This window comes from Burkholderia cepacia (assembly GCF_001039005.1).
GTDB lineage: Bacteria > Pseudomonadota > Gammaproteobacteria > Burkholderiales > Burkholderiaceae > Burkholderia > Burkholderia theae.
The window spans coordinates 114,901-172,571 of record NZ_LDWR01000017.1 but is presented as its reverse complement, the minus strand read 5'-3'; the positions used below and the strand labels follow the sequence as shown (position 1 = coordinate 172,571).

The following is a 57,671-nucleotide window of genomic DNA, read 5'->3' as shown; positions in this document are numbered from 1 at the left end:
CTCGGGCGTGCCCTGAAAGATCGGGTCGTACGCGAGCAGCGGGTCGCCGGGGAGGTACATCTGTGTGACGAGACGCGAGCCGAAGTAATCGCCGAACAGCGAGAAGTGGATGTGATTCGGGCGCCACGCGTTCGGATGGTTGCCCCACGGATACGCACCGGGCTTGATCGTCAGGAAGCGGTAGCGGCCTTCGTCGTCGGTCAGGCAGCGCCCCGCGCCGAGGAAGTTCGGGTCGAGCGGCGCGTCGTGCTGGTCGACTTTGTGCACGTAGCGGCCGGCCGCGTTCGCCTGCCATACCTCGACGAGCGTGTTGCGCACGGGCTTGCCGCCTTCGTCGAGCACGCGGCCCGTGACGACCATGCGTTCGCCGAGCGGCTCGCCGTTCTTCACGGCGTTCTTCGTCAGGTCGTGGTCGAGCGCGCCGAGATCTTCGGCGCCGTAGACGGGCGCGTACTGGTCGCGCAGCTTGTCCTTCAGCGGGATCAGCGGGCGGGTCGGGCCGCGCTTCACGGACGAACGGTACTCGGGGTGGACATAGGCCGGATGCGACGGCCAGTCGCGCGGCGTGAGGATCGTGGGGGAATCCATCGGGCGTCTCCTGATAGGTATTTCGCGAAGTGGATGGCAGGACTGTAGCCAATCCGGAAAGTTATGCAAAATGACCTTTTTTCGCGAGACACATAACTGATCGTTATGTATGACGCACCAATGAAAATTCCGCCGGACAGGATGCTCTGTCCGGCGGAAAAAGCGATCGGGCTTCGCGTCGTCGGTGACGACCCCGTGCACGGCCCTCCAGCCAGCCCGTCGCTGCTTTTTTGTCTTTCGTTCTTGTTGTTGTTATGCGGTCTCCCCGAGCGTGCCCGTCGTTATGGGTGGCCGGGATCGAACACGATCCCGTCGAATTCGAGCGACAGCATGCCGCTGCGCAGCAGGGCGGCCGGCGTCGCGGCCCGGTCGGCACCGATCACGTCGCTCACGTACCGCGCGCAGAACCCGCGCCGCGCCCGCAGGTTGAAGCGGCTGCCGAGCAGCGCGTCGATCCGCTGTTCGGCCGTCGCATGGGCCCGGCGCTGCGCGTCGGTGGTCGATGCCGCGATGCGCCGTGCCAGCGCGATGCGTCCGCCGTCGGTACGGGCGACGAAGCGCGACAGCGGCGTGAGTTTCGTCCACGCCAACGCGGGCTCGGCGATCACGGGTTCGTCGCCTGACGTATCGACGACGATCCCGAAGCGGTTGGTCCACGCGCCCGTCGCGCCTGCGGCATCGCGCGGCGTACCGGCCGGTACGCGGATGAACACGAGATCCCCGACATGCGCGCCGGCGGCCAGCGTGCGAACGGTGGCGAGCGGCATGGTGCGATCCGTATCGCGTGCATCGCGCGGTGCGGTGTGCTGCGGTTCGTAGGCGGCGGTTTCGGTTCGGGTGGCCATTTCGGCTCCGTCGTTGAGTGACAGGACGGAGCGGATTATGCAGACAAGTACCCAAAAGTGTTCATTTGCCTGCTCAGGTAGCCTAGTATCTGACCTCGAGCATCGTTTTTCGATACCAAAATGACCGAAACCGCCCAACTCATCGAAACGCTGAAGCGCCAGTTGAAGGCGCAGGGAATGACCTACCGCGACGTTGCGCGTGCGCTCGACGTTTCCGAGACCAGCGTGAAGCGGCTGTTCGCGAGCGGCCGCTTTACGCTGGACCGCGTCGCGGAGATCGCGCAGTTGCTCGGCTATACGCTGGCCGAACTCGCGCAGGAGGCGTCTGCGTCGGCGCCGAGGCTGCACGTGCTGACCGAGCAGCAGGAGGCGCTGCTCGTGTCGGACGAGAAACTGCTGCTCGTCGCCGTGTGCGCGATCAACTACTGGACCGTGCAGGACATCGTGTCGGCCTATCGCGTGACGAAGGCCGAGTGCGTGAAATACCTGCTGATGCTCGACCGGATGAATGTGGTCGCGCTGCTGCCGGGAGACCGGATACGCGTACGCGTCGCGCGCGATTTCGACTGGCTGCCAGGCGGGCCGATCCGCCGTTATTTCCATGCGCACGCGCTCGGCGATTTCCTCGACAGCCGCTTCGACGGCGCGGGCGAGACGATGACGTTCTCGCAAGGGATGCTGACCGAGGCCGCCGCTGCGGAACTCGAGCTGGAACTGCGCCGACTGCGCAGCAAGGCGGCCGCGCTGCATGCGGAGTCGTCGTCCGCGCCGCTCGGGCAGAAGCACGGGACGGGCTTGCTGATCGCGAAGCGGATCTGGGAGCCGACCGGTTTCCACGCGCTGCGGCGCGACGCGTGATGCATCACCGATTGCTTGGGGATATCCGGAAAGTTATGCAAAATGGTATTTCACTAGCATTCACATAACTCCCCGTTATGAATAACCGTATCGCCGACGGCCGCGTCAAGTTCCGGCACCTGCAGTGCTTTCTCGCGGTCGCGCAGTTGGGCGGCGTGCAGAAGGCGGCCGAAAGCCTGTCGATCACGCAGCCGGCCGTCTCGAAGACGATCGCCGAACTGGAGGCGATCCTCGGCGTGAAGCTGTTCGAGCGCGGCCGGCAGGGCGCGCAGCCGACTCGCGAAGCGCAATTGTTCATGCCGCACGCGAACGCGTGCGTGCTGGCGCTGCGGCAGGGCGTCGGGCTGCTCGCCCGCGAGGGCGGGGCCGCCGCCGCGACGCTGGAAATCGGCATGCTGCCGACCGTTGCGGCATCGCTCGCGCCCGCGCTGATGAAGGCGCTGGCCGAGCGCTGGCCGCGCATCGTCGTGCGGATCGCGACGGCCGCGAACGCCGATCTTCTCGAGCGGCTGAAGGCCGGTGCGATCGAATGCGCGATCGGGCGGCTGTCGGAGCCGGAGCGGATGATCGGCCTCGCGTTCGAGCAGTTGTACAACGAGCCGCTCGTTGCGGTGGTGCGCGCCGGGCATCCGCTGCTGTCGAGCGCGGCGCCGGCCACCGAACTCGCGCGTTATCCGGTCGTGCTGCCGCCGTTCGGCACGCTGATCCGTCAGTCGGCCGAGCAACTGCTCGGCGCATGCGGCGTGCCGCCGCTGGATTCGTTCATCGAGGTGCTGTCGGTATCGGTCGCGCGCGCGCTGGCGCTCGAGAACGACGCGGTGTGGTTCGTGCCGCTCTATGCGGCCGAATACGATCTGTCGGCCGGTGCGCTGGCGCGCCTGCCGCTGCCGTCGGCGGGCACCGACGAACCGGTCGGGCTCGTCCTGCGCACCGATGCGCAGCCGTCGCCGGTCGCGCGGACGCTGATCGATGCCGTGCGCGACATCGCGCGGTCGCGGTTCGGCGATACGCGCCGCGACCGGACGCCGCGCACCGCGCGCAAGCCGGCTCGCCGCGATGGTTGACGCGCCGTGCCGGGCGGCAAGCCCGGCTCATTCCCTTTCCGTGTGGGCGGATCGGCCATCCGGCTAGTAGCCGGTCTCGTGGTGCTTGGCATATCGTATCGTTTTTGGTACGATGAGAGACAAGACGATGGCGAGACAGCAGATCCAGGTGACGCTCGGCGTGCGGTTTTTCCGCACGGCCCGCGGCAACGAGCCGGTGCGCGAATGGCTCAACGCGCTCGGGCAAGCGGAGCGAAGGTTGATCGGCGAAGAGATCAAGACCGTTCAACTCGGCTGGCCGCTTGGTATGCCGGTGGTCCGGAAGATGGCGAAGGGTCTGTGGGAGATCCGCGTGATGCTGCCGGGGCGGAGCGCCCGCGTGATGTTCACGGTCGTCGGCGACACGATGGTCCTGTTGCACGGCTTTTTCAAGCAGTCGCGGGCCACGCCGTCGGACGATCTCGACGTCACCGTCGCGCGCCTGAAAGCGCTGACGCACGCCATCTGAATTTCCCGGTTGTGCCGGAACGTACCGTCCTCGACGGTCGGGCAACCGGCAACGCCATGCACTGGAGTACGACATGACGAGCACGAACAATCCGCATATCGGCAGCGACTTCGATGCCTTCCTCGAGGAGGACGGCAATCTCGAAGCGGCCACCGCCACCGCGATCAAGCGCGTGATCGCTTGGCAGATCGGGCAGGAAATGAAGGCGCAGCACATCACGAAAACCGCGATGGCCGCGCGGATGAAAACCAGCCGTGCCGCGCTCAACCGGCTGCTCGACGAAACCGACACGAGCCTCACGCTGGCGACGCTCGCGAGCGCGGCCACCGCGCTCGGCAAACGGCTCAGCTTCGAGCTGGTGTCGGCCTGACGGCGTGACGAATCGGCGCGCGGTCGGCTTGCGGCGACCGTCCGCGCGATGCGTGCGGCGAATTGTGCGGTGATTCGGCCTGCGCTCGGTTTGCGATTCACCGGCGCGTTGCCGCGCACGAGCGGGCATCGGCCCAAGTGCACACGCCGGGTCACCTGCGCCGCGTCATTTGCGCGATCCGCTCACCTGCAGATACAGCAGCGCACCGCCCGCGAGCAGCAGCGGGCACAGCAAATACCATCCGGTCGTCAGGAACAGCCCGGCGACCGCGACCAGCGAAATCCATGCGCAGCGGTAAGCGATGCCGCCGCGCGGCAGCAATTTCAGCGCGGCAGCCGCGCCGAGCCCATACACCATCACGAAGCATCCGGACGTGACGAGCACGAGCGGTTTCGGTCCGACGTCCGAGATGATCGTCGCGGCCAGCGCGACGGCCGCGAGCACGGCGATCACACCGAGGCTGCGGCGCGGGACGCCGCCGACCTGGCTGCCTTGCGCGAGCCACGCAGGCAACGCGCCGTCGCGCCCAAGCGCCGCGCCGAGCTTGGCCGCGCCCGCGAAATACGCGTTCATCGTGCCGAGCGTGAGCAGCACCGCGGCCGCGGCGGCCAGCACCTGCGCGTGACCGCCGATGCCGCCCGCGATCAGTTCGCCGAGCGGCGCGCCCGATGCGCCCGCGGACGGCCCGAGCACCATCACGCTCGCGGCGGCAACCGACAGATACAGGAACCCGACGACCACGACCGCGATGCCGGCCGAGCGCGGCATGTCGTGCGCGGGCCGGCGGAATTCGGCGGCGAGATGCGTGATCGCCTCCCAGCCCGCGAAGCTCCACACGAGCAGCGCGGCGGCCTGGCCGACCGCGAGCCAGCCGTGCGGCGCGAACGGATGCAGGTTCGCGGTGCGCGCATGGGGTGCGGACGCGAACACCGCGGCGAGCAGCAGCGTGACCAGCAGCGCGGACAACACGAGCTGCATGCGGCCCGATACGGTAACGCCGAATGCATTCGCGGCCGACACGGTCGCAATCAGCGCGGCGGCCGTGACGATGATCGTCGTATGCCCGCCGCCCGTGACGGCCGCGACGTACGCGCCGCCGAACATCGCGGCAGCCGGCGCGCCGGCCGGCACCGCAAAGTAGAAGCACCAGCCGACGATCGCCGCTGCTTTCGGTCCGAATGCGCGCCGCGCGTAGGTCGATACGCCGCCCGCGTCGGGATAGCGCGCACCGAGTGCGGCGAAGGTGGCCGCGAGCGGCCCGGACAGCACGACGAGCGCGGCCCACGCAAGCAGCGACGCGGGGCCCGCGACCTCGGCGGCCAGCGCGGGCAACGCGATCACGCCGGTGCCGAGCACCGCGCCGATATACAGCGCGGCGCCCTGGAAAATCGTCAGCGAGCCGGCGTGATGGGTGGTGGGCGAATCGACATGCGAAGGCATCGGCGGCAGTCTCCGGAAGTGTTGTTTTGTTCGGACGCGGGAGCCCGCGCGGTCAATCGTTCGATGCTACCCGAACGATGACGGCAGCGCGGCCCGGCGATCAGTAGTCTGCGCGGCGCCGCGTGTCAGTCGGTGTCAGCAGTGGCGCGCGAGCCGCAGGCGCGCATCCTCGCGCGCGGCGGGCGACAGCTCGGGCGCGTAGTGGAACGTCCCCGATACGAGCGATGCGACGGGCACGCCGTCGCGGAACAGCACGCGATTGCCGGCCAGCGCCGGCACCTTGTCGCCGGGCAGCAGCGTGCCGGCGAGATTCAGCGGGTCGGCGCCCGTCACGCAGACGTACTGTCCGTCACCCGGTTGCCGCCGCAGCTCGCGCAGGATCGGGATCGCCTCGGGCAGCGCGAACTGCTCGCCCGCGAGCCCGGCGACGAAGCGCCCGCCGCGAATCTCGCCGCGTGCTTCGAGGCGCTGCAGCACGCGCACGAGTTCGCGCCAGCTCGGCAGCCAGTCGGCCTCGCGTTCGAGCAGCCGCCAGAACACGACGCCGTAGCGGCGCAGCAGCGTCCACGCGATGTGTTCGAGCGCGTCCGGATCGGTCGCGGCGGGGCCGCGTTTCGGCGCCGGTGCATCGTCCAGCGGCGCGTGGCGCTGCACGAGCGCCCAGCGGCCGGCGTCGTCCATCCCGCCGATCAGCGCGCCGCCGCGCCGCGTGCGCGGCGCATAGGTCGCGCTGCGCTTGACGGCCGGCTTCAGCAGCGCGCGCAGGCCCGCGTAGCTGTCCGCATTCACGAGGCCGGCCGACACGAGTTCGCCGAGCGCCTGTTCGAGTTCGACGGGCAGTATGTGCAGATCGTCGAGCAGCGCATCGAAGAACATCGCACCGTGCGCGGCGAGTGCATCGCGCACCTGCGTGGCTCGCGCGGACAGTGCCGGTTGCGCGTCAGGGTCGCGCAGCGCCTGCCAGGCGGCGAGGTGGCGGCGCGGCAGCAGCACGATCGGCGTCGTCTTCACGGGCGTGCCGGCCGCGCGCGCCGGCGCGCCGATACGCGTCCACACGAGTTTGCCCGAGCGGCACAGCTCGTCGAGGCCGCCCGCCATGTAGTCGGTGAGCCGCGCGGGCAGCAGCGCGTCTTCCCACGCGCTCGCCGCGGCCTCGAAGCCTTCGAGTTGTTCGACCACGGCCGCGAGTGCATCGCGGCCGGTGCCGCGCGTGTCGGGCGTCAGGTGTTGCCAGTGGAACAGGAAGCGCATGAAATCGGCGCGCTCGACCGGTTCGATCTCTCGGCGCAGCCGCTTCACCGTATAACGATGAATGCGGGCGAGCAGGTGCCGTTCGCACCATTCGTCCGTCGTCGCGCCCGGCGTGAACCGGCCGCGCATCACATAACCTTCGCGCTCCAGCGCCGCGAGGGCTGTCGCGACCGACGCAGGCGGCAGGCCGAGCGGCGTCGCGATCGCGTCGAGCGCAAGCGGTCCGAATCCGGTGAGTCGCGCGCGGATCACGTCGATTAGCGCGGCATCCGCTTCCCACGGCTGTGCGCAGGCGGCCGGCACCTTGAGCGCCGGCGCGGTGCGCGCGTCGGGATGCAGCGCGCGCACGCACACGAGCCGTTCGACCGGCACCCACAGCGCGGCGCCGCCCGGCGCGACGAGTTGCGTCGCGCGGCGGCGTTCGGCGAGTTCCGTGAGCCGGTCGGGCCAGCCATCGTGGGCTTGCGCTTCGCTGTCGGCGACGCACGCAAGCGTGAGCAGCGCGTCGTGCATTTCGTCGGCGTCGCGCACGAGCGGCCATGCCTCGTCGCGCACCGCGTCGATCGCGTCGGCGTCGAGCGCGCCAAGATCGTCGGCCGATTCGGGATCGCTCCAGCGGCGCGACTGCACGGCCTGCGTGCGACGCTCTTCGAGCGGCGCATCGTCGAGGAACGCGTACGGTTTGGCATTCAGGATCTCGGCCGCGAGCGGCGACGGCGCGGGCAGGTCGCGCGCGACGAGCTCGATCGCGCCGCTTTCGATCCGGCGCAGCAGCGCGAGCCAGCCGTCGGTGTCCATCGCGTCGTGCAGGCAGTCGTCGAGCGTCTGGTCGACGAGCGGATGATGCGGAATCTCGCGCTCGCCGACGATGTTCTCGAGGCACGCGACCTGATCCGGGAACACGGTCGCGAGCAGATCCTCGCTCTTCATCCGCTGCAGTTGCGGCGCGGTGCGCTTGCCGCCGGTGAAGCGCGGCAGCGCGAGCGCGGTCGTCGCGTTCCAGCGCCAGCGCACGCCGAACATCGGCGCGTCGAGCAGCGCCTGCACCAGCACGTGCTCGGCGCTGGCCGAACGCAGGTAGCGCCACACTTCGTCGAGCGCGAAGCTGTGCGCGAGCGACAGCGACAGGATGATCGCGTCGTCGGTCGCGGCGGCCTGCAGCTCGAAGTTGAAACTGCGGCAGAAGCGCTTGCGCAGCGCGAGCCCCCATGCGCGGTTGATGCGGCTGCCGAACGGCGAATGGATCACCAGCTGCGTGCCGCCCGATTCGTCGAAGAAGCGCTCCATCACGAGCGTGTCCTGCGTCGGCAGCGCGCCGAGCGCGGCGCGCGTGCGGGCGAGGTAATCGGCGATCTGGTGCGCGGCGTCGGGCGACAGGCGGAGATCGTCGACGAGCCAGCGCAACGCCGGCGCGAGTCGGCTTTCGGCGGTGCTTGCTGCGGCTCCCGCTTGCGCTGCTGTCTTGCTCGTCGCGTTACCGCCTGCGCGCTTGCGTCCGCCGGTGTCGGCTTGCCGGTCGCCGTCGGCGAACAGCCCGTCGAGTCGCGCACGTAGCCGGCCGACCGCCGCCGACAGCTCGTCGCTGCGCCCCGGCGCCTCGCCGAGCCAGAACGGAATGTTCGGCGACTGACCCTGCGCGTCCTCGACGCGCACGCGGCCCGTTTCCACACGAATGATCCGGTACGACTGGTTGCCCAGCTGGAACACGTCGCCGGCCAGGCTCTCGATCGCGAAATCCTCGTTGACGGTGCCGACCTGGATGCCCTGCGGTTCGAGCAGCACCGCGTAGTCGGCCATGTCGGGGATCGTGCCGCCCGAGGTGGCCGCGGTCATCATCGCGTTGCGGCGCCCGCGCACCGTGCCGCCGACCACGTCGCGATGCAGGTACGCGCCGCGCACGCCGCGGCGGCTCGTGAAGCCTTCGACGAGCATCTTCATCACTTCGTCGAAGCGCTCGCGCGTCAGGCGCGCGTACGGCGCCGCGCGCGTGAAGCTGGCGTACAGCGCGTCCTCCTGCCATTCCGCGCACGCGACTTCGGCGACGATCTGCTGCGCGAGCACGTCGAGCGGCGCTTCGGGAATCCGCAATGCATCGAGTTCGCCGCGTTGCACGCAATCGAGCAGCGCCGCGCATTCGACGAGTTCGTCGCGCGACAGCGGGAACAGGCGGCCCTTCGGCACACCGCCGACATGGTGTCCCGAGCGGCCGACGCGCTGCAGGAACGGCGCGATCCCGCGCGGCGAACCGACCTGGCAGACGAGATCGACGTCGCCGATGTCGATGCCGAGTTCGAGCGACGCGGTCGCGACGAGCAGCTTCAGTTCGCCGCGCTTCAGGCGCTGCTCGGCGTCGAAGCGGTGTTCCTTCGCGAGACTGCCGTGATGCGCGGCGATCGCTTCCTTGCCGATCCGGTCGGCGAGATGGCGCGCCATGCGCTCGGCGGTGCGGCGCGTGTTGATGAACACCAGCGTCGTGCGATGCGCGGCCGCGAGCCCCGCAATCCGGTCGTAGATCTGGTCCCACACGTCGGTCGCCATCACGGGTTCGAGCGGCACGTTCGGCAGTTCGAGCGCGAGGTCGCGCTCGCGTGTGTGGCCGGTGTCGACGATCGTGCAGTCGCGTGGCGCGTCGGCCGGGCCGCCGACCAGGAAGCGCGCCACTGCGTCGATCGGCTTTTGCGTCGCCGACAGCCCGATGCGCGGCAGCGCACGGCCGGCCAGCGCGTCGAGACGTTCGAGCGACAGCGCGAGATGGCTGCCGCGCTTGGAGGATGCGAGCGCGTGGATTTCGTCGACGATCACCGAGCGCACGTTCGACAGCATCTGTCGCCCCGACACGGACGACAGCAGCACGTACAGCGACTCGGGCGTCGTGACGAGGATGTGCGGCGCGCGCTTGCGCAGCGCGGCGCGCTCGGCCTGCGTCGTGTCGCCGGTGCGCACGGCGGTGCGGATCGCCGGCACCGGCAGGCCGAGTTGTGCGAGCGATTCGGCGATGCCGGCGAGCGGCGCGTCGAGGTTCACGTGGATGTCGTTCGACAGCGCCTTCAGCGGCGACACGTAGACGACGAGCGTCGCATCGGGAAGCGTGCCGTCGTGCGACAGCGCATCGCGCACCAGATCGTCGATCGCGCACAGGAACGCGGTGAGTGTCTTGCCCGAGCCGGTCGGCGCGGCGACGAGCGTCGACCTGCCGGCCTTGATGTGCGGCCACGCGAGCGCCTGCGCGCCGGTCGGTGCGGCGAACGTGCGACGGAACCACGCGGCGACGGCCGGGTGGAACACATCGAGCGCACTGGCGGCAGGGCGGGTAACTGTGACGTCCATCGGAGCGTTGAAATGGGGTGCGAGCGCGCGGACGAATCGCACGCGAATCGAATCGTCAGTGTGCCAGACGTCGCGCGTGCGTGCCGGGCATCGCGTGCTGTCCGGGCACGTGGGTCGACCCTTCAGATGAGGTCACGCGCGCTGCTTTCAACGGATGTGATGGACATGCGGGACACGAGGGACATTCACGGGCAGCCTTCGGTCCCCCGCCGAACCGCGACTACACGCGATGCAACCAGCCGAGCCAGTGTTCGAGCAGCGGCGCGCGCGTCCACAGCGACTGCGCGAGCCACAGCGTGCCGCCCCATGCGGCGGCCACCACGATCAGGTCGCAATGTCCGCTATTCCACAGATTGAGCGAGTGACGCCGCCAGATCCACGGCACGCCGAGCGGGTTCGGCCAGTCGGCGAGCAGGTGCATCACGCCGCCGCACGCGAAGCCGAACAGCGGCGCTGCCCACAGCGGATGCGGATGATGGGTGAGCCCGTGCCACCCGAGCGCGAGCAGCGCGACCCAACCGATGCCCCAGTGCGTGACGGTGCGGTGCGTGATCCACAGGCGGCGCTTGCGGCTCCACCATGCGACCTCGAGCCAGTCGGGCGCGGTGCCGCCGGCGATGCCGGCCACGAACGCGGCGAGCAGGCCCATGTGCCACGGGCCGGTCCCGCCGGTTTGTGCAACGAGAACGGCGGCGGCGACGCCGGCCGCGAAGCCGGACGCATGATGCGCATTGTGTGATGCCATAGGAAGCGAGACGAAGAGACGTGAAGCGGCGCGTGAACGAAAGAAAATGATGCGGCGCGAAAGCGGGGCGCTATCTTCTCAGATCGGCCCGCGCAGCGGGTGGTTCGTTCGCAGATTTTTTGCGTGTGCTGCGTCGCACGCAGCGAGGTTTGCAACTTTCTGTTTTGTGCATTGCGCGATGACGCGCATCGCGTGCAATTTCGACCGATCCGCATGCCTGCGTCGGCACTGCAGTGTGATCGTGCGCACACAATCGATGTGCTTTCGCGGCGCGCCGCGTGTTCGACCCTTTTTGTCCCCCTATACTACGAAACCGGTATATGGCCGTCGGCGCGCCAGCGGCTATAAGCGGATCAGGCGCCTTTCCTGCCTGAACGAGATCCACATGGGGGACATGCAATGACTACGCTGAATCGCTTCAAATCATCCGCTGTCGTGCTTGCGACGGTGGCCGGCATCGGGTTCCTGCCGAACGCGCCCGTCTATGCGAAAGGGCCGCAACCGGCGGTCCTGACGAGCTCCGCGGTCGCGGTGGCCGACAAGTACAGCGCGGATGCCGCGGAGCGGATCTTCAAGGAAGGCGGCAACGCGATCGACGCGGCCGTCGCCATCGCATTCACGCTTGCGGTCACGTACCCCGAAGCCGGCAACATCGGCGGCGGCGGCTTCATGACGATCTACAAGGACGGCAAGCCGTACTTCATCGACTACCGCGAGCGCGCGCCGCTCGCCGCGACCAAGGACATGTACCTCGACAAGGACGGCAACGTCGTCAAGGGCATGAGCCTGTACGGCCCGCGCGCGGTCGGCGTGCCGGGCACGGTCGCGGGTATGTGGGAAGCGCAGAAGCGCTTCGGCAAGCTGAAGTGGAAGCAGGTGCTCGCGCCGGCGATCCACTATGCGCGTGACGGCTTCGTCGTCGACGAACAACTGGCGCAGCGCGGTGTCGACGCGTCGAAGGAGTTCGGCGGCAAGACCAACTTCGACAAGCATTTCTCCGGGCTGAAGGCCGGCGTGAACTTCAAGCAGCCCGATCTCGCCGACGTGCTGACGCGGATTTCGAACGACGGCGCGGAAGGTTTCTATAAGGGCAAGACGGCCGAGCTGATCGCGGCTTCGATGAAGACCGGCGACGGCAACGGGCTGATCACCACCGAGGATCTCGCGCAATACCGCGCGGTGTGGCGCCAGCCGGTGCAGGCGAAGTGGAACGGTTATGACGTGATCACCGCGCCGCCCCCGAGCTCGGGCGGCATCGGCCTCGTGCAATTGCTGAAGATGAAGGCCGACCTCAAGCAGGACTTCGAGGGCGTGAAGCTCAACTCGCCGCAATACATCCACCTCGTCGCTGAAATCGAGAAACGCGTGTTCGCCGATCGTGCGCAGTATCTCGGCGATCCCGACTTTTACAAGGTGCCGATCGCGCAGCTGACCGACGACGCGTATATCGCGAAGCGCGCGGGCGAGGTCAACCCGAAGGAGCCGTCGGACACGAAGAGCGTGCAGCCGGGCCTCGGCACGACGATGCCGGAGAAGGCCGAAACGACGCACTTCTCGGTCGTCGACAAGTGGGGCAACGCGGTGTCGAACACGTACACGATCAACGGCTATTTCGGTTCGGGCGTGATCGCCGACGGCACGGGCATCGTGCTGAACGACGAGATGGACGACTTCTCCGCGAAGCCGGGCGTCGCGAACATGTTCGGCGTGGTCGGCAGCGACGCGAACGCGATCGAGCCGAAGAAGCGGCCGCTGTCGTCGATGTCGCCGACGATCATGACGAAGGACGGCAAGGTGTCTCTCGTGATCGGCACGCCGGGCGGCTCGCGCATCTTCACGTCGATCTTCCAGGTGATCAACAACATCTACGATTTCAAGATGCCGTTGAAGGACGCGGTCGGTGCGATGCGCTTCCATCACCAGCTGCTGCCGCCGAACACGATCTTCTGGGAGCCGTACCACCCGATCGAAGGCGAACTCGCGAAGCAGATCGAGGCGCGCGGTTATACGCTGAAGGGGCAGGATTTCAGCGGCGACATCCAGGTCATCAAGATCGACGGCAAGACGCCGGAAGCAATGGCCGATCCGCGCGGGCGTGGCGTGACGCGGATCATCCACTGACGTGAAGTGCCGTGTGCGCGTTCGCGACAGCGGCCGCGCACGCCGTTCCGCAGCCGGGTGGACTGACCCGGCTGCGGAACGCGCTCAGCCGGTCGTCCGGATGAATCCGGCGATCCGCGCCGCAATGGCTTCGGGCGCATCCTCGAAGCAGTAGTGTCCGACGCCCGCCAGCTGCTCGACCGGTGCGGACGGAAACAGCGCGGTGAAGAGCGGCAGGAAGTGTTCGGCGCCGAGCGTTCGATCGGCGTCTCCCCAGAGCGTGAGCGCAGGTTTGGCGCGTATCGCGCGCAGCGCCGCCGCATCGGGTTCCTCGAACCGGTGCGCGCCGTCGGCAAACCCCCGTGCCCATCCGATCGCGCCGAGACAGTCGGCCGGTTGCGCGAACGGCGCACTGTACGCGTCGATCCACGTATCGCTGATGATCGCGTGATTCTCGAAGCCGTTCAGCTTCAGCGTGCTCAGGATGTTGAAGCCGAGTTGCCCGAGCACCGTTTCGAGCGTGTCGTCCGCCGCCGCGCGCATGATCCACTGGAACCACGGCGCATCGCGTCCGTTCGCGGCCAGACGTTCGGCAAGGTCGGGCTGCCCGAACGCCGTCGGTCCGTTCGCCGACACGATGCGCCGGATCCGGTCCGGGTGACGCGCGGCAAGCCCCATGCCGACCGGGCCGCCGAAGTCGTGCATCACGAGCGTCACGCGATCGAGGTCGAGCGCGAGAACGAACCGCTCCAGGTTGTCGATGTGGTCCTGCAGCCAGTAGCTGCGGCCTTGCGGCGTGGCGCTTTTTCCGAATCCCATGTGATCGGGGACGACGACGCGGTGCGACGGACTCAGCACCGCAACCAGGTGGCGGAACAAGTAACCCCATGTAGGTTCGCCATGCAGGCACAGGACGGTTTCGCCGTCACGCGGGCCTTCATCCACGTAATGCATCCGGAAACCGGATGCGTCGTCGAAATGCGGGGCGAATGGAAAGGTGCCGTCGAATGTGGCATCGGACCGGATCATCGTGCGCTCCTTCGGGTAGTCGGATCAGTTGGTTTCAAGTTGAAACCGAATGGAAGCGTAGAATATGAAGTTTCAAGTTGCAACCAGAAGGATGATCCGGCCAACTGCTGGATGGCGGAGTCGTTGATGCGCCATGAGGCGATGGGTGGGGGCAATGTCAGGTTTTAGGGTCTATGCGGTATGAATGAATGGACCAATCCGGGCCGATACGTCCGCTCCGTTCGTCGATCGCGAACAGTCCGATTCACGCGATTGATCTTTTATCAAATGAGTTTTATATTGAAACCATCTTTATCAACGGAAACGAACGCCGTTCAGCCTGCATCCCGGGCCCGGCATCGCGACACGCATCGATGAACAGACGAACCACGCACGAGGATTCCCCATGCGGCGTTGCCCGCCCGCTGGACGCGATCGGCGATTGGTGGTCGCTGCTGATCGTCCGCGACGCATTCGACGGGTTGCGCCGGTTCGGTGAATTCCAGAAGAACCTCGGCCTCGCGAAGAACATCCTGGCGGCGCGTTTGCGCAACCTGGTCGCGCACGGGATCATGGACATCGTGCCGGCCGCGGACGGCGGCGCGCATCACGAATACGAGCTGACCGAGAAGGGGCGCGGCCTGTTTCCGCTGCTCGTCGCGCTGCGGCAGTGGGGTGAGGATTTCTTCTTCGAGCCGGACGAGGCGCACGTGCTGCTCGTCGACCGGAAGAGCGGGTTACCCGTCAGGAAACTGGAGCTGCGCTCGCAGGACGGGCGCGTGCTCGGGCCGGAAGATACGGTCGTGCTGCCGCCGCCGGACTGACACGCGGCGAACAACGGGTGTGTGTCACCGCTTCAGCAGCCCATGCGCGTGCACGATCTGCTCGGCGAGCTGGTTGATCGAAATGCGCCGCTCCATCGCCTGCGAGCGGATCTGCTGGTACGCCTCTTCCTCGCTGATCGCGTTGTGCTGCATCAATAGCGATTTCGCTTCTTGCAGCGTGCGTGCGGACATCACGCGCTGTTCGAGCTGCGCGATGCGCCGCCGATATTCTTCGTGCCGGCGGCTCTGGTGGCACGCGAGCGCCATCGCGCTCAACAGGCCGAACGAGCGCACGGGCGTCGTGACCGCGCTCTGTGCGTCGATGCGCAGCATCAGTTCGAGAATGGTCGGGCTTTCGTAGGTCGTGACGGCGATGACTGGCGGCCGTGCGTCGTCTTCCAGCCACGGGATCGACAGGTGCAGCAGGTCGGGCCGCACCGCGAGAATCACGAGATCGACGCTTTCCGGCAGCGTGGCGGGCGGCGGCCAGCGCTGCTCGCTCGGGCAGCCGATACGCGACAGCTGCTCGACGATCAGCAGGCCGTTGTCGTCTTCCGGGTAGTAGACCATCACGCGGAGCGAACGCAGTTCGGCGAGCAGGCGAGGCGTCGAGCGGATCGGGGTGCGGGCGCGCATCGTCGGTTACGCCTTCTGTTCGTCGGGCGTGTGCACGCGATCGCCGAGTGAGTGCGTGATGAGGTACGGATCGGGATGCACGCGCCGCGTCGCTTCGCGCACGATCGTGAAATTGCCGTCGGCCGTCGCGCAGCCGATGCGCGGATAGAGGCAGGTGTGCTGCGTGAGCCGGTCGATCTTCACGCGCCCCTGCGGCGCGTCGAATTCCGCATCCGCGAGATGTTCGACGAGCCGGTCGCGCTGGTCGGTGCCGGCCCGCGCGAGCGCATTGGCGAACAGGTGGACCTGGAAATACGCGGCCTCCCACGGCGCGGACGCGCTCGCATCGTCGCCGAAGCGCGCCTTGAGCTGCGCGATGCAGCGACGGTTCACGTCAGAATCGATGGTCTGGAAATAGGGCGACGACGTGTAGTGGCCGGCCGCGGCCGCGCCCATCTGGCCGAGCTCGATCTCGGACGTCGTCAGGCTCGCGATCGGCATCTTGCGCGCATCGAGGCCGGCTTGCGCATAGGCGCGGTAGAACGCGGCCGTGCTGTCGCCGACGAGCGTGCTGAACACGAAGTCGGGCGCCTTTGCGCGGATGTCCGCGACGACCGCCGCGAAATCCTGCTCGGACGCGACGAGCGGCATGTACACCTCGCCGAGGATCTGGCCTTCCGGATGCTGCGTGACGAGGTCGATCATGATGCGGTTCGACTCGTACGGGTAGATGTAGTCGGACCCGACCAGATACACGCGCGCGCCGAACTGAGCGGTCATGAACGCGGCGAGCTGCACGCTGTTCTGGTTCGGCGCCGCGCCGGTGTAGATCACGTTCGGCGAGAACTCGAAGCCCTCATAGAGGGTCGGGTAGAACAGCAGCTTGTCCCACTTCTCGACGATCGGAATCAGCGCCTTGCGGCTGCTCGACATATACGCGCCGAACAGCACGTTCACGCGTTCGGTGGCGATCAGCTCTTCGGCGAGCCGCGCGTAAACGGCCGGGTCCGAACGCGCGTCGCGCACGACCGGCACGATCTCGCAGCCGTTCGCGCCTCCCGCTTCGTTGATCTCGGCAATCGCCTGCAGCGTGCCGCGCAACTGGCTCTGGCCAAGGTGCGACGTGCATCCGCTCTGCGAGAACAATACGCCAACCTTCACACTGTTCATTCGTGTCTGTCCTGAGTCTGCCCTGTTCGTTCCGGGTAAGGGCGTTACGCGGTCAGCCGCCCGGCCGCGTGCGCGACGACGGCGGGCAACGCGTCGCCGTTCGCCGCGTGAACGCAGCCTGGGCCGACGCCAAGTATTGTAGACAACCCGGGCGGCGCGCCGAACGACAGGCCGGCGATCGCGACGCCGCGCTGCCGGCCCTGGCGCGCGGCATGGCGCGCATCCTCGGCGAGGTAGCGCGGGTCGAACACGTCGATGTCGGCGGCTTCGCCGTCGCCGATCATCAGCACGGCGGGCCGCGCGTTTGCGGCTTCGCGGCGCAGCAACGCCAGCGCATGGCGCAATGCCGCGCCCGTGCGCGTGCTCATCCCGGCGTCGGCCGCGAGCAGCGCCGCGCGGCGGCCGGCGTCGAATGCGTCGCCGAAATCCTTGAAGCGCGCGTAGTACACGCGGTGCCGGCCATCCGACGTGTAGCCGTGCACGGCCCAGCGCCGCCGTTGCCGGTCGAACAGGTCGCCGAGCACGAAGGCGGCGCGCTTCTCGAGCGCGGCGACGTGCGCGGCCGTCGACGCGGACAAATCGAGCAGGATCAGCACGGGCCCGCGCGCATCGTGCGGCACGCGGTGCCGGAACACGCGCGGATCGGGCGCATGCCCGGCGCGGCGCGCGATGCGTGCGGCGATCGCCGCATCGACATCGAGCGCATCGCCGTCGAGCTGGCGGCCGACGCGCCGCATCGGTTCCGCCGCGCGCGTGGACGGCATCCGCTTTGCCGCGCGGCGGTCGGCTTCGATCAGCGCGGCAAGCGAACGTGGTGGTGCCGACGTGGCAGGCGCGCGTTCGACGACCGTGGTCCAGTCGCGGCGCTCGCACTGCGTGTGGCAATTCCATTCGGGATAGCGCGGCGCATCCGGCGCCGGTGGCGGTTGGTCGTCGGGTTCGTCGCTGCTGCCACCGGTCGCGGCCGACATCTCGACACCTGCATTGCCCGCGCGCTCGGCCGCGTCGGCCGGTTGTGCCCACAACCATGCGTTGTCGTCGCGATAGCGCAGCCATGCGCCGTCGTCGGGTTCGAAACGCACGCGCATCTGCCCGAGATCGTTCGCGAGCCGCGATGCGATCGTGCGCAACGCGCGATAGTCGCCGAGTCTGTCGCGCTGCGCGGCGAACAGTTGCGCGCCCTTGTCGACCCACGGGTTGCCGTCGCGATACGACGGATCGAACAGCGCCTTCGCGAGCCGCGCGCACAGGCGGCCGAACGTTAGGCCTTCACGGTCGATCGGCGCGAACGCGGGGGCCCAGAACGTCGCGAACCCCGGCCATGTGCGTGCGAGCAGCGTTTCGACGCGCGCATCCTCGATCAACCCGGCGACGGCGATGCCGAGCGGCGTCAGCGTGTCGACCGGCTCGCCGGACGGCGAATGCAGCCAGTGCGCGAGCGCATGCGCGGCCGCCGCGATGCGTGCATCGGGCGGCAACGCACGCGGCACCCGCAACGCGGCGTGGCCGAGCGTCGCGCGCAGCGCCGCATCGTCGAGCCGCACGTCGGTTTCATGCGCGGTCATCCCGTGCAGGAAGCGGGAAAGCTGCAGCGCGCTCATGTCGCGAAGTGCGCGGCGGCCATCGTCTGCAACGCGGCACGCGTGTCGGCGTCGTCGGTTGCCGCGTCGCTGATCGCGATCCGGCATGCATCGAGCGGCGCGAGGCCCGCGACGATCAGCCGGGCCGCGTGCACGAGCAGGCGCGTCGATGCGCCTTCGTCGAGTCCGTTACCGGCCAGCGCGCGCGTGCGGTGGGCGAGATCGACGAGGCGGCGCGCGGTTTCCCGGTCGGCGCCGCTTTCGCGCACGACGACGTCGGCCTCGTGCGCGGCATCCGGATAACCGAAGTCGATCGCGACGAAGCGTTGCCGCGTCGACGGCTTCAGCCGCCGGTGCTCGCCGTGATAACCGGGGTTGTACGAGATCACCAGATGGAAATCCGGATGCGCATGCACGACTTCGCCGAGCCGGTCGAGCGGCAGCACGCGCCGCGAGTCGGTCAGCGGGTGGATCACGACCGTCGCGTCGGGGCGCGCCTCGACGATCTCGTCGAGATAGCAGATTGCGCCATGCCGCGCCGCGAGCGTGAGCGGCCCGTCGGCCCAGTAGCTGCCGTCGGCATCGAGCAGGTGCCGGCCCGTCAGGTCGGCCGCCGACGTGTCGTCGTTGCACGCGACCTGGATCAGCGGCAGACCCATGCGCCACGCCATGTACTCGACGAAACGCGTCTTGCCGCAGCCGGTCGGCCCTTTCAGCAGGACCGGCAGGTGATGGCGGCAGGCCGTCTCGAACCAGTCGGCCTCGGCGCCGGCCGGCTGGTAGAACGGCGCGTCGGCGATGCGGTGTCCGGCGAGCGGATCGGCGGCAAGCGGCGTATCGCGTGCGCTCATTACCACCTCCCCGTCATCATCAGCATGCCGGGCAGCCAGCAGGTGCCGACGCCGATCGCGATCGTGTAGCCGGGCAGGAAGCGCACGGTCCGCTTCAGCCCGAGCGCGACGAAGAACAGGAACCACAGGCTCGACCACAGCAGCCACATCGCACCGAAGCGCACGTCGTGCGACGTGCCCGCATAGACGAGCGCGCTGATCGCGACGAACAGGCAGTACCAGCCGAGGCCCGCGCCTTGCAGGCCGCGCCACTGGACGGCGGCGAGATACAGGTAGGTGAACGCGAACAGCAGGCCGCCCGCGCTCGAGAAATACTGCGGCGGCGCCGATGCCTGCACGAGGCCGGCGAGATTGATCAGCAGTGCGAGCAGCCCGACGAGCAGGTTCAGGCCGGCCGCGTCGCGCGGTTCGATGCGGCCGGTGAGCGCGACGCCGTTGACGACCAGCACCGCGCCGATGAAGAAGAGAGCGACACCGAGCATGATGAGGGCTCCAGAGTGAGACGGAGCCGTTCGCGCACGCGGCGCGAACGGCCGGGTGGGGCGCGTGCTCAGCGGTGCGCGGGCGCTTCGGACGGAATGCCCTCGATCGGGCATTCGGGCGTGCCGGGCGTCGCGCGGGTGAGGCGTTCGACGGCCTGGCGCGTGCCGTCCGGGTCGTTTACCCAGTTCGCGTAGAACTCGAACGGGCATTGTGCGACGCCGTTCGGCGATTCGCCGGAACCGATCTTGCCGGTGTAGCCGCGATGCAGCAGCTTGTACAGGTGGTTCTGCGACTGCATGTTGCGGCGCGCGTCGCGGATCAGGCTCACCGACAGCTCCGCATACTGCACGCCGTTCTCCTCTTCGCCGCATTCGCCGAGCGTGCGGCCGTCGAAGCCGACGATCGCCGAGTGGCCGAAATACGAGTACACGCCGTCGAACCCGGATGCGTTCGCGACCGCGACGTAGCAGTTGTTCATGAACGCCATCGCCTTCGACACGAGCACCTGCTGGTCCTTCGCCGGGTACATGTAGCCCTGGCAGCGCACGACGAGCTCGGCGCCGCGCATCGCGCAGTCGCGCCAGATCTCCGGGTAGTTGCCGTCGTCGCAGATGATCAGGCTGATCTTGAGCCCCTTCGGCCCGTCGGCGACATACGTGCAATCGCCCGGATACCAGCCTTCGACCGGCACCCACGGCATGATCTTGCGGTACTTCTGCACGATTTCGCCCTGGTTGTTGATCAGCACGAGCGTGTTGTACGGCGCCTTGTTCGGGTGCTCCTCGTGGCGCTCGCCGGTCAGCGAGAACACGCCCCACACGTTCGCCTTGCGGCACGCGGCCGCGAAGATGTCGGTTTCCTCGCCGGGAATCGTCGATGCCGTGTCGACCATCTCCTTCGCGTCGTACATGATCCCGTGCGTCGAATATTCGGGAAACACGATGAGGTCCATGCCGGGCAGGCCGCGCTTGATGCCGACCACGCGTTCCGCGATTTCGCGTGCGTTCGCGATGACATCGGCGCGCGTGTGCAGGCGCGGCATCTTGTACTGGACGACGGCGACGCCGACGGCGTCGTTGCTGCTGGAAATATCGCCATGACGCATGGTGTGCTCCTGGTTCGGGTGAAGACGTGCGTTTTCGAAGCGCAAAAAAAAGCCCTTGCCTCGACGAGCGAGGCAAGGGCTTCTTTGCCGGTCCGTTCATCCGACAACGCTGTCGGATAACGGGAATGCGGATAGGTGGCCGGATGTGCGGCCGGCGAAGCGCGGGCTATCGGGCTCGCGCTGCGCACGATCGTGGGACGTCTTTGTCCGCCGGATCGATGGGATGCACTCTATGCAAAGTTTTTTTCGGACGCAACATCGCGTATACCCCTGCACGCCGTGACCGCTGCGCGAGCCGGTGGTGCACGTGCGGGTACACATGTTGCGCGTTGCATCGCACTCAGCTCCGGTCGTTCGCCGCGTTGCTTTCGAGGAAGCTGTCCACCGCGATCAGCGATTGCTCGTCGAGCGTGCCGAGCACGCTTTTCAGTTTCAGTTGCAGCTTCAGTGCATCGAGATAGCTGTCGAACAGCTTCTGCCGGATGCCCGAGATGTCGCGCCGCAGGTTCAGTGTTTCGTACGTCGTGCTGTAGCCGACCTGATGCGCCTTCATCGACGAGTCGTACGCGAGCCGTGCGGCCTGCAGCGACTGCTGCAGCGCGCGGATGCGCGTGCCGACCGATTCGAGCGCGGACAGCGCCTCGCGATGATCGGTGCCCAGTTGCTCCTCGACCTCGCGCAGCCGGTTGCGGTATTGCTCGGTCACGTGCTCGGCTTCCACCTGCCGGTAGTACACGCTGCCGCCGGAAAAAATCGGGATCGTCACCTGCACGCCGAACGCACTTTGATGGAAGTCCGAACGATCGGTGAGCCCGCGCAGGTTCGGATTGAGCCCGCGCGAATACGACGCGAACAGGTCGACGGTCGGCAGGTGCTCCGCGCCGACACGCTTCGCGGCGAGCCGCGCGACCTGGACGTCGCGGTACGCCTGCTGGTACGCGGGGTTGTCCTGCGGCGCGTAGTCGCCGGACGGGATGCGCGGCGACGTCCCGCGCATCGCGAGCCGCGGCCAGCGCGAAAAATCGATCGTCGAACCGAGCAGCGTCTCGTAGCGCGCGCGGCGCGCATCGACGTCGGTCTGCGCGAGCGCCTCGTCGGATTGCGCGAGGCTGCGGCGCGCCTCGATCTCGGCCGTGTCGCCGATCGTCTTCATCCCGAGCTGGGCCATGCGTCGCGTATCGCTTTCGAGCCGCGTGAGCGCGTTCACTTCGTCGTCGGCCGACTGCAGCTTCTCGCGCGCGCTCAGCAGGTCGAAGCATGCGTTCGCGACACGCAGGATCAGGTCCTGCTTCGCGACCTCGAGCTTCTGCTTCGACGATTCCTCGTACTCGGTCGCGCGCCGCATGTCGTACAGGTAGGGCACGTTGAACAGCGCCTGCGTGACCTGCGCGGCACCGTAGGCGGCGTTGTTCGAGCCGCTGACGTCGATGCCGAACAGGTTCGCATGCGTGCCGTAGCGCCCCCATTCGAGCTGCGCGGTGGCCTGCGGCAGCATCTGCGCGCGCGCCTCGGGAAATTTCTGCCGGGCCGCATCATATTCGCTGCGCGCCTGCAGGTAGCGCGGATCGTGCACGGCCGGGTACTGGTAAGCGGAGTCGAGGCAAAACGCGTGCGCGTGCGCAGGCATGCCGACTATCGTTACAGTGAACAGTGTTATGGTTGCAAGTAGGGGATTCCACCTAGTCGAAAATCTTGATAGGGAATTACCCGTATCCCGCATCGCCGATCCGCGATTCGCGCGCCTCGTTTCAAACATGGCCGTCTCCGTCTCCTGCCCGTGCCGCAACGCATTGCGGCGGGATTTAAACGTTTTGAAATTGAAATTCAAACAGCGTGAATGACTGCTATCCACCGCGCACCGGAAAACGCGCATGTAAGAGTGTGTCCTCCATTGAATTCCGATGCGCTCGCATGATAGCCTGATTTCGGCTCGTAATCGCAGTGATTATTAGATTAACAAGTCGCTAGGGATTAAAAGCCGTTGGTCTTTCAATGAAGGTTCTTTGCATCATCTTTATTTTTTACGAGGAGAGAATGATGAAGGTCATGACGACGGAACAGGTCAGGAATGTGCATGGCGGCGGTGCGATCAGCTCGCTGGGTAGCCTCGCCGTTGACGCCGCGCCGGTGGTGACCGCGCTCGGCCAGTTCCTGCCGAGCCTCGGCAATTACCTGCAGAACCCGAAGACGTTCAATAACACCGGCAAGTAACCGCCGTGCGCGGGGAGGCGCCCCCCGCGTGAAATGCTGCGAAACAGAAGGAAAAGAATCGATCGCCGCAATCGCAGTAAATCGAATCCGAAATGCATTATTTCGGTTCGGGCGATTATCAGGAGGCGGGAATGCCGGATTATCCCCGTAATAAAGTCAACGGCTATTGATTTTCAATTCGCTGACGGCTGCGGGCATTCCGACAATATAAAGGCCACAAAAATGCGAGACATCACGGAAGACCAGGCCCGCCAGATTCGCGGCGGCGCGTCGCTTTACTCCAATTCGGCCGCCTATACGGTCGATCTCGTCAATCAGTCGATCGGATCCACGCTGCAGGGCCTGATGACCCAGTATCAGACCCGCGCCGTCGAGCAGTTCCGGATGTCGCTCGGCTCGTCGCGCTGAGCGGCCGGCAACACCGATCTTCCGTCGCAGCCGGCAGCGTGCCGGCTGCGCCCATGCGTATCGCGCACGACCCGCCACGGGCCCGCACCGGCAGGCCCGGGCGGCGCGTTGTCGCGCCCCGGGTGCCCGACCATGCTCTTCAATACGCGTAAAGTCCGTCCGGTCCTGCAGGACGAGGTGACGGAGTGCGGCCTGGCCTGCCTCGCGATGATCGCGTCGTGGCACGGGCGCGAAACGACGTTGCGCACGCTGCGCAACCGCTATCCGGTGCGGATCGATTCCGGGCTGTCGTTCTTCGACCTGATGGAGATCTCGAACGATCTCGGCCTGCGCGCGCGCGGGCTGCAGTTCGACGCGGGCGAGCTCGACGCGCTCAAGACGCCGTGCATCCTGCACTGGGGGATGAACCACTATGTCGTGCTGACGAAGGTCGGCTACGGCAGCGTGCACATCGTCGACCCCGCGCTCGGCGAGACGAAGCTGCCGCTCGCGCAGGCGCTCACGCACATCACCGGTTATGCGCTCGAACTGAATCCGGACATCGGCTTCGCGCATGCGGGGCCGGCCGACCGGATCCGGCTGCGCGATTACCTCGAAGGGCTGACGGGCATCCGCAATAGCCTCGCGATCGGCATCGCGGGCGGCGTCGCCGCGCAGCTCCTGCTGCTGCTCGGCCCGTCGTATGTGCAACTGACGATCGACGAGGCGCTGAAGAAGACCGACGTCGACATCCTGTACCTGCTGACGATCCTGTTCGCGATCGTGTTCCTGTTCGACACGCTTTACGCGAACATCGTCGGCAACATCAAGAGCTACCTGCGCAACATCGTGTCGCAGCAGTTGTCGGCGAACATGGTCGGGCATCTCGCGCGGCTGCCGATCGGCTATTTCCTGTTCCACAACACCGGCGATTCGATCTCGCGCGTGTCGTCGGTGTCGGAGGTCGGGCGGTTTCTCGTCGACGGCCTGGTCGGCGGGCTGCTCAATATCGTCACCTGCACGCTGACGCTCGTGCTGATGCTGTACTACAGCCCCGTGCTGGCCGGCATCAGCCTCGCCGGGATGGTGTTGTTCGCGCTCAGCCGGCTCGCGATCCAGCCGCAGCTTCAGGATGCGATGTCGCAGATCCTTACGCGCGGCGCCGAAGCCGATGCGCTGCTGATCGAGAATATCCGCTCCGCGCATTCGATCAAGCTGCTGTCGGCCGAGACCGCCCGCAGCAGCCTGTGGATCAACGCCTTCACGCAGAAGCTGCAGGCGATGCGCCAGCAGGAGCGGCTGCAACTGTTGTTCGACGCGGTCTCGAAGGGGATCGTGCACGTCGAGCAGCTCGTGATCGTCACGTATGGCGCGTGGCTCGTGATGCACGGCCAGAGCACGATCGGCGTGATCTACGCGTTCATCCAGTACAAGAACCTGTTCGCGGACAAGTTCATCGATTCGATCCAGCTCTATGTGCGCCGCAAGGTGCTGCAGGTGCATATGGATCGCGTCGCGGATGTGTTGCAGACCGAGACCGAGGAGCCGGCGCCGGACGCGGTCGTGCGGCCGGTCGACGGATTCGACGGCGCGCTGTCGATCCGCGCGCTGTCGTATACGCCGAGGGGTGGCAATCGCCCGATCCTGCGCGACGTCACGCTCGACGTGCCGGCCGGCGGCAAGATCGCGATCGTCGGCCGCACCGGCAGCGGCAAGACGACGCTGCTGAACCTGATCTGCGGGCTCGTGCGGCCCGAGCGCGGCACGCTGTTCGTCGGCGACGTCGATCTCGCGGACGTGAACCTGCGGCAGTACCGCAAGCATCTCGCGGCCGTCACGCAGTCCGATCAGCTGTTTCGCGGCACGATCCGCGACAACATCACGAACTTCGCGCCCGCGCCGCGGATCGGCGCGATGTTCGACGCGGCGAAGCTCGCGTGCATCCACGACGAGATCGAGCGGCTCGATCATCGCTACGACACGCCGCTCGGCGATACGCAGAAATTCCTGTCGGCCGGCCAGATGCAGCGGCTGCTGATCGCGCGGGCGCTGTATTGCGAGCCGCGCCTGCTGATCCTCGACGAATTTTCGTCGAACCTCGACCAGGCGACGACGCACGAAATCTGCCGCAACGTGCTGACGCTGCCGTGCACGATCGTGCTCGTCACGCACGATGCGTCGATCCTGTCGATGGTCGACCGGATCTACCGGATGCACGACGGCGTATTGACCGACGCGACCGACGAGTGGCGCACGATCGAGGAGACGCGGTGATGCTCGGGCGACTCTTTCTGCTCAATCCGTTCTCGTACGCATTCCTGGTGCGACGCGCGGTGCGCGCCGTCGCGCTGCGCACGTCGCCCGCGCGCGGGCTGCGGCTGATGCGCTGGTGTTCGGGCGCGTGCCTGCGCTGCTTTCCGTGCATTCGCGAGTCGATCGAACGCGCGGTCGCCTACATGCTGAGCGGGCACCTGAACGACGATCCGCAGCGTGTGCGGGACGTGTCGGCGGCGATCGTGCGCGAGCTGTTCGAGGCCGAGTTCGCTGGGCTCAAGCTGCGCACGCACAGCCTCGAATCGATGAAGGCGATGATCGACGGGATGGCATGCGAAGGCGACGCGCAACTGCGGACGGCGCTCGCGCGCGGCGGCCCGCTGATGCTCGCGGGGCTGCACTTCGGCAACCTGATGCTGTTCGTCACCAAGCTGCGTTTCATGATCCCCGACGACCGCAAGCTGATGGTGATCCTGCACCGGGATGCGCCCGGCGCGTTCTTTGACGACGCGCTGCGGCTCGTCGCCGAATACGGCGCCGGCGAAGTCGAGTTCATCGACATCGAGGAGCGCGTGCACCTGCGGCGGCTGATCACGAGCTTGCGGCGCGAAGCGCCCGTGTTCCTGCTGTTTTCCGACCTGCACGGCAAGTTCGGCAAGACCAACCGCTGCCGGCTCGGCGGGCGCTGGGTGCGGATGGCCGGCGGCGGCGTGAAGCTCGCGGTCGAGCAGGGGATTCCGCTGCTCGTCGCTTATGCGACGGGCGTGCCGTTTCGCGATCGCTGCGCGGTGCATTTCACCGAACTCGCGGCCAGCCCGCTCGCGCCGATGCTCGGCGCGGACGACGATGCGTCGCCCGTGCGCGCGACGCATCAGCGCATCGTCGACCGGCTCGAGCAGGCGCTCGTGCGTCAGCCCGAGCAGTGGCATTTCTGGGAACACTTCACGCCTTACCTGATGCCGGCAGCCGCTGCTCGATGCGGCCGCGCGGCGTCGCTCCTGACGAGCCCGCCCCATGCCGACCTGGAACTCCGCTCTCCGAGAACAGAAGCCGTCGCGCAAGCTCGCGCGCGGCACGACCTTCGGCACCGTGATCCACGGCGTCGTCGACGTGCCGGTATCGATGCGGTTCTTCTGCTACCTGTCGCTGACGATGTTCGCGATGTTCGTGACCGCGCTCGTCGAACTGAGCTACGCGAATACCGAGAGCGTGTCGGGGATGCTGACGCCGCGCTCGGGGCTGATCGGCGTCAGTGCGCCGCCGGGCTGGGCCGTGCGCGACATCTACGTCGGCAAGGACCAGCAGGTGAAGGCCGGCCAGCGGCTGCTGGCGGTGACGCGCGACACGAGCTTCGTCAGCCAGGGGAACAACGTGCAGGGGATGCGCGCGGCACTCGACCGGCAGCGCGTCGAGGTGACGCAGCAGATCGACGCGGCGCGCCTCGAATACCGGTCGTCGGTGCAGCAGACCAACCAGCAGATCGCCGCGCAGGGCGAGAGCCGCGGGCTGATCGACCGGCAGATCCAGGACCAGAAGCGCATCGTCGACGAGTACGGGGAACGGCGTGCGCGCGTGAAGCAGCTGCTCGACGAACAGGTCGTGACGCTCGAACAGTACAACCAGGTCAACACGCAGTACCTGCAAGCCGGCCAGGCGTACCAGGACCTGCTGCTGCGCCGCGCCGAGCTCGCGAAGAACGCGATGAAGCTGCGCGGCGATCTCGACACGATGCAGAGCAAGTACGACGGCGCGAACGCGGAACTGAAGATCAAGCAGGAGGAGCTGAACGCGAAGGAATACAACATCGACGAGAACGTGAACCAGGTGCTGTACGCACCGGCCGACGGGCAGATCGTGCGGCTCGACGTCGTGCAGGGCGGCGTGATCGACCCGCCGGGCACGCGCGTCGTCGAGATCCTGCCCGCGAAAGCCGACGGGCTGATCGCCGAGGTCTACATTCCGTCGTCGAAGGCCGGCTTCGTGAAGAAGGGGCAGGAAGTGAAGGTTGCGTACGCAAGCTATCCGGTCGAGAAGTTCGGCACGTATCGCGGCAAGGTGCTGTCGATCTCGCCCGTCGCGTTCTCGGCGAAGGAACTGAACCTGCCGGGCGATGCGGCTGCGCCGCAGACCTACTTCAAGACCTGGGTCGAACTGGCCGACCGCACGCCGTCGTTCGACGGGCGGCCGCTGTCGCTGCGGGCCGGGATGATGCTGAAGGCCGACATCGTGCTCGAACGGCGCAGCCTGCTCGAATGGCTGTTCGAGCCGCTGTACCGGATCCGCCAGCGCCTGTTCGGCGTGCCGGCCTGAGCCGATGACGCGTCGCGACGAATGCCGCCGCGCGCGGCCGGGCTCCGTGCGTCCGCTGTCGCGCTGGCTCGGCGCGACGCTGTTCGCGTGCGCGGCCGCCGCGCACGGCGCGCCGCAGCCGGATGGCGACACGCAGACCCGCTGGCAGGCCGGCGCCGACGGGATCGGCTTCTGGCCGGGCGGCGATGCGGACGGGTTCGATGCGAGCGCATGGGCGACCGATGCCGGGCCGGCGCGCGGCGGGCGCGACGGTTCGGCGGAGGTGCCGCAACCTGACGTTCCGCTGACGGCTCGCAAGATCACGCTCGGGCAGCGTGCCGGCGGAGCGGGGCGCGCATGCGCGGCGTCGCGCGACGACGGCGCGGACGGCATCGGCTTCGACGGCAACGGCGCGGCCGGCGGTTGCGATCCGGCCGCGACGCAAGATGCAACGGCGGATGACGCACGGGCCGGCGGCGTGGTGCACGCCGACCGGATGCCGTACGAACTGCATCCGGTCGATCCGTCGCGCCTGCCCGATCTGCCGGCCGCGCAGGCGCCGCCGTTGCTGGAGCAGTTGATGGGCGACGATCACAACATGGTCGGCCTCGGCTGGCACTTCATCGCGACGACCGGCCGATCGACGCCCGTGACGACGCACACCGATGCGCTCGGGCTGAACAGCTTCCAGAACCAGGGCTCCAGCCTGTCGCTCAGCAATACGAACACGCTGGCGTTCACGTTCACTCACTTTTTCTCGGAGAACTGGGCGGCCGAAGTCGGCGGCGGCATTCCGCCGGTGCTGACGCTGCGCGGGCACGGCAGCATCGGGTTGCCGCTCGACCGGATTTTTTCCGGTGTCAAGGGGCGCCTGCCGCTGATCGATCTCGCGAACCCGCAAAGCAACCCGCTCGCGACCACGCGCGCCTGGCTCGGGTCCGTCGTGTTCAAGTACTACCTCGGCGAGCGGGACGATCGTTTCCGCCCGTTCGCGGGCATCGGCATCAGCTATACGCGCTTCACAAACACGAACCTGAACCCCGTGTTCCAGCGCAAGCTCGCATCGCTCGGCGGGCTGCTCGCGGCGGGCGCGGACATCGGCAGCCTGCAGTCGCTGCTGCTCGATCCCGCGTTGTTCCAGCGGATCTGGGATGCCGGCGGCGACCTGCTGCTGTCCGGGAAGACCAATGTGTCGGCCAAGGTGAAGAGCGTCTGGGAGCCGGTTTTCACCGTCGGCGCGAGCTACCAGATCACGCGCCGGTTCTGGGTCACCGGCATGGTCACGTATATCCCGTTACGTACGAAGATTACGCTGGACATCGACCAGCCGAACCGGCAGCTCGCGTCGAACACGTTCGACATTTCGGCGAACCCCGTGCTGGCCAGCGTCCTGTTCTCGTTCCGATTCTGAGGGGGCAAGCGGCCGTTTTCATGAATTTGACGCGCGACACTGGGATAATGGTCGAGTTTGGCTGCGTCAATGATGGAAGGAGGCCCCATGGGCGAAAACGATACCCGCACCGAGACCGACAACCTCACCGATATGGAGTCGCTGGAGACGCGCCAGCGCCGCTTCGAGGAAGACCTGGTCGATGCCTACGACGAAGAGCTCGAGATGGAGCTCGACGACCGCCGCTTCGACGACAGCGACGACCTGCTGTTCTCGCAGGAGCGTCGCGAGGCGCGCAAGCAGTATTTCCGCGAACTGTTCCGGCTGCAGGGCGAGCTCGTGAAGCTGCAGGACTGGGTCGTGAACACCGGGCACCGGCTCGTCGTGATCTTCGAGGGGCGCGACGCGGCAGGCAAGGGCGGCGCGATCAAGCGCATCACGCAGCGCCTGAACCCGCGTGTGTGCCGGGTGGCTGCGTTGCCGGCGCCGAACAACCGCGAGCGCACGCAATGGTACTTCCAGCGTTATGTCGCGCATCTGCCGGCCGGCGGCGAGATCGTGCTGTTCGACCGGAGCTGGTACAACCGCGCGGGCGTCGAGCGCGTGATGAATTTCTGTACCGACGACGAGTACGAGGAGTTTTTCCGGTCTGCGCCGGAGTTCGAGAAAATGCTGGTGCGCAGCGGCATCCAGATCGTCAAGTACTGGTTCTCGATCACGGATCATGAACAGGAGGCGCGCTTCCAGAGCCGGATCGAGGATCCGCTCAAGCAGTGGAAGCTGAGCCCGATGGACCTCGAGAGCCGCCGCCGCTGGGAAGCGTATACGGTCGCGAAGGAAGAGATGCTGGCGCGGACGCATATTCCCGAGGCGCCGTGGTGGGTCGTGCAGGCCGTCGACAAGAAGCGCGCGCGGCTGAACTGCATCCACCATCTGCTGGGCCAGGTGCCGTATCACGACGTGCCGCGCCCGACGATCGATCTGCCGCAGCGCGAGCATCACGAGGATTACAGTCGTCGTCCGGTGCCGGACACCATGATCGTGCCGGATACTTACTGACGCCGGCATTCATCCGGTGTGCGCGCCGTGCGGGCGGCGCGCTTGCCGGCTCGCGATCGGCAGGGCGGTGAAAGGCAGGCGTCTTACCCGTTGCTTCACAGCGCCGGGAAGCCCGATCGCCCCTGCGTCAGATCGAACAGCTCGGTTCTCGCATTCGCCTCGGCGGTTTCCGGCAGCTTGATCACGAGCTTCACCGTCATCCCGTACGCGCTGTCCACCAGTTCATACCCAGCCTGTTCGACCCAGCGGCGCACGCGCGCCTCCTCGGGGTAGCCGATCTCGATCGCGAGCCGCGTCTGGCGGATGCGTTCGACGCGCTCGGCGTCGAGCAGCGCCGACGCGATCGCATCCGTATAGGCCCGCACCAGCCCGCCCGCACCGAGCTTCACGCCACCGTAGTAACGCACGACCGCGCCCAGCACGCCGTCGAGATCGTGGTGGCGCAGCACCTCGAGGATCGGCCGGCCCGCGGTGCCCGACGGCTCGCCGTCATCCGACATGCCCGACTGGCCGCCCGCCAGCAGCGCCCAGCACACGTGGGTGGCCGCCGGATGCTCGTTGCGCAGGCGCTGCAGCACCTGCATCGCGGCGTCGCGGTCGTCGACGGGAATCGCGAACGCGATGAAGCGGCTCTTGCGGATCTCGAGTTCGGTCGTGCGGGGAGCGGATAGGGTGTAGGTCACGTTGATCGTCAGGGGCAGGCGCGATCGATGTCAGCGCCTGCCGGTATTCCGGGTGTTGTCTGTCTCGGCCGCGGCGGATGCGCGGCGCGTGCCGAAGCATACCGCGTGCGACGCGGGAGGGCGGCGAAACGTCCTGCGAACGCGCCTTTGTTCGGGGTCCGGCGTGCATGCCGGCTCGCCGATGCCGCGCGTGCCGTCACCGCACGCCTACCGACGACCGAAGCGCCGCGCCCAGCGTGCGCAGCGCCTGCCTGGCCCGGGCATCGGTCTGGCTCGAGTAGAGCACCACCTCGCGCGTCGGCAACGGCGGCAATCCGTATTGCGCGCCAACGTCGACCGTCCCGGCGGGCGCCACGCGATGCCCGAGCGCCGCGACGGCCAGCCCCGCGGACACCGCCGCGCCGATCGTCGCCACGCCGCCGCCGACAAAGACTTCCGTCCATGCGACGCCGGCTTCGTCGAGTGCGCCGACCGCCATGCGGCGAACGCTGCAGGGTTCGGCCTGCGTTGCGAGCCGCAGCGGTTGCGGCGGATGGTACTCGAAATCGGCCGCCGCCATCCAGCCGAACGATTCCGACAGGATGGTTTCGCCGTCGAGCCGCCGGCTGTCGTGCTGCAGCGCGACGGCGGCGTCGAGCTGGCCGCGGTCGAATGCATCGAGCACGTCTCGCGACGCGGCGACCCGGATCTCCAGCACGAGCCCCGGCTCCGCCTCGCTCATGCGCCGCAGCAGCATCGGCAGATCGGCGCCGACGACATGGTGGCTCACGCCGATCACCAGCCGCCGCTGGCCGGTGCCGAACGCGCCGACCGCCCCCTGGTGAGCGGCCACCAGTTCGCGCGCCGGCTCGAGAAACGCGGTGCCGTCGGCCGACAGGCGGACCTGCCGTGGCGTGCGTTCCAGCAGGCGGCGGCCGAGCCCGTCCTCGAGCCGCTTGATCTTCAGGCTCACCGCGGACTGCGTCGTGTCCAGCGCCTCGGCGGCCCGCGTGAAGCTCTTGAGGTCGGCGGTCAGCACGAACGCCTGCACGGCTTCGATGTCGAGCGTTTTCATCGCACACTCATCCATTTCAGAATTGAATCATTGAAATATTCTGCCATCTTCTTTTCAAATGATTCAAGGTCTTCTACGCTGTTTTCAAGCCGTCCGGAATCTCCCCGTTTCTTTCGTCAGGAGTCGACCATGCTGACCGCGTATTACGTGCACCGCCTGCCGGCGGACTACGACCTCGACATCATCCGCAATCGCGTCCGTGAGCGCGGCAAGCTGTGGGACGACACGCCGGAGCTGCTGTTCAAGGGGTTCCTGCTGCGCGAGGCCGGCCGCTACGGCGCGACGGAAAACGGCTACGCGTCGTTCTACCTGTGGCGCAACGACCGCGCATTCGCCGAGTTCGTGACGGACGGCCGCTATCGGGTCGTGACGGACAGCTTCGGACGCGCGCCGATCGACGTGCAGGTCGCGCTCGATGCGCGCAAGGGCAGCGCGGCGACGGCGCGTTTCGCCCGTCTGGAAACCGTGGATATTCCGGCGGATGCCGATCTCGATGCGACGCTTGCAACGGAGGTTGCGCGCAATCGCGAAGCGGCCGCGCGGCAGGGCGTGGTCGCAGCGGCCGTCAGCCTCGATCCGCAACGCTGGCGGCTGACGCGGATACGCGTATCGGAACATGAGCCGGACGACAGTGGCGCGGGCACCGTGTATCAGGTCATGCATCTGGCCAGGCCGTTGCTCGACACGCTGGAAGGGAGCGGCGCGTGATGGCCGGGCTTGCGTCGCGTGCGCGGGTCCGGCCGGCGGTGCGCGGCCGATGGTCCGGCAGCGCGGGCGATGCACCATCGACGCGATTGCCCGCCGGCCTGGCGGTTGCCGCGCATCTGGCGGGCATAACGGCGGCGATAGCGGCGATCGCCGTGCTGACGACGGTGTTCGCGCTGATGTTGCGGTAAAGGTCGTCAGCGGGCGGGCGCGTCCGCTGACGCTGCAGCACAAGCCGATGGCACGCGATGCGATGCGGCCGTCGTACCGTCGGATGGCCGGAGGTGCCGCACACGATACGTGCGGCGCCTCCGGCCGTTTCACGTCACGCTCAGTTACCCTGCAACCGGATATCGCGCGACGACGCCCCGACATACACCGTCCCGCCCGACACGAACCGCCAGCCGTTGCGCGACGTATCCCACACGCTCTGCATCCGCGGCGACACGGTGACGCGCACATGCCGCGCCTCGCCCGGATTCAGCCGGATCTTCTCCCAGCCGACCAGCCGTTTCGGCGGCTCGTCCTTGTACGGCACGCCGAGATAGACCTGCGGCGTTTCCGCGCCGGCGACACGCCCGTCGTTGCGCACGGTAAACGCGACGCTCAGCGAGCCGTCCCATTGCCGCGACACCGACAGCCCCGAATACGCGAAGTGCGTATACGACAGCCCGTAGCCGAATTCGAACATCGGCTTGATGTTGCGCGCGTCATACCAGCGATAGCCCATGTTCAGCTTCTCCGCGTAGACGGGATCGGTGTCGAACGCGCCGTTTTGCCCCCAGGTCGGCGAATCCTGATCGCGCGCCGGGAACGTGACGGGCAGCTTGCCGGACGGATTGACCGCGCCGAACAGCACGTTCGCGATCGCCTTGCCGCCGGCTTCGCCCGGATACCACGCCTCGACGATCGCGGATACCTGGTCCTTCCACGGCATCAGCACCGGATTGCCGCTCTGGACCACGACGATCGTATGCGGATTCGCGCGCGCAACGGCTTCGACGAGCGCATCCTGGTTCGACGGGTTCGCAAGGCTCAGGCTTTGCAGATCGCCGAAATCTTCGCCGGCCGGCTGCGCGACCACGACGATCGCGACATCCGAACGGCCCGCGAGCGCCGCGGCCTGGTCGATCTCCTGCTGCGTGTACGCGCGGAACGGTGACTGCTGGTCGCTGTTGCCCGCATACGTGACCTGCGCGGCCGGCGCGAGCGCGCGGATCGCCGCGACGATCGGCACGTCGACCTTCAGCCACGGATTGCGCCACCAGCTGCATCCGGTCGACGATCCGAACGTCAGGCCGCCGCAACCCGCGAACGAACCCGACACCGGGTCGCGCGTGTTGCCGGAGCCGCCGCCGGACAGCACGGCCGCATCCGCATGGCCGCCGATCAGGGCGATATGCGACAGCGCGGACGCGGCGAGCGGCAACTGGTTGCCGTCGTTCTTCAGCAGTACGATCGACTGCTCGGAGGCCGCCTGCGAAAACCGGTTCGCGGCCGCGAAATCGATCGTGCCGCCGCCCTTGGCAGGATCGTCCATCACGCCCACGCGGATCATCACGGCGAGCTTGCGTCGCACCATGTCGTCGAGGCGCGCGGTCGACACCGAGCCGTTCGCGATCGCCTGCTTGACGGCCGTCGGCGTCAGGTACACGGTCGTCCCGACGTCTTCTTCCTCGTCGAGCCCGGCGTTGATCGCGGCGGCGGTGCTGTGCGTGGCGCCCCAGTCGGACTGCACCTGGCCCTGGAAGCCCCATTCGTTCTTCAGCACGTCGTTCAGCAGGTGGTTGTTCTCGCACGCATACGCGCCGTTCAGGCGGTTGTAGCTGCACATCACGCTGCCGGGCCGCCCACGCTTCGCGGCGATCTCGAACGGCAGCAGGTACAGCTCGCGCAGCGTGCGTTCGTCGATCTGCGTATTGCCGCCCATCCGGCCGTGCTCCTGTTCGTTGCCGGCGTAGTGCTTGATGGTCGCGATGACTTTCTGCCGCTGCGTGGCGAGCGTGCGTTCGGCGAGCAGGTCGCCGGCGAGCAGCGGATCCTCGCCGAGATACTCGAACAGGCGGCCGCCGCGCGGCTCGCGCGCGAGATTGGTGCCGCCGCCGAGGCCCATGCCGAACCCTTGCGCGCGCAACTGGATCGCGACCTGCTTGCCGTAGTCGTACGAGAGGCGGCGATCCCAGCTCGCGGCGACGGCGATCGTCGCGGGGAACGTCGTGCTGGCCTGCGACGTGCTGCCGGAACCGGTCGCCGAGTCGACCATGTTGAGATCGGGAATGCCGAGCCTCGGCACGCCCTGGATGTAGCCGGCGCCACCGCCCGGCACTTTCGACATTTCGTATTGCGAATGAATGAACTGCAGTTTCTCGTCGAGCGTCATCTTGCGCACGAGCCGGTCGGCGCGCTGTTGCGCGGCGGCCGACGCGAACGCATCGGTGGCGTCGCCCTGCGAGTTGAAATCGGCGTTGCTTGCGTAGGCATTGGTGCAGAGGGTCGCTGCCAGCACGACGGCCGGCCAGAGTTTGTCCCGCATGTTGCTCTCCATGATCGTATTGCCGGTTGTTCGAATGATGTCTGGAGCTGCGCACGTCCGGTGGATTCGCACCGGACGCATTCGGCTGGCGATGCAGGGTGGTTGCGCGTCGGCATGCCAGGCCAGGCGGGGAATCGTTACGGCCGGTTGGGCTCGACCGGTCAACGCGGGCGGCGACGCACAGGCCGCCCGACGCTGCCGAATCGGATGTAGCGATTCTCTGCAGCGACTAATGGTATGAATGTAGTTTGACTACAGCATCGGTGTTTATACCGATACGTACGATCTTTATTCGACACGGCCCTGAGACGCGACGAAAAGACGGTCATGGTTCCCGATTGCAGCGGCAGCGCGGAGTAAGAAGTACCTGAGGACGGGCGTTTGAGCGGGAGAATGCGACGACGAGGGCGGTGCGGCTCGTTGCGTGCGCATCGAACCGGGCCGGGTGCGCGGAGACCCGTGCGACCCGGCCGGCATGTGGAGCGTTACTTGGTGACGAGTGCGCCGGTCAAGCCCGCGCTGATCGCCGGCAACAGCAGGTTCAGCACGCGGCTCGCGCGGACGAGCCCGGTGTTGTCGACATAGACGATGTCCTTCGAGGCCAGCGGGAACTGGTTCGCGAGCAGCATCGAAACCGGCGACTCCATGTCGAGGTGATAGATGACGGGCGCGCTGTCGGCGTCCTTGCGCAGCACGAACACCTGCTTCGCATTCGAGGTCTGCTGGTTGATCTGGCCGGCCTGCGTGAGCGCCTCGCTCAGCGTGAGCGAACCGTCGCGCAGCGGTGCAACGGCTTGCGGCCTGACCACTTCGCCCATCACGTACACCGGATTGTCGTCGCGCGCGCCGACATGCAGCATGTCGCCGGGCTTCAGCATGATGTCCGCAGGATTCTTCCCCGTCTTCATCATCCGCGCGACGTTCAGCGGATAGATCGTGCCATTGCGGGTGATCGTCACGCGGCTTTGATCCGCGGTCGGCGCGAAGCCGCCCGCGCGACTGACGGCTTCGATCAGCGTCATCGGAATGTCGTTGATCGCCTGTGCGCCCGGGTTGCGCACTTCGCCGTCGATATAGACCTGCGTGGCGCGGAACGACGCCACGCGAACGGTGACCTGCGGCTTGACGAATACCTTGCTGAGTTCGTTCGTGACCTCGTGCTGAATCTGCGCGGCGGTTTTCCCGACCGCGCGGATCGGGCGCGGGACGTACGGAAACTGCACGTTGCCGTTGTTTTCGACGACGAAACCCGGCGCGGCATCCGCGGCCTTCGTGTTCTGCACCGGTTGCCCCGCGGCCGTGGCGAATTCCGGGTGATCCCATACCGTGATCTGCAGCACATCGCCGGCACCGATCCGGTAGATGTCCGGCTTCGCAAACAGGTTCGGTGGGAGGGACGTCGCGGGCGCACTTTTCTGTTCGGCCCGGATCCGCTCGATCTGCGTCAGGTCGATCTGCTTGACCGGCACCTGCATGTCGCTGGTCACGTCGCCGTTGTCGGCGGTCGTGACCGGCAACGCGGTCGAGCTCATGTGCTGCCCCGGCACCAACGTGCAGGCGGAGAGCATCGCGACGGTCGCGAAGGAGAGGGCCGTGCACACGCGGCGCATGGCAGTGCGATGGTGACCCGGCGTCACGGCATCGAACGGTCGATCGTTGTTCATTTTTTTATCCAGCATCGTTGAATCAGGAAATTCGGGTCGTCACGTCGATGTCGGCGTATCGGGCTGCTTGCCTGCAGATTGCGAAACAACGACTACCCGGCGCAGTCGTCGCCGCAACACGTCGGCGGCCGTTCATTTGATACGGTATCCGGATCGAATTCGGGCTTGCTGTCGCGAGCCCGATTCGCTCTGCAAATCGTCGTGACGCTCCTTGATGGCATTCAAATCCACGGCAATCGATCCGTTCTTCATGGCGACGTCGCTTCCGGAATCGATTGTCAAAAATTGGCAATGACGGATTGACGTTTGCATGCCCGGCCGGGGACGTGGCGGCGATTTCGATGCCGATTCGCACGTCGCGATTACCGATCGCGAACAGAGCGTAACGCAGGTTGGCCGCTTCCATTTCGCGGAGACGGCTTAATGTAAGCCATCGCACGCAGCGTGTTGCGCATCTATCGCATAGTTGCGCCAACGAACATGGTCGCGCATTCCCGGCGGCAAGGCAGCAGCTTCCTGGTCATGCGCATTCGTGTTCCGGCACCGGTGCCCGGCGCGATGCGTCAGGCGAGCGGCCCGGCATGAACGACGAATGTGCGGGTCGGGCTCGGCATCGCGCCGGCTTCCGACTCATTGCCTGCGAGAAATTTCATGACACGCTTCATTGCCCGTTCGAGGGCTCCTTTGCGGTTGGGTTTGGGCGGCGGCGGAACGGATGTGCCGCCTTATTCGGACCGGTTCGGCGGTCTGGCGCTCAATGTGACGATCGAAAAATTCGCGTATGCATCGATCGCGCCGCGCGACGACGCGAAGGTCGAGCTGGTGGCGGCCGATACCGACACGCGCTGGATCGGCCCCGTATCGCCGGTGCTCGAGGTGCAGAACGGGCTCGGGTTGCACGTCGGCGTCTACAACCGGATCGTCAGGGATTTTCATGGCGGCCACCCGTTGGCCGTCACGATCACGACGTGCTCCGAAGCACCGCCGGGATCGGGGCTCGGATCGTCGTCGACGATCGTCGTCGCGCTGGTCAGGGCGTTCTGCGAACTGCTGTCGTTGCCGCTCGGCGAATACGACATCGCACACCTCGCGCACGACATCGAACGAGAGGATCTCGGGCTGGCCGGCGGCAAGCAGGATCAGTACGCGGCGACCTTCGGCGGGCTGAACTTCATGGAGTTCTACGGCGACCGCGTGATCGTCAATCCGTTGCGGATCAAGCAGGAAATCAAGGCCGAGATGGAGGCGTCGCTGGTGCTGTACTACACCGGCGTCTCGCGCGAGTCGGCCAACATCATCAAGGAACAGAGCAGCAACGTGACGGAAGGTGTCGTCGATTCGCTGGCCGCGCTGCACGAAGTGAAGGACGAAGCCGTCCGGATGAAAGAGGCCGTGCTGCGCGCCGATTTCGATGCGTTCGCCGCGTCGATGCGCGACGCATGGGAATCGAAGAAGCGGATGGCGAAAAACATCTCGAACTCGATGATCGACGACCTGTACAAGGTCGCGGTCCGTGCCGGCGCGAAGGCCGGCAAGGTGTCCGGCGCCGGCGGCGGCGGTTTCATGATGTTCTTCGTCGATCCGGTCGAACGGTCGGCCGTGATGCGTGCGCTGGATGCGTACAAAGGGATCAACGGCCAGGTGCTTAACTGCACGTTCACGGATATCGGCGCGCAGTCGTGGAGAAAGAATCAATGACGATCGGAGTAGAGAGTGAAATTCGCCAGACGCTGTCGGTTTTGACGGCACTCGTGTCCGACCGCGAGCAACTGGCGCGGATCGAACAGGTGGCGGATCGGGTGACGGCGGCGCTGCGCACGGGCAACAAGATCCTGCTCGCGGGCAATGGCGGCAGCGCGGCGGATGCCCAGCATATCGCCGGCGAATTCGTCAGCCGTTTCAACTTCGACCGGCCGGGGCTCGCGGCCTTTGCACTGACCGTGGACAGCTCGGTCATGACCGCGATCGGCAACGACTACGGCTACGAGAAACTGTTCGAGCGCCAGGTTCAGGCGACGGGGCGTCCCGGCGACATCTTCTGGGCCTATTCGACGTCCGGGCGTTCGCCGAACATTCTCCGTGCGCTGGAAGTGGCCAAGGCGGCCGGCATGTTTTCGGTCGGGTTCACCGGCAACGGGCCCGGTGCCGCCGAGATGCGTCAGCGTGCCGACATCAGCATCGAGATTCCGTCCGCGTCGACCCCGAAGATCCAGGAAGGGCATCTCGTGTGCGGCCACATCATTTGCGGCATCGTCGAAGAGCGGATCTTCGGATGAACGCGATGTTGCCATGCCTGATCCTGGCGGGCGGCCTCGGCACGCGGCTGCGCCCGGTGTTGGGCGACGCGATGCCGAAGGCGCTCGCGTCGATCGATGGCGAGCCGTTTCTGGGCTGGATGCTGAGAGGGCTCCTGCAGCAGGGCGTGACGGACGTGGTGCTGTCGCTCGGCTACGGCAGCGGCCCGATCAAGGAACTCGTGACGTCCCGCGACTTCGGGCTCGCGATTTCGGTGATCGAGGAAGACGAGCCGCTCGGCACCGGCGGCGCGATCGTTCACGCGATGAAGGCCCACGGTGCGCCCGACATGATCGTGATGAATGGCGATACGTTGTCGAATCTGGATCTGAGGGCGTTGTCTGCGTTCTATCGCGCGACGCGCCCCGATCTCGTCGTGGCGGCCGCACAGGTCGATGATGCTTCGCGTTACGGCACGCTCGATTTCGATGCGGCGTCGCGCCGGTTGTCGGCGTTCCGCGAGAAGCGTCCGGGGCAGGGCTACATCAACGCGGGCACGTATGTCGTCAATGCGCGCACGCTGCTTGGCTTCGATCTCCCGGCGAAATTCTCGTTCGAACAGGATTTCCTGAGCGAGCGGGTCGCCGCGCTCGACATTCGCGTGTTCCCCGAGGTCACGGAGTTCATCGATATCGGGGTGCCGGCGGATTACTCGCGTGCGCAAACCGTCATTCCGCTGATGCTGGAGACCGGGACCAGTGAAGCGTAAAGCCCTTTTTCTTGATCGCGACGGCGTGATCAACGTCGACTACGGCTACGTCCACCGGCAGCAAGACTGCGTGTTCGTCGACGGCATCTTCGATCTCGTGCGGCTGGCCAATGCGACCGGCCACCGGGTGGTCGTCGTGACGAATCAGGCCGGGATCGGCCGCGGATATTTTTCGGAGTCGCAGTTTGTCGCGTTCATGAACTGGATGCGCCGCAGTTTCGAGGAGCGCGGCGCGAGAATCGACCGCGTCTATTTCTGCCCGCATCACCCGGTGGCCGGTATGGGCCGCTACCGGCAAGCATGCGCGTGCAGGAAACCGGAGCCCGGGATGCTGAACGACGCACGGCGCGATCTCGGCCTCGATATGTCCGCATCGATCCTGGTCGGCGACAAGCCATCCGATCTCGATGCCGGCGCGCGCGCCGGCGTGGGGCGTCGTTTCCTGTTCGTCGGCGACCGGCCCGGTCGCGCGGAAACCGAATCGGGCATCGACGTCGTGACGCGGCTGTCCGACATCGGCGCGGCGCTGGAACAGACCGGAATCGCAGCCGCGCGTGTTTAGGCGTGGCGGCAGGATCGACGGCCGCATACCGGAATGAAATGAACGAGGCCACGATAACGGCTTGCGGGCCGTTGCGCCGATTCGAGCGGAAACATCCGGGGAATTCAGGTTTCCGGCGCGGTGGATTCCCGGTCGGCACTGAAGGGTTTTCAGCCGGATTTTCAAAGAAATGAATGTGAACAACAACGCGCGTAAAGCGGCGAAGCCAGCCGGATCTTCAATTCTGGAGTTCAGCATGAAGATGGACCGACCTGCAATGACCGGGCACCAAAACGAAACGAAACCTGTTTCCCGGCATGTGACGCGGTTGTCGCCGATCGACTTGCTGGAGAACGTGCTCGACAACGGGCGCCTCTTCGCAGCCGTCGTCGCGGCATGCCTGCTGCTGGCGATCGTCTATGCGATCGCGGCAACGCCGGTGTATTCGGCCGACACGCTGATCCAGATCGAGGAAAACAAGGCCAGCGCGCTGGGTTCGCTGTCGTCGATCTCCAAGGCGCTGGATATTCAGAATTCGGCCGTGGTCGGCGAAATCGACATCGTCCGCTCGCGCTCGGTCGTGATGGAAGCGATCAACGCGACGGCCGCCCAGGCCGATGTGTCGGTCGAGAACCACTTCCCGCTCGTTGGCAGCCTCATCGGCGCGTTCCTGTCGAAGGACGCCAATGGTCTCGCCGAGCCGCCGCTCGGGATGTCGTCGTGGGCGTGGGGCGGCGAGCGTCTCGAATTCAGGACGTTCGAGGTCCCGTCCGCGCAGATCGGCAAGGCACTGGAGTTCGATTATCTCGACGACAACCGGTTTCAGCTGAAGGACCGTAACGGACAGGAAGTGCTGAGCGGGGTGGTCGGCGTGCCGAGCGCGAGCAACGGTTATCAGGTCGACGTGGCGCGGATCATCGCGCGCCCCGGTGCGGAATTCCGCGTGCGGCGCGTGGCCACCGACGTTCGCGTTGACGCGATCCTGAAGAAACTGGGCGTGACCGAGACGAAACGGCAGTCGGGCATCATGCAACTGAGTTTCGAGGATGCCGATCCGATCGTCGCCGCCCGCATGCTCAATGCGATCGCCGCGGCCTACCTGAGCTTCAACGCGCGACGACGCGCCGACGATGCGGAGCGCAGCCTCACGTTCCTCAACGCGCAAATGCCGATCGTCAAGGCCCGGCTGCAACAGGCCGAGCAGGCGTTGAACGCGTTTCGCAATCAGCAGGGTTCGATCGATGCGCAGGGCGACGTCAGGCTGCTGGTCGAGCAGCTCGCGTTCGTCGACAAATCGCGGCTCGAAACCAAGCTCGAATACCAGGACCTGTTGTCGAAATACGTTCCGGGGCAACCGCAGGTCGTCGCGGCGTCCAACAAGCTGAAGGAACTCGACAAGCAGGCCGCCGTGCTGAAGGACAAGGCGGCGCGCCTGCCGTCGCAACAACAGACGTACTTGCGCCTGGCGCGCGACGTCGAGGTCAACAATCAGCTCTATGTCGGGCTGCTGAACAACACGCAGCAGTTGCAGATTGCGGAAGCCGGGACGGTCGGCAATGCGTCGATCGTCGACAAGGCGGTCGTCAGCGACAAGCCGGTCCGGCCGAAGCGCCTGGTCGCGATCCTGGCCGGTGCCTTGATCGGGCTGATGCTGGGTTTCCTGGCCGCGCAGGGCCGTGCATTGCTGTCGGGGCGCATTCGCGATCCGCACGACCTGGAAGCCGCACTCGGTATTCCGATGCTGGGCATCCTGCCGAATTCGCGACGCCAGGCCGACGCGGATGCGCACCGCACGCCGGCCTTCATCGCGACGAAGGAGCCGGCCGACGTGCCGCTGGCCGATGCGATGGACAGCCTCGCGCTGACGTTGCGGCACCGGCTGGCCGCCTATGGCGGCGACGCGAAGATCGTGCTGGTGTCGTCCGCGGCGCCCGCGCAGGGCAAGTCGATGATTGCCGCCAATCTCGCCTACCTGTTCTCCGAGCGGGGGCTCAAGACGGTGATCGTGGACGCCAACGTGCGCGCGCCGGGGCTGCATCGCTACTTTCCGGTGACCGCGACGAAGGGGCTGTCCGAGGTGTTGAAGGGTTCGCTGCCGGCCGAGGAGGCGATCACCCGCGCGACCGAACACCTCGATGCGCTGTCTGCCGGCAAGCAGGGTACGTCGATGCGCAACCTGTTCAACATGGCTCGTCTCGACAAGCTGGCCGCGTCGTTGCGAGGCCGGTACGACATGATCGTCGTGGATGCGCCGTCGGCGCTTCCGGTCGCCGATATCGCCGCGTTGTCGCGCATCTCCGACATGACGCTGCTGGTGGCGCGCCAGGGTTCGGCCAGTTCGGCCGGCATCACGGATGCGCTCGAGAGTCTGGGCAAGGTCGGCGTGCGCGTCGACGGGCTGGTGTTCAACGGCTTCGAGCCGTCGCCGTTGCAGGGCGTTCGCCGAATCGGCGCCGGCTTCGCCGCGGTACGCACGTGATCGCGCGGGCGAGCCGATGCAATGGGGCGAGGAGCGCATCGCATGAGTGATTCGATGGCAAGCAAGGATGGACTGCGACGCGCGTCGCAAGCGGTGCGGGTCGTGTGGTTTCTCGGGCCGCGGCCGGTGAGCTGGAATGGCGTGATGCGATACAGCCTCAAATGTATCGATTTCATCCCGGCATTGGCGGGATTCGACGTCGAGCCGATCGACATTCCGGCCGAGCCGCGTTCGTTGCGGCGCTACTGGACGCAGTTCGTGCTGTATCCGCTGCGCGCGGTGTCCGCGGCGCGCGCGGGGCACTTCGTGATGCTGTACCAGGAAGACCTGGCCTTCATGATTCCGCTGATCCAGTGGGTCGGCGGGCGGGTCGGCATCGTGCTTCATCACGTGCAGCATCCGGGGCAGGTGCGCGGCGTGGTCGAGAAGCTGAAGAACGCGTATATGCGGTTGACGCAGTCGCTGATCGCGACGGCGGACGTGGTGCTCGCGCCGTCGGAGGTGACGGCGCAAGAGGCGCTGGCGGAGCTTCGTATTCGGGCCGACCGGATGCAGGTCGTCCCCAATGCGTTCGACGATCGTTATGCGCCGATCGACGCCGACGTGCGCGAACAGGCGCGCGCGGCGCTGCTGGCGCGCTTCGGCATCCGGATCGGCGAAGCGCTGGTCGTGCTGAACGTCGGCTCGGATGAAACGCGCAAGAACAACGCGACGCTGTTTCGCGCGCTGGCGTCGCTCGGGCGCAAGGACGTCGTGGTGCTGCGCGTGGGCAGTGCGCAAAACCAGGCCAACCGCGACGAGTGCCGGGCCATCGCCGCGCAGGCGGGAATCGTCGCCCATTTCGTCGAGAACGTCGACGACGACGATCTTGGTTATTTCTTCCAGGCGTCGGACCTGTATGTGTCGCCGACGCTGCACGAAGGTTTCGGCCGCACGGTGATCGAGGCGCAGTTCGTCGGCGTGCCGGTCGTCGCATCGGATCTGCCGGTGTATCGCTACACGATGGGGGATTCGTTCGTGGCCGTGGCCGATGCGATGGATGCCGCCGAATGGGGCCGGCAGATCGATCGCGTCGCGGGCGACCCGACACTCCGCGCGAGACTGGTGAGCGACGGGCGGGCGAACGCACAGCGTTTTTCGTCTCGCGCGGTTAGCGCGCAGCTGCACGACGTGCTCGACCGTGCCGTGCATGACGGCTCGCGCGCAAGCCGGGCCGAAGCGTGAAAGAGGCGGTGATGCGAACGATTCGAGCCGACGGCAGGGTCGAAGCGGCATTGGTGCTGACTGTCTCGACGCTGTTCCTGCTCGCGTTGACGGTCAACGCGATGCTGCCGGCGCTCGGCGCGATGGAACCGAGCGCGACCTGTACGTTGCTGTTGGCGGTGGCGGGGGTGATCGCGCTGATCGTCGCGCGCCCGGTGTTCGCCGTGTCAATGCTTTACATGTTGGTGATCGGGTTGACCGCTTTCGTGGCCGGCGTGGGGATCGAATCCGGCGGGTTTCTCCGGGAAACGGACATCTTCGGCGTCGCGAATGGCGCGTTCAGCCGGTTGCTGTCGTTCTATGTGATTTTCGTGGCGTGCGCACTGTTCGGGTTCAACCGGTTTCTGAAGGTGCGTACCGCGCACGCGCCGATCCGCGCGCGGATGACGCTCCAGCCGATCAGTGTCGCACTCGGCCTGGGGCTGGTCGCCGCGATCCTCGCCACGGGCGTGCTGGCGGGCTTGACGGGCGGCTTCTCGGTGCTGAGCGGCGTCAACCGCTACGCGCTGCGCAACGACGCGTCGAACAGTACGCTGTTCAACCTGTTCCTGAACAACCAGACCTTCGTTGCCGTGCTGCTCAGTACCTTCTGCACGAGTTCGAACAAGACCGTGCGATGGGTGTCCATCTTCATGATGGTCGCCGATCTGGTGCTCGAGGCGTTGCACGGCGAGCAGTTCATGGCCGTATTGCATGTGTGCATGACCGTCCTGACTCCGCTCATCGCGATTCAGGCGATGAACGGCAAGCCGGTGATGCGCTATCTGGGGATCGGCTCGGCCGTCGCGCTCGTGATCGGCAGCGTGTCCTTGTTCTACGCGTACAAGGGGCAGGGGCTGGATGTCGCCGAAACGGTGATGTCGCGTTTTCTCGAGCAGGGGCAGGCGTGGTACGTGGTGGATAGCGACGCGCATCTGTTCAGCGCGCCGGCACTCGGCGGGATGGCGGCGTTCGGGCGTTTCGTGGCATCGCTCACCTCTTTCACGGAACCGACGTTCTTCAGCGATGCGCCGGTGAGCGGCTTGCGCGACCTGATGCTGTCGTACGGCACGCCGGAGATCCTGAAGGCCTACGTGTTCGACGACGTCACGTTCACGATGGGAAACATGGCGGTGCCGGTCTACTGGTTCGGTTATGCGGGCGGAGCGCTCTTCGTTGCATTGACGGGCGTGATATACGGTGCGGTGAGCGCGATGCTGATTCAGGTCGCGATGCGCGGCGGCGTCGTGATGCTGTGGCTGACCACGAAGATCTTTGCGTACGCAACCTACTCGATCCAGCAAGGCGACTACTGGACGCTGTTCGGCGCGCGCACGCTCTTCTACCTGCTGATCGCGCTGATCTGGTGGGTTTGCATCGACGCGAGGCATGCGAACGCCGATGCGACGGGGACGAGGATATCTTGAACGCGTTCGTCAGGCTTCTGTTTTCGTCGTTCGCGGGCGTGGTGTGCGAAAAGATCATCGGAGCGCTCGCCGCGATCGCGAGCAATCACCTGTTCGCGAACATCTACGGCGCGCGCCTGTTCGGCGAACTGCAGTTCGCGTTGTCGCTTGCCTATGTGATCGGCAGCGTCGCGCTGATCTTCGGCGCGCAGGTGATCCAGCCGATCCTCGGCAAGCACCCGCGTTTGCGGCACATGGTCGTCTACCGCGCGTTTCGTCTGCGGCTCACGCTGACGCTGGCCGTCATGCTGCTGTTCATGGGCATCGTGGTGATCGTCATGCGCCCGTCGAGCGTGTCCGAGCTCACGTTGATCGCGGCCTTCGCGTTGATCGTGGAGCCGATCGCGCTCGGCTCGCTGATGGCCTATGCCGAATCCAAGCCGTGGGTCATCACGCGGGCGAGGGCCTATGCGAGCTGTGTCCGGGTGCTTTGGCTGTACGTCGCGGCACACGCGTCGATGGGCGTGATCGTGGCCGCGTTCGCGTGGCCGCTCGAGGCGTGCGTGGCCGCAGTCGCACCGTTCAGTCGTTATCGCTCGCTGGCGCTGAAGTCGCCCAAATCGTTTCGCGGCAACGCAGCCGTGACGAAAGCGCTGGTCGTGCGCGGGCTGAGGATCTGGCCGGCCATCGCGGCCAGTGTCCTGGTATTGCGGATGGACCGGCTGCTGCTCGGCGTGCTGGTCTCCAAGGCGGATCTCGGTATCTACGCGTCGGCGGCCTCGCTGGTCGAGCAGTGGAATTCGGTCGGCACGACGTTGGCGCTGGCATTGGCGCCGAGCATGGTCTTTACGGCGCGGACCGAGTCGCTCGTGCGTGCCAAGGCATTCAAGCTCGGCCTGTACCTCGGCCTGGTCGGCTGTGTCGCGTGGGTGGGCAGCTATTTCATCGGCCAGAAAGTGTTCCTGATGATCTACGGGCCCGCGTTCGTCCAGGGTGTGCCGATCATGATCTACGCGACCGGATGCTCGATCGCCACGTTCGTCGATGCGGGGCTGAGCACGTGGCTGCTGGCCGTGCGTCGTTACCGGCTCATCATGATCAAGCAGGTGTTGATCGTCGCGGCCATCGTCGCCGCGCCGTTCGTCATGCCGCGCTCGCTGGTGATGTATGCGCCGTCGACGGGCATCGCCGTATCGCTGGTCGCCTTCTGGTGCATCGTTCTCGGGAATCTTGCGTACAACCGGGAGCGCTCATGAAGAACCGCTTCCGGGCAGCCCGTGGTTTGCCGCACCGGCAATCGGCCGAACGCGAGCGCCGGGATTCGCATGCAGTGAATGGAATGAAGAGAGTTTCGGATCGATGGAGGGGCCGCTCGTGAAGAGTCGAGTGCTGATGGTGATGACGCGGGACATTCCGCAGGAAGTGACGAACGGGCGGGAGCGTACGCTGAGCTTCATCCGGAAGGCGCTTGGCGACCAGACGGAAGTGGCCGAATTCAAGATTCGGTCCGTGTTCGAGGATGGAGGCTTGCGCGCGAAGATCGGCGCGGCGGTGCGCGTCGGATGGAGCGTGTTGCGCGGTGCGCCGTGCGCGCTTCAGGTGGCGATGTTCTCGCACCCGAGCAAGCGGACGGCGCTGTTGTGCGCCGTCGATGCATTCAAGCCGGACGTGATCTATTTCGACGGCATCCGGCTGGTGGATTACGCGATCCTGGTTCGGCGCAACGTGCCCGCATGCCGGATCGTCGTGGATTTCGACGATCTCATGTCGCGCCGCGCGAACATCCTGCGCGAGCAGGATTTTCCGCTGTCGGCCGGGTATCTGGAAAAGTCGATTCCGGGGCCGTTCGTCAGGCTCGCCAACGCGAAGATGATCCGCAACGCGTTCCTGGGTTATGAAGCGTTCGCGCTCAAGCGGCAGGAACGCGCGGCGATCGGGTCGTCGAATGCCGTCACGCTCGTTTCCGCGGAAGACGCGCATTCATTGAGGATGTCGCTTACCGACGACGAAGCCGTGAAGACGCATGTGATCGCGCCGCCGATGAACTCGCTGAAACCGGTGCGTCATCCGGCGGCGCCGTTCCGGTTCGTGTTTATCGGTTCGGACCGCCAGTTGCAGAACCGTCTCGCGATCGAGTACCTGGTGGCGCTATGGGCGCGCGTCAAGCCGGCCACGCCGCTGGTGATTTTCGGGCGCATGACCGGTCGATACGATCCCGTTCCGAACGTCGAATTCGCCGGATTCGCGCCGACGCAGGCGGACGTCTATACCGGATCCTCCATCGCGTTGTGCCCCGCGTTCCTTCGCGGCGGCATCAAATCGAAGGTGCTGGAAGCCATTTCGTACGGGTGCGTGCCGGTCGGGAACGAAGCCGCGTACGAGGGCCTCGGATTCCACGACGACGCGCTTGCGATGACCGATGCGCGACTGGAGCGGTTCGTCGCCGAACCGTCCGCGGATCTGGTGCAGGTCGTCGAAGCGGCGACGCGATTCGCCGCCTATTGCGAGCAGCACTTCAGCATGTCGGTATTCGATCGGCGCTGGCGCGACCTGATCGCGCCCGCGCCGGGCAGCCCGTCGTGACGGGCCGGGCAGCGCGCCGCGCCCGATCCAACCGGAAAGCCGGCGCAGTCGAAAGGAGGGCCTCGACGTCGTGATCTGAACGGTTCGCGGATGGCCGGCTTCCGGACCCTCGCATGGGGATGCGTGACAACCGGAAAGGGGAGAGCCTTCCGCGAGCGACTTGCCGTCCTTCGGCCGATCGATTCAACCGCTCGGCTGGAGGACGCCATATCCCATTCTTCACCGATACCTAATTAAAAATGAGACCGATCATATTTGGCGGGCGGTTCGGATGGTTGCATCCGGGCGAAGGGACGAGGGGTGTCGTCCTGTGCAACGCTTACGGGCACGAATCCGTCTGGAGTCACGGCGGCATGCGGAGCCTGGCGGACCGCCTGTCCGCCAGCGGGATTCCGGTGCTGCGTTTCGATTACCGCGGAACGGGCGATTCCGACGGGGCCGATGGCGCGAGCGACCAGTTCGAGACGGCCGTCGACGATGTGCGCGCGGCCATCGCGCGGCTTCGCGAAGAAACGGGCGTCGCCCGGGTGACGCTGTGCGGCCTGCGGCTGGGCGCGGCATTCGCGCTGCTCGCGGCGAACCAATGCGACGTGGACGCGCTCGTGCTGCTGGCGCCGGTGGCGAGCGGGCGCAGCTACGTGCGCGAGTTGTCGATCATGCGCAATATCTGGCTCGACCAGTTGCCGGCGCCATTGCGTGAGGCCCAACCGAAAGACGCACCGTTCAACGTACTCGGGCAGATCTACAGTCCGGTGTTTCGTGCGCGGCTCAACGCGTTCGACGCGGTCGATGCGTTGAAAGATTGCGTACGCGCACCGGCGCCGGACACGCTGATCGTCGACGTGAATGTCGGCGGCAGCGAAGCGCTGAAACAGAAGCTGGACGCGCTGGGCGGTGAAGTCGAGTCAAGGCCGTTCGAAGGCTACGCCGCGTTCATGCAGGAAACGACGTTCTCGAGCATGCCGACGCGTGTACTCGACGCCGTGGTCGACTGGATCGCGGCCAGGGCGGCCGGGCAGGTGCCTTCGTCCGGCGTCGCGTTGAAAGCGGACTGGGATGCCGGCCTGATGCTCCGGACGCCGGAAGCTTGCGAACAGCCGGTCAGGTTCGGTGTTGCGGGCCTGTTCGGCATTCTGTGCCTGCCGCCGGCCATGCGCGATCGTGGCCCGGTTCTGCTGATCACGAACACGTCGGCCAGCGCGCATGTCGGCGACAGCCGGCTATCGGTGCGCATTGCCCGTGAGCTGGCGCGCCGCGGTATCGCATCGCTGCGGTTCGACGGACGCGGGATCGGCGATAGTGTCTCCGGGAGCGGTGCCCGCGCGCCGGTCTATTCGAGTACCGTCGTCGACGATGTCGCGACGGCTGCCCACTGGTTGAAGGAACAAGGGTATCGCCATGTGGTGTCCTTCGGCATCTGCTCGGGGGCGTACAGCGCGTTGCGTGCGGCGCTCGTGGGGCGCGCGCTGTCGGGTGTCATCTCGGTGAACCTGCAGAGTTTCCATATGCCCGACGACATGCCGACGGACGCGTTGCGCAGGCATCGACCCAATTCGATCGCCGGTTACCGGTCGTCGTTCTTCGAGCTGAAGAAATGGAAGCAGGTGCTGTGCGGCGATCGAAAGATCATGCCGTTCGTCCGGCTCGTCCTGCAGCGCGTGGCGACGCTTGCGGCGGTCCGGATCGGCGCGTGGCGACACCGGATCGCCGGATGGTCGTGCGCGCAGACGATACCGGTCGATCCTCATGAAATCCTGCGCACGCTGCAGCGCAAGGAGGTGAGCACGCTGTTCGTCTGCGGCGCATACGACAGCAGCCTGGACCTGATGACGATGTATTTCGGCCCGCGTGGAAAGCGGCTGTCGCGCTTCTCGGGTGCGCGCACGGTCGTGCTCGACGATCTCGATCACAGTCTGTTCAGTTCGCATGCGGCCGAACAGGTGATCGGGTTGTGCAGCGAATTCGTCAAGGGCCTCGATTCCCGCCGCGCGCCGCTCGGCAGGATCGTCAAGGCCGGATCGCCCGCGTGATGCGAGGCCGGCGCCGGTGTCGTATCGCGCGCCGGCCTTATTGTTGCCCGACGGCACGCGGTGTCGTCACGGGGCTATGTCAGATGTCGCACAGTCGGCGAGCGGGGGCGGTGATACGGTAACTCGCCTGTCCTTGGCCACGCTGCCTGCCCACTACACGACCCCAACGATGAACTCGAAAAGCTCCGGACGTCTGGATCATATCGACGCGATGCGCGCCGTCGCGGTCCTGCTCGTCATCTGGACACACTACGCCGAGCGGTTCGTCGCGCTGGCGGGCGCCCAACAGTGGCTCGACACGCTGCAACGCTCGGTCAATTTCGGGCGGATCGGCGTGGTGGTGTTCTTCGGCATCAGCGGTCTGCTGATTCCGAGCAGTTTGCGCGGCGCCGCTGGACAAGGCACGCGGCGCTTCCTGATCCGTCGCTTCCTGCGGTTGTATCCGGCGTTCTGGTTGTCCATTCCGGTCGGCTGCCTCGTCTTCTGGACGTTGTTCGGAAAACCGGTAAGCGCGTCGCTGCTCGTTGCCAACGCAACGATGATTCCGACCGCGTTCGGGCAGGAGCCGGTCATGGGGCATTACTGGACGCTCGAAACGGAACTGTATTTCTACGTGCTGTGTCTCGTGTTGTTCTGGTGGGGCGGGCTGCACCGGATGCGCGATCTCGCGCTCGTCTGCATCGCGCTCTGCACGGTATTCGTGATCACCCTCGGGTTGCGCATCATTCCCGAGAATGCGCTGGGCCAGTACAAGGCCATGCCTTATCACCTCGCGATCATGTTCTGGGGTGCCTGTTTTCGTCAGGCCTACGATCATCCGCTCGACGTGTTGCGTGTGGGATGGGGGCGCGGCGAGCATGCCGGAATCACGCTGACGTACCGATCCGTGGTTGGCCTGCTGGCGGCGATGATCGTGGGCGTCGCGCTGATCGGCGCCGTCAACGATTGGCGGCATCACAACCTGGTTCATCTGCCGTCGTCGCTCGCTTACGTGATCGGCATCGCGATATTCGCGGCGATGGCGACGGTACTGAAAATCCGCGCGCGGTCGTTCGCGAAGCTGGGCGAAGTCAGCTACTCGATTTACCTGTTTCATGCGATTCCGTTGTTCGGGTTTTACTGGCTGTGCGAGCGCTATCAATGGACCGGGTGGCCGCTGGGCGTCTACATGATCGTGCCCGTTGCGCCGTTGATTGCGTTGTCGTACGCAAGCTACCGGTATTGCGAGGCGCCCTGTGTCCGGCTTGCGCACCGCCTGACCGTGTCGCGGCAACGCGGCGATCTGCCGGCCGGCAATCGTCAGGTCAGCGCGGCGCAGGATCCGGTTCGAAACTGACCGGGCGCGGAAGCGTTGCGGCTGAAAGTGGCGACCTCGTGTCGCCGACGTGAATGGAATGGACTGCACGGAGTGGGAGAGGATGGTGGCGAGTGATGAAGGCGGCGGCGTGCCGCGATATCGAATGTTTCAACCGACGTCCGGGAAGTTCAATTGAATAGCTTCCCGTCGGTTGGCTCCCGCGCGGAAGCGACGCGCATTGTCGTGATCAATGACTACGCGCGAAAGGGTGGCGCGGAAGAGGTCTACCGGACCTCCATCGAAATGCTGCGCAAGATTCCGGGCGTCGAGGTGTACTCGTTCGACGAGACGAATTTCCCGCCGGGCGAAGGCTCGTTCACGCGCGGCTGGAACCGCGCCGCGGCGAACGCCCTTGCCGCGCTGCTCGACGAGGTGCGCCCGCATCGCGTGCTCGTGCACAACTATCACAATCTGCTGACGCAATCGATCCTGCCGGTACTCGCGCGCGGCCGCCGCGAACAGGGATTCCGTACGTATCTCACGTGCCACGACTACCATCTGGTCTTTTACAACCCGAATCTGCTGGCCTATCGCAACGGGCGTCCGGTGCCGGTGCCGGTCGATGCGCTGTCGAAGCCGACGCGACTGTTCAGGCTTGCGAGCCCTCGAGGGCGTATTCACGACACGGTGAAGAAACTGCACTGGCATGCGGTGTACGCGTATTGCAATCCGCAACACGTATTCGACCTGTTCCTGTGCCCGAGCCCGTATATGCGCACCGCACTAGCCCAGCGCGGCATCACGCGAACCGCATTGCTGCCGAACCCGGTGAGCACGCTGGCGGAGCCGTTTCCGCCGCGCGTGTGTCATCGTGAGCGGTTCGAGCTCGCGTATGTGGGGCGCCTCGATGCGGAGAAGGGCATTCACGAGTTCATCGAACTGGCGCGCCAGACCGGTTTTCATCGTATCGGCAGCCTGACGCTTTACGGCGACGGCGCGATGCGCGCGCAGCTCGAAACACGCCACCAGGATCTGGTTCAGGCGCAGCGGCTGCGCTTTGCCGGGCGGCTTGACCACAGCGAGCTGTTTCACGCATTGCGCGCACATGATGCATTGGTGTTGCCGTCCGTCTGGGCCGAGAACGCGCCGCTCGTGCTGGTCGAGGCGGCCACGCTCGGCTTGCCGGTTCTCGCGCACGAGATCGGCAGTCTGTCGACGTTCGGCAGCGAGATCGGCAACAAGATCCTGTACCGGAATTCGCCGGCCGGCCTGACGAGCGCACTCGATGAGTTGAACCGTCACCTGCGTACCGACGATCGACATTACGATTGTTCGGCATACACGCCGTCGCACTATGCAGCACAGCTTGCGTCTTGGATGGGCATTGACGGGCAACGGAACGTCTAGGAAGAGGAACGTCATGCGGGCACTTCGACGCAACGTGGCGGCCGTGCTCGGCGCATTGGCCTTGTCGGCGGGGCATGGCTACTGCGAAGAGCGGGTGGCGACGATCGCGCCCGCCAATACGTCCGGCAGCCGCGATTTCAAGGGTTCATCGAACGGGCTGCTCGCCGGCACATCTTCGGTTTCGAAGATCGATGTGCATACGTTGCTGTATCCGGGCAGCACGACCCGGGTGCTGGCCCACTACCTGCCGTGGTGGGGCCCCGACCCGCGAGGCGTGAATGTCGGCTATCGATCCGACGATCCTCGCCAGGCCTATCGCACCTTTGCCGACATGCAGTCGCGCGGGATCGACGGCGTGATCGTCGACTGGTACGGCCAGGGCCACTTCGTCGACACGGCGTGGCAGGCATCCATGCCCGAACTGGCGAAGTTTCCCGGGATGACGTTCTCGATCATGATCGACAGCGGCAGCTTCAGGTTCAATGCGTGTCACGGGTGCGACCTGACCGAAACGATCCTGAACAACCTCGCGTACATCAGCCGCGAATACTTCACGTCGACTCAGTATATGCGTTACGACGGCCATCCGGTCGTGTCAGAGTTCGGGATGGATGCGGCCGGGAAGGCGGACTGGGCGCGCATTCATGCCGCGTACCCGGACATCTACTGGATCCATACGCTTGCGCCGGGTTTCGATCTGCCGTACAGCAAGGGGGCGTATGTCTGGGCGCAGCCGTCGTCGTGGACCGCGCCGCAACCGGCCGGCACGCGGCACGACCTGCTGTATCGCGAGCGCTTCTACAACATCGCCCGGAACCAGCCGCCGGGGATGATCACGGTCGGCGGCGTGTGGAGCGGGTTCGACGACACGAAGGCGTCGTGGGGCGCCGCCGCGCCGCGTCTTCTCTCGCCTGCGTGCGGACGCACCTGGCTCGACACGTTCAAGAGCATCAACGAGCGCTACAGCGTGCGGCAGCAGCTTCCATTCGTTCAGCTGATTACGTGGAACGACTACGAGGAGGGGAGCGCGCTCGAAACCGGCATTGCCAGTTGCACGGAGATCGACGCGCAGCCGTTGGGCTCGAGCGTGACCGTCCGGATCACCCATCCGGACACCGTCGATCATCTGGAGCTCTACGAGCAGCTTGGTGCGTCGTCGTTCAGGCTGGTCGGACGCTATCCGTCCGACGCGACGAGCATTGCGCTGCCGGAGACGCGGGCGGGCACGTATTTCATCAAGGCGGTGGGCAAGCCGTTCATCCAGAACGTCGTTTCGGCGGCCATCGTCGTGCGCTGACGCGCGAGGATGCCGGCTGCGCGGCTATTCTGCCGTCGATCGGGCGAGCGGCACCGCCATCGCCGCTTCGAGTTCCACCGGCCCGCACGTCGGCCGGCCGTATTGATCGTCGAAGCGGACGATATCGTCCTCGCCGAGGTAGTTGCCCGACTGCACCTCGATGATCTCGAGCGGGATGCGACCGGGATTCTCGAGTCGATGCACTTCGCCGACCGCGATGTACGTCGACTCGTTTTCGCACAGCAGGAACGTCTCGGCGCCGCGCGTCACCTTCGCGGTACCGCGTACGACGATCCAGTGCTCGGCGCGGTGATAGTGCATTTGCAGCGACAGCCGCATGCCGGGCTCGACGACGATCCGTTTCACCTGGAAGCGCTCGCCGAGATCGATCGAGTCGTAATGGCCCCACGGCCGCTGCACCTTGCGGTGCTCGCTCGCCTGCGGGCGGCGGTCGGTCTTCAGTCGCGCGACGATGTTCTTCACACGCTGCACGTCGTGCTTGTTCGCGACCAGCACCGCATCGGGCGTCTCGATCACGACGACGTCCTTCATCCCGACGCAGGCGATCAGGCGCCCCTCCGAGCGCACGAAGCTGTCCTGCGTGTCCTCGAACACGATCGGGCCGCGCGCGACGTTGCCGTGATCGTCCTTCGGCATGATTTCCCAGATCGCATCCCAGGTGCCGACGTCCGACCAGCCGGCCGCGAGCGGCACCACGATGCCTTCGATGCCGAGTTCGCCGTGCTCCGCGAGGCGTTCCATCACCGCATAGTCGATCGAGTCCGACGGGCACGCGTCGAAGGCCGCCGCATCGATCCGGAAGAACGGATCCTCGGCGACGCCCGCGCGCCATGCGGTCTCGCAGGCCGCGTGGATGTCCGGCGCGAGCGCGCCGATCGCCTTCAGCCAGACCGATGCGCGCGTGACGAAAATCCCGCTGTTCCACCAGTAATCGCCCGAGTGCAGGTAGCGCTCCGCGAGCGTCGCATCGGGTTTCTCGACGAAGCGCCCGATCGCATAACCACCCTGGCCGCCGTGGCGGCCGGTACGCGGCTCGCCGACCTGGATGTAGCCGTAGCCCGTTTCCGCCCGGCGCGGCAGTACGCCGAGCGTGACGATCGCGCCTTCCTGCGCGTAACGCGCGGCGCGCGCGATGGCGTCCTGGAACGCACCGACATCGGCGATCACGTGATCGGCCGGCATCACCGCGAGCACGGGATCGTCCGCGAGCGCGCTCGCGTCGAGCGCCGCAAGCGTCAGCGCGGGCGCGGTGTTGCGCGCGGCCGGTTCGAGCAGGATGCGGGCGGGTGCCGCGCGGCCGAGCACCTGCGCGGCGCTCATGACGCGATGCTGCTCGCCGCAGACCAGCAGCAGCGTGTCGCCGAGCGATGCGTTCTCGATGCCGTTCAGGCGGCGTGCCGTCGCCGACAGCGGCGATTCGTTCGAGACCAGCTCGATCAGCTGCTTCGGGAACTGCTCGCGCGACAGCGGCCACAGCCGCGTGCCGGAGCCGCCGGCGAGGATCACCGGCAGGATGCGCGGCAGATCGGGCTCGGGAACCGGGCGAAGGGTGCGGGTCATCGAGTGACTCCGGTATCGGCGGGCAGCCGGTTGAGCGCACGGCCATCGGCGCGCGAGTCGTCGTGGCGCGACCGGGGGGCCGAAACGGCCCGGGACAGCAGGTTGCGCAGCGCGCCGGCGGCGCGGTCGGCCGACCGGACCAGGCCGACGAACGGCGCGCCCTGTTCGAGATACGGGCCATAGGCCTTGCGGAATCCGAAGCGCTTGTAGAACGCCTGGCGCGGGGCGGGTACGTGCGTGCGCACCGCGGCGTCCGGCCACGCGGCCTGCGCGGCGGTGAGCGCGCGCCCGATCAGCCGCTCGAGCGTGTCGTCGTCGCGGCAGCTCTCGCTCGTCAACACCTTGTCGATCACGACGTCCGGATCGATGTCGTCGCCCGGCAGGATACGTGCGTAGGCTGCGACTTCCGTGGTGTCGCCGTCGTGCACGCTCGCATAGACATGCAGCGCGCCTGCGTCTTTACCGTCGATGTCGAGATGCGTATGGGCGTCCTCGACCACCAGCACGGCGCTGCGCGCGCGCAGGATTGCATAGAGATCCACGGCGCTCAGATGTTCGAATTCACAACAATGCCATTCCATGATGCGGTCCTCGCGTGATGCCTTCGGCACGCCGCATCGCACGGACGCGATCGTTTCGTGCGATGCGACGATCTTCATCATCCGGATCCGCCGTGCGTCGGTCTGTTCGAAAGCGTACTCACGCTCCGGATTCGCGCGGGCGGCAGGGGGACGCGTGGCCGCACGCCGGCCCCGGGAACGCTGCAATGTGCGGTAGCACACACCGCCGGCGCAGGTGCCTTTTCATAATTGATCCATCCCGGCGGGCCGCGGCGATGCGCCGTCGTTTGTGCGTGTGTTCAAGCTGGGCGGCCAGTCCGGTGACGGCAGCGTGCCCTTGCATGCTTGCCGTCCGATCATGCTGCACTGCGGGGGGGCGAGTGCAATCACCACCGATTTCGCGCCGGGCAACGGCGGTTCGCCGGAGAATGGCATGCACGAGCAGCGCGCATCCCGTGGTGCGTCAGCACCATGAACGTGACGCGCGCCGCGACATGGTTGATTACGACGTGTAACGGATGAGCGGGCCGCGCGCCGTCGCGACGCGCCATGGCCGTGCGGCGGCGCGCGCGATTATGCGATGCATGGAATGCGGTGCCGGCCTTTTTCGGTGATTTCGGTGGAATTCGCGGGCAATCGACGGCGCCTACCTTGCGGAAAAGTAGTATTTGCCACTGATTGACGGGAATGGTTAGAGATAATCAAATCTCAGTGGTCAAAGGCACAAAGTACGGGGCGACCGGTAGCGTAACCGGCTGAATCAGGATTATCTTTTGGTAACACGACCATCTTGAAACGGGGTGTAAATTCAGGAGCGGATGTAATGAGGCGGTCATTCCGGGAGCGGGTTGGCGGCCATCCGGTTCAGCATCGGGCGCGACTGTCGTGTACGACGCGACGCACATGCGGACGAAATTTCCGTTTGCCGACGTGCCCCGCCTGACGGCGGGTCGCATCAAAGCCGGAACGTCGTGGCTTCCGCAGCCGCGCGTTCCGTTCGAGTTCGATGACAACGAGGCCGGATAACATCCGGCTCGACCTCCGGGGGCTCTCGCCGTGTGCAGTTTCGATCTTCGCCAAAGCTGCGGAAACGCGGCGCGGACACGCGGCCATGCGCCGCCGGCCGCAGCGCACGCGAACGGTTCGCGGAGTGGAGAAAGTGATGGTTCGTTATGAATATGCCAATAACGCGCGATAAGAGCGCCGGCGCGGGGAGCGGTAACGGGCCGCGTCCGTTGATTTACTGGACGCAGTCGCCGTCCGTCATGCTGCGAAAGGAACTGG

At 66.3% G+C, this 57,671-nt stretch carries 47 protein-coding genes and 1 pseudogene (2 of these 48 only partly in view); 29 read left to right on the top strand and 19 right to left on the bottom strand.

Features of this window, described 5'->3' with window-relative positions; genetic code table 11:
• Nucleotides 1–588: the 5' portion of a protocatechuate 3,4-dioxygenase subunit beta gene (gene pcaH / locus VL15_RS10805; protein WP_048245473.1), read on the bottom strand. 120 nt of this gene lie to the left of the window's left edge; the window shows 588 of its 708 coding nt (coding positions 1–588); it begins with the start codon at nucleotides 586–588; its stop codon lies off the left edge, out of view.
• Between the two features lie 281 nt (nucleotides 589–869).
• Nucleotides 870–1,433: a YiiX/YebB-like N1pC/P60 family cysteine hydrolase gene (locus VL15_RS10800; RefSeq protein WP_048245472.1), complete on the bottom strand. Its 564-nt coding sequence runs from the start codon at nucleotides 1,431–1,433 to the stop codon at nucleotides 870–872.
• A 120-nt stretch (nucleotides 1,434–1,553) separates the two neighbouring features.
• Here VL15_RS10800 and VL15_RS10795 point away from each other — a divergent pair, with 120 nt between their 5' ends.
• From VL15_RS10795 to VL15_RS10780, 4 genes are all read left to right on the top strand, one after another.
• Complete coding sequence (locus VL15_RS10795; protein ID WP_048245471.1) at nucleotides 1,554–2,291, top strand: helix-turn-helix domain-containing protein; 738 nt, start codon at nucleotides 1,554–1,556, stop codon at nucleotides 2,289–2,291.
• 77 nt (nucleotides 2,292–2,368) lie between these two features.
• Complete coding sequence (gene pcaQ, locus VL15_RS10790) at nucleotides 2,369–3,355, top strand: pca operon transcription factor PcaQ (protein WP_048245470.1); 987 nt, start codon at nucleotides 2,369–2,371, stop codon at nucleotides 3,353–3,355.
• Between the two features lie 127 nt (nucleotides 3,356–3,482).
• Nucleotides 3,483–3,842 carry a type II toxin-antitoxin system RelE/ParE family toxin gene (locus tag VL15_RS10785; RefSeq protein ID WP_048245469.1) on the top strand — a complete coding sequence of 120 codons (360 nt, stop codon included), beginning with the start codon at nucleotides 3,483–3,485 and terminating at the stop codon, nucleotides 3,840–3,842.
• Nucleotides 3,843–3,915: 73 nt separating this feature from the next.
• Nucleotides 3,916–4,212 (top strand): XRE family transcriptional regulator, encoded by a 297-nt coding sequence (locus VL15_RS10780; protein WP_048245468.1) that lies wholly within the window; start codon nucleotides 3,916–3,918, stop codon nucleotides 4,210–4,212.
• 165 nt (nucleotides 4,213–4,377) lie between these two features.
• On the opposite strand, the gene VL15_RS10775 is transcribed toward VL15_RS10780, so the two are convergent.
• The 3 genes from VL15_RS10775 to VL15_RS10765 form a co-directional block, all read right to left on the bottom strand.
• Nucleotides 4,378–5,652, bottom strand: coding sequence for an APC family permease (locus tag VL15_RS10775; protein ID WP_048245467.1), 1,275 nt, complete (start codon nucleotides 5,650–5,652; stop codon nucleotides 4,378–4,380).
• Between the two features lie 135 nt (nucleotides 5,653–5,787).
• Nucleotides 5,788–10,230, bottom strand: coding sequence for a DEAD/DEAH box helicase (locus VL15_RS10770; RefSeq protein ID WP_048245466.1), 4,443 nt, complete (start codon nucleotides 10,228–10,230; stop codon nucleotides 5,788–5,790).
• Nucleotides 10,231–10,450: 220 nt separating this feature from the next.
• The gene (locus VL15_RS10765; RefSeq protein ID WP_048245465.1) at nucleotides 10,451–10,975 is read right to left on the bottom strand and encodes a metal-dependent hydrolase; all 525 of its coding nucleotides are present in this window, start codon (nucleotides 10,973–10,975) and stop codon (nucleotides 10,451–10,453) included.
• A gap of 399 nt (nucleotides 10,976–11,374) precedes the next feature.
• On the opposite strand from VL15_RS10765, the gene ggt reads away from it, so the two are divergent.
• A complete protein-coding gene (gene ggt / locus VL15_RS10760) occupies nucleotides 11,375–13,096 on the top strand; it encodes a gamma-glutamyltransferase (protein WP_048245464.1) in 1,722 nt (573 codons plus the stop codon).
• Nucleotides 13,097–13,180: 84 nt separating this feature from the next.
• Here the strand turns inward: ggt and VL15_RS10755 are convergent, their stop codons facing one another.
• On the bottom strand, nucleotides 13,181–14,104 hold the full coding sequence (locus VL15_RS10755; protein WP_048245463.1) for an alpha/beta fold hydrolase: 924 nt from the start codon (nucleotides 14,102–14,104) through the stop codon (nucleotides 13,181–13,183).
• A 353-nt stretch (nucleotides 14,105–14,457) separates the two neighbouring features.
• Here VL15_RS10755 and VL15_RS10750 point away from each other — a divergent pair, with 353 nt between their 5' ends.
• Nucleotides 14,458–14,907 (top strand): winged helix-turn-helix transcriptional regulator, encoded by a 450-nt coding sequence (locus VL15_RS10750; RefSeq protein WP_048245462.1) that lies wholly within the window; start codon nucleotides 14,458–14,460, stop codon nucleotides 14,905–14,907.
• Nucleotides 14,908–14,931: 24 nt separating this feature from the next.
• Here the strand turns inward: VL15_RS10750 and VL15_RS10745 are convergent, their stop codons facing one another.
• The 7 genes from VL15_RS10745 to VL15_RS10715 form a co-directional block, all read right to left on the bottom strand.
• Nucleotides 14,932–15,543, bottom strand: a complete 612-nt coding sequence (locus VL15_RS10745) for an ANTAR domain-containing response regulator (RefSeq protein ID WP_048245461.1) — start codon at nucleotides 15,541–15,543, stop codon at nucleotides 14,932–14,934.
• A 6-nt stretch (nucleotides 15,544–15,549) separates the two neighbouring features.
• Nucleotides 15,550–16,692 carry a transporter substrate-binding domain-containing protein gene (locus VL15_RS10740; protein ID WP_048245460.1) on the bottom strand — a complete coding sequence of 381 codons (1,143 nt, stop codon included), beginning with the start codon at nucleotides 16,690–16,692 and terminating at the stop codon, nucleotides 15,550–15,552.
• A 44-nt stretch (nucleotides 16,693–16,736) separates the two neighbouring features.
• The gene (locus VL15_RS10735; RefSeq protein ID WP_048245459.1) at nucleotides 16,737–18,293 is read right to left on the bottom strand and encodes a nitric oxide reductase activation protein; all 1,557 of its coding nucleotides are present in this window, start codon (nucleotides 18,291–18,293) and stop codon (nucleotides 16,737–16,739) included.
• Nucleotides 18,290–19,123 (bottom strand): CbbQ/NirQ/NorQ/GpvN family protein, encoded by an 834-nt coding sequence (locus VL15_RS10730; RefSeq protein WP_048245458.1) that lies wholly within the window; start codon nucleotides 19,121–19,123, stop codon nucleotides 18,290–18,292. Before VL15_RS10730 ends, VL15_RS10735 begins: the two co-directional genes overlap by 4 nt.
• Nucleotides 19,123–19,605, bottom strand: a complete 483-nt coding sequence (locus VL15_RS10725) for an AmiS/UreI family transporter (RefSeq protein ID WP_048245457.1) — start codon at nucleotides 19,603–19,605, stop codon at nucleotides 19,123–19,125. Before VL15_RS10725 ends, VL15_RS10730 begins: the two co-directional genes overlap by 1 nt.
• Nucleotides 19,606–19,673: 68 nt before the next feature.
• Entirely contained in the window at nucleotides 19,674–20,711 is a 1,038-nt protein-coding gene (locus VL15_RS10720; protein WP_048245456.1) for an aliphatic amidase, read from the bottom strand.
• 340 nt (nucleotides 20,712–21,051) lie between these two features.
• A complete protein-coding gene (locus tag VL15_RS10715) occupies nucleotides 21,052–22,338 on the bottom strand; it encodes a TolC family protein (protein WP_419188658.1) in 1,287 nt (428 codons plus the stop codon).
• Nucleotides 22,339–22,748: 410 nt separating this feature from the next.
• Between VL15_RS10715 and VL15_RS42655 the strand changes: the two genes are divergently transcribed.
• From VL15_RS42655 to ppk2, 7 genes and pseudogenes are all read left to right on the top strand, one after another.
• The gene (locus VL15_RS42655; protein ID WP_006495012.1) at nucleotides 22,749–22,922 is read left to right on the top strand and encodes a hypothetical protein; all 174 of its coding nucleotides are present in this window, start codon (nucleotides 22,749–22,751) and stop codon (nucleotides 22,920–22,922) included.
• 222 nt (nucleotides 22,923–23,144) lie between these two features.
• Nucleotides 23,145–23,330, top strand: a complete 186-nt coding sequence (locus VL15_RS10710; RefSeq protein ID WP_048245454.1) for a hypothetical protein — start codon at nucleotides 23,145–23,147, stop codon at nucleotides 23,328–23,330.
• Between the two features lie 132 nt (nucleotides 23,331–23,462).
• On the top strand, nucleotides 23,463–25,583 hold the full coding sequence (locus VL15_RS10705) for a peptidase domain-containing ABC transporter (protein ID WP_048245453.1): 2,121 nt from the start codon (nucleotides 23,463–23,465) through the stop codon (nucleotides 25,581–25,583).
• Nucleotides 25,583–26,585: pseudogene (locus VL15_RS39880) on the top strand (hypothetical protein). The gene VL15_RS10705 and the pseudogene VL15_RS39880 overlap by 1 nt, the downstream one beginning before the upstream one ends.
• 12 nt (nucleotides 26,586–26,597) lie before the next feature.
• Nucleotides 26,598–27,893, top strand: coding sequence for an HlyD family efflux transporter periplasmic adaptor subunit (locus VL15_RS10695; protein ID WP_048245451.1), 1,296 nt, complete (start codon nucleotides 26,598–26,600; stop codon nucleotides 27,891–27,893).
• A gap of 4 nt (nucleotides 27,894–27,897) precedes the next feature.
• Nucleotides 27,898–29,283: an OmpW/AlkL family protein gene (locus VL15_RS10690; protein WP_048245450.1), complete on the top strand. Its 1,386-nt coding sequence runs from the start codon at nucleotides 27,898–27,900 to the stop codon at nucleotides 29,281–29,283.
• An 87-nt stretch (nucleotides 29,284–29,370) separates the two neighbouring features.
• A complete protein-coding gene (gene ppk2, locus VL15_RS10685; protein ID WP_048245449.1) occupies nucleotides 29,371–30,321 on the top strand; it encodes a polyphosphate kinase 2 in 951 nt (316 codons plus the stop codon).
• A gap of 95 nt (nucleotides 30,322–30,416) precedes the next feature.
• Here ppk2 and VL15_RS10680 read toward each other — a convergent pair whose 3' ends face one another.
• Both VL15_RS10680 and VL15_RS10675 read right to left on the bottom strand, forming a co-directional pair.
• Nucleotides 30,417–31,004, bottom strand: a complete 588-nt coding sequence (locus VL15_RS10680) for an IMPACT family protein (RefSeq protein ID WP_048245448.1) — start codon at nucleotides 31,002–31,004, stop codon at nucleotides 30,417–30,419.
• Between the two features lie 196 nt (nucleotides 31,005–31,200).
• Nucleotides 31,201–32,058, bottom strand: coding sequence for a LysR family transcriptional regulator (locus tag VL15_RS10675; RefSeq protein WP_048245447.1), 858 nt, complete (start codon nucleotides 32,056–32,058; stop codon nucleotides 31,201–31,203).
• A 129-nt stretch (nucleotides 32,059–32,187) separates the two neighbouring features.
• Here VL15_RS10675 and VL15_RS10670 point away from each other — a divergent pair, with 129 nt between their 5' ends.
• Nucleotides 32,188–32,766: a DUF4865 family protein gene (locus VL15_RS10670; protein WP_048245446.1), complete on the top strand. Its 579-nt coding sequence runs from the start codon at nucleotides 32,188–32,190 to the stop codon at nucleotides 32,764–32,766.
• Nucleotides 32,766–32,954, top strand: coding sequence for a hypothetical protein (locus tag VL15_RS10665; protein WP_048245445.1), 189 nt, complete (start codon nucleotides 32,766–32,768; stop codon nucleotides 32,952–32,954). The genes VL15_RS10670 and VL15_RS10665 overlap by 1 nt, the downstream gene beginning before the upstream one ends.
• 140 nt (nucleotides 32,955–33,094) lie before the next feature.
• Here VL15_RS10665 and VL15_RS10660 read toward each other — a convergent pair whose 3' ends face one another.
• Nucleotides 33,095–35,296 carry a glycoside hydrolase family 3 C-terminal domain-containing protein gene (locus tag VL15_RS10660; RefSeq protein ID WP_048245444.1) on the bottom strand — a complete coding sequence of 734 codons (2,202 nt, stop codon included), beginning with the start codon at nucleotides 35,294–35,296 and terminating at the stop codon, nucleotides 33,095–33,097.
• Nucleotides 35,297–35,781: 485 nt separating this feature from the next.
• The gene (locus tag VL15_RS10655) at nucleotides 35,782–36,960 is read right to left on the bottom strand and encodes a polysaccharide biosynthesis/export family protein (protein WP_048245443.1); all 1,179 of its coding nucleotides are present in this window, start codon (nucleotides 36,958–36,960) and stop codon (nucleotides 35,782–35,784) included.
• A 651-nt stretch (nucleotides 36,961–37,611) separates the two neighbouring features.
• Between VL15_RS10655 and VL15_RS10650 the strand changes: the two genes are divergently transcribed.
• From VL15_RS10650 to VL15_RS10590, 13 genes are all read left to right on the top strand, one after another.
• A complete protein-coding gene (locus VL15_RS10650) occupies nucleotides 37,612–38,658 on the top strand; it encodes a dehydrogenase (protein WP_048245442.1) in 1,047 nt (348 codons plus the stop codon).
• Nucleotides 38,655–39,236 (top strand): D-sedoheptulose-7-phosphate isomerase, encoded by a 582-nt coding sequence (locus VL15_RS10645; protein WP_048245441.1) that lies wholly within the window; start codon nucleotides 38,655–38,657, stop codon nucleotides 39,234–39,236. The genes VL15_RS10650 and VL15_RS10645 overlap by 4 nt, the downstream gene beginning before the upstream one ends.
• Complete coding sequence (locus VL15_RS10640; RefSeq protein WP_053077617.1) at nucleotides 39,233–39,964, top strand: nucleotidyltransferase family protein; 732 nt, start codon at nucleotides 39,233–39,235, stop codon at nucleotides 39,962–39,964. Before VL15_RS10645 ends, VL15_RS10640 begins: the two co-directional genes overlap by 4 nt.
• Nucleotides 39,954–40,526, top strand: a complete 573-nt coding sequence (gene gmhB, locus VL15_RS10635; RefSeq protein WP_048245440.1) for a D-glycero-beta-D-manno-heptose 1,7-bisphosphate 7-phosphatase — start codon at nucleotides 39,954–39,956, stop codon at nucleotides 40,524–40,526. Before VL15_RS10640 ends, gmhB begins: the two co-directional genes overlap by 11 nt.
• A gap of 235 nt (nucleotides 40,527–40,761) precedes the next feature.
• Nucleotides 40,762–42,984 (top strand): GNVR domain-containing protein, encoded by a 2,223-nt coding sequence (locus VL15_RS10630; protein ID WP_080970789.1) that lies wholly within the window; start codon nucleotides 40,762–40,764, stop codon nucleotides 42,982–42,984.
• A gap of 42 nt (nucleotides 42,985–43,026) precedes the next feature.
• On the top strand, nucleotides 43,027–44,208 hold the full coding sequence (locus VL15_RS10625) for a glycosyltransferase (protein ID WP_196319573.1): 1,182 nt from the start codon (nucleotides 43,027–43,029) through the stop codon (nucleotides 44,206–44,208).
• A gap of 11 nt (nucleotides 44,209–44,219) precedes the next feature.
• On the top strand, nucleotides 44,220–45,653 hold the full coding sequence (locus tag VL15_RS10620; RefSeq protein WP_048245513.1) for a DUF6418 domain-containing protein: 1,434 nt from the start codon (nucleotides 44,220–44,222) through the stop codon (nucleotides 45,651–45,653).
• Nucleotides 45,650–46,888: a hypothetical protein gene (locus VL15_RS10615; protein ID WP_048245437.1), complete on the top strand. Its 1,239-nt coding sequence runs from the start codon at nucleotides 45,650–45,652 to the stop codon at nucleotides 46,886–46,888. The genes VL15_RS10620 and VL15_RS10615 overlap by 4 nt, the downstream gene beginning before the upstream one ends.
• A gap of 118 nt (nucleotides 46,889–47,006) precedes the next feature.
• The gene (locus VL15_RS10610; RefSeq protein WP_196319572.1) at nucleotides 47,007–48,215 is read left to right on the top strand and encodes a glycosyltransferase; all 1,209 of its coding nucleotides are present in this window, start codon (nucleotides 47,007–47,009) and stop codon (nucleotides 48,213–48,215) included.
• A gap of 239 nt (nucleotides 48,216–48,454) precedes the next feature.
• Nucleotides 48,455–50,245: an alpha/beta fold hydrolase gene (locus VL15_RS10605; protein ID WP_048245435.1), complete on the top strand. Its 1,791-nt coding sequence runs from the start codon at nucleotides 48,455–48,457 to the stop codon at nucleotides 50,243–50,245.
• Nucleotides 50,246–50,414: 169 nt separating this feature from the next.
• The gene (locus VL15_RS10600) at nucleotides 50,415–51,581 is read left to right on the top strand and encodes an acyltransferase family protein (protein WP_048245434.1); all 1,167 of its coding nucleotides are present in this window, start codon (nucleotides 50,415–50,417) and stop codon (nucleotides 51,579–51,581) included.
• 204 nt (nucleotides 51,582–51,785) lie between these two features.
• Complete coding sequence (locus tag VL15_RS10595; protein ID WP_419188657.1) at nucleotides 51,786–52,949, top strand: glycosyltransferase family 4 protein; 1,164 nt, start codon at nucleotides 51,786–51,788, stop codon at nucleotides 52,947–52,949.
• Between the two features lie 13 nt (nucleotides 52,950–52,962).
• Nucleotides 52,963–54,246 (top strand): hypothetical protein, encoded by a 1,284-nt coding sequence (locus tag VL15_RS10590; protein WP_048245432.1) that lies wholly within the window; start codon nucleotides 52,963–52,965, stop codon nucleotides 54,244–54,246.
• 24 nt (nucleotides 54,247–54,270) lie between these two features.
• Here the strand turns inward: VL15_RS10590 and VL15_RS10585 are convergent, their stop codons facing one another.
• Both VL15_RS10585 and VL15_RS10580 read right to left on the bottom strand, forming a co-directional pair.
• Nucleotides 54,271–55,827, bottom strand: a complete 1,557-nt coding sequence (locus tag VL15_RS10585; RefSeq protein WP_048245431.1) for a mannose-1-phosphate guanylyltransferase/mannose-6-phosphate isomerase — start codon at nucleotides 55,825–55,827, stop codon at nucleotides 54,271–54,273.
• Nucleotides 55,824–56,408, bottom strand: coding sequence for a drug:proton antiporter (locus tag VL15_RS10580; protein WP_048245512.1), 585 nt, complete (start codon nucleotides 56,406–56,408; stop codon nucleotides 55,824–55,826). Before VL15_RS10580 ends, VL15_RS10585 begins: the two co-directional genes overlap by 4 nt.
• A gap of 1,151 nt (nucleotides 56,409–57,559) precedes the next feature.
• On the opposite strand from VL15_RS10580, the gene VL15_RS10575 reads away from it, so the two are divergent.
• Nucleotides 57,560–57,671: the start of a sigma-54 dependent transcriptional regulator gene (locus tag VL15_RS10575; protein ID WP_048245430.1), read on the top strand. 1,280 nt of this gene lie beyond the right edge of the window; only the first 112 of its 1,392 coding nucleotides appear in the window; it begins with the start codon at nucleotides 57,560–57,562; its stop codon lies beyond the right edge, outside the window.

Coding starts and splice junctions, on each gene's coding strand:
- VL15_RS10795 (WP_048245471.1), top strand. CDS start 1,554: ATGACCGAAACCGCCCAACTCATCGAAACGCTGAAGCGCCAGTTGAAG.
- VL15_RS10780 (WP_048245468.1), top strand. CDS start 3,916: ATGACGAGCACGAACAATCCGCATATCGGCAGCGACTTCGATGCCTTC.
- VL15_RS10625 (WP_196319573.1), top strand. CDS start 43,027: ATGAGTGATTCGATGGCAAGCAAGGATGGACTGCGACGCGCGTCGCAA.
- VL15_RS10690 (WP_048245450.1), top strand. CDS start 27,898: ATGACGCGTCGCGACGAATGCCGCCGCGCGCGGCCGGGCTCCGTGCGT.
- VL15_RS10785 (WP_048245469.1), top strand. CDS start 3,483: ATGGCGAGACAGCAGATCCAGGTGACGCTCGGCGTGCGGTTTTTCCGC.
- VL15_RS10715 (WP_419188658.1), bottom strand. CDS start 22,338: ATGCCTGCGCACGCGCACGCGTTTTGCCTCGACTCCGCTTACCAGTAC.
- VL15_RS10655 (WP_048245443.1), bottom strand. CDS start 36,960: ATGAACAACGATCGACCGTTCGATGCCGTGACGCCGGGTCACCATCGC.
- VL15_RS10660 (WP_048245444.1), bottom strand. CDS start 35,296: ATGCGGGACAAACTCTGGCCGGCCGTCGTGCTGGCAGCGACCCTCTGC.
- VL15_RS10745 (WP_048245461.1), bottom strand. CDS start 15,543: ATGCGCGCCCGCACCCCGATCCGCTCGACGCCTCGCCTGCTCGCCGAA.
- VL15_RS10600 (WP_048245434.1), top strand. CDS start 50,415: ATGAACTCGAAAAGCTCCGGACGTCTGGATCATATCGACGCGATGCGC.
- VL15_RS10675 (WP_048245447.1), bottom strand. CDS start 32,058: ATGAAAACGCTCGACATCGAAGCCGTGCAGGCGTTCGTGCTGACCGCC.
- VL15_RS10630 (WP_080970789.1), top strand. CDS start 40,762: ATGAAGATGGACCGACCTGCAATGACCGGGCACCAAAACGAAACGAAA.
- VL15_RS10800 (WP_048245472.1), bottom strand. CDS start 1,433: ATGGCCACCCGAACCGAAACCGCCGCCTACGAACCGCAGCACACCGCA.
- VL15_RS42655 (WP_006495012.1), top strand. CDS start 22,749: ATGAAGGTCATGACGACGGAACAGGTCAGGAATGTGCATGGCGGCGGT.
- VL15_RS10770 (WP_048245466.1), bottom strand. CDS start 10,230: ATGGACGTCACAGTTACCCGCCCTGCCGCCAGTGCGCTCGATGTGTTC.
- VL15_RS10775 (WP_048245467.1), bottom strand. CDS start 5,652: ATGCCTTCGCATGTCGATTCGCCCACCACCCATCACGCCGGCTCGCTG.
- VL15_RS10755 (WP_048245463.1), bottom strand. CDS start 14,104: ATGATCCGGTCCGATGCCACATTCGACGGCACCTTTCCATTCGCCCCG.
- ppk2 (WP_048245449.1), top strand. CDS start 29,371: ATGGGCGAAAACGATACCCGCACCGAGACCGACAACCTCACCGATATG.
- VL15_RS10695 (WP_048245451.1), top strand. CDS start 26,598: ATGCCGACCTGGAACTCCGCTCTCCGAGAACAGAAGCCGTCGCGCAAG.
- VL15_RS10665 (WP_048245445.1), top strand. CDS start 32,766: ATGGCCGGGCTTGCGTCGCGTGCGCGGGTCCGGCCGGCGGTGCGCGGC.
- VL15_RS10765 (WP_048245465.1), bottom strand. CDS start 10,975: ATGGCATCACACAATGCGCATCATGCGTCCGGCTTCGCGGCCGGCGTC.
- VL15_RS10670 (WP_048245446.1), top strand. CDS start 32,188: ATGCTGACCGCGTATTACGTGCACCGCCTGCCGGCGGACTACGACCTC.
- VL15_RS10620 (WP_048245513.1), top strand. CDS start 44,220: ATGCGAACGATTCGAGCCGACGGCAGGGTCGAAGCGGCATTGGTGCTG.
- VL15_RS10725 (WP_048245457.1), bottom strand. CDS start 19,605: ATGCTCGGTGTCGCTCTCTTCTTCATCGGCGCGGTGCTGGTCGTCAAC.
- VL15_RS10720 (WP_048245456.1), bottom strand. CDS start 20,711: ATGCGTCATGGCGATATTTCCAGCAGCAACGACGCCGTCGGCGTCGCC.
- VL15_RS10735 (WP_048245459.1), bottom strand. CDS start 18,293: ATGAGCGCGCTGCAGCTTTCCCGCTTCCTGCACGGGATGACCGCGCAT.
- ggt (WP_048245464.1), top strand. CDS start 11,375: ATGACTACGCTGAATCGCTTCAAATCATCCGCTGTCGTGCTTGCGACG.
- VL15_RS10750 (WP_048245462.1), top strand. CDS start 14,458: ATGAACAGACGAACCACGCACGAGGATTCCCCATGCGGCGTTGCCCGC.
- pcaQ (WP_048245470.1), top strand. CDS start 2,369: ATGAATAACCGTATCGCCGACGGCCGCGTCAAGTTCCGGCACCTGCAG.
- VL15_RS10640 (WP_053077617.1), top strand. CDS start 39,233: ATGAACGCGATGTTGCCATGCCTGATCCTGGCGGGCGGCCTCGGCACG.
- VL15_RS10740 (WP_048245460.1), bottom strand. CDS start 16,692: ATGAACAGTGTGAAGGTTGGCGTATTGTTCTCGCAGAGCGGATGCACG.
- VL15_RS10590 (WP_048245432.1), top strand. CDS start 52,963: ATGCGGGCACTTCGACGCAACGTGGCGGCCGTGCTCGGCGCATTGGCC.
- VL15_RS10650 (WP_048245442.1), top strand. CDS start 37,612: ATGACACGCTTCATTGCCCGTTCGAGGGCTCCTTTGCGGTTGGGTTTG.
- VL15_RS10710 (WP_048245454.1), top strand. CDS start 23,145: ATGCGAGACATCACGGAAGACCAGGCCCGCCAGATTCGCGGCGGCGCG.
- VL15_RS10580 (WP_048245512.1), bottom strand. CDS start 56,408: ATGGAATGGCATTGTTGTGAATTCGAACATCTGAGCGCCGTGGATCTC.
- VL15_RS10605 (WP_048245435.1), top strand. CDS start 48,455: ATGAGACCGATCATATTTGGCGGGCGGTTCGGATGGTTGCATCCGGGC.
- VL15_RS10645 (WP_048245441.1), top strand. CDS start 38,655: ATGACGATCGGAGTAGAGAGTGAAATTCGCCAGACGCTGTCGGTTTTG.
- VL15_RS10705 (WP_048245453.1), top strand. CDS start 23,463: ATGCTCTTCAATACGCGTAAAGTCCGTCCGGTCCTGCAGGACGAGGTG.
- VL15_RS10585 (WP_048245431.1), bottom strand. CDS start 55,827: ATGACCCGCACCCTTCGCCCGGTTCCCGAGCCCGATCTGCCGCGCATC.
- VL15_RS10730 (WP_048245458.1), bottom strand. CDS start 19,123: ATGAGCGCACGCGATACGCCGCTTGCCGCCGATCCGCTCGCCGGACAC.